We start from the raw sequence: 55,051 nt of genomic DNA, 5'->3' as shown, positions 1-55,051 counted from the left end.
GGTCGATGCGCACCACCGGGAGGGGCGCGGGCCAGGTGAAGCCGAAGCCGTCGCCGGCTTCCTGCTGGGCCGAGCGCAGCGGCCCGGTGAGCGTGTGCAGCGCGGAGTCGTCGAAGGAGCCGTTGAGGTCGCCCAGGACGACGATCCTCGCAAGCGGCTCGCTCTGTACGGCCGCGGCGAGCCTGGCCGCCGCCTCGTTGCGGGCGGCGGTGGTGAATCCCGCGTCCAGGCGCACCCGGACCGAGGCGAGGTGCGCCGTGTAGAGGGCGACGGGGCCCTTGGGAGTGAGGACGGTGGCGCGCAGGGCCCGGGTCCAGGGCATGATCTCCACCGTCTCCACGTCCTGGAGCGGGTACTTGCTCCACAGTCCGATGCCGCCGTGGACCTGGGAGTAGGCGTAGGTGGCGGCCAGCTCGCGCCGGTAGGTCTCCTGTGCTCGGCCGGCCAGTTCCTCCACCGCGACGACGTCGGCTCCGGAGCCGGCCAGGGCGCGTGCCGTCCGGCGTGGGTCGGGGTTGTCCTCGTTCACGTTGTGGCTGACGACGGTGAAGTCCCCGCCGCCTGTGCGCTTGTCGACCAGGGCGGGTGCGAACAGGACGGTCCAGACAAGGGCGGGCAGCAGGACGGCCACCGCTGCCAGGGCGGAGCGCCGTAGTGCCGCGAGGAGGAAGAGCAGCGTGATGCCCAGGCCCGACCAGGGCATCACGGTCTGCCAGAGGCTGACGAGGTTGGCCGGGCCGTTCGGCAGCCGGGGGCTCAGGACCATCAGGGCGGCGAGCACGGCGGCGGCGCCCGCGAGCAGCCGCCCGCGCCGCCCTGCGGCACGTCGGGTTGGACGGGGCGGACGGGTCGGACGGGCCGGACGGGTCGGACGGCGAAGGACGCGGTCGCGAAGTACGTGGTGGAGAGGGACGTGGTGGCGGACCGTCCGGCGGCGGGGCCTGCGCCCGCCGCCGTCGCCGGGCCCGTGGGCCGACGTGGCGGTGTCCACGGCCGGGGGTGTCGTCGGAGCCGTGCCGGTGCGCGCGCTCATGCCCACTCCTGCCGGCCGCCGTCGAGTGCCGGCAGGACGCCGGGCAGCTTCTGCCGCAGGGCGTCGACGAGCCGGCTGCTGCGCTCCAGGGCGGCCCGCAGGCCGTCGGCGGGGGTGGTGCCGGCGCGCTGGCCGAGCACCACGCCGTAGACGAGCCGGCGCTCCGAGCCGCTCTTGCCGTCGGCGACCTCCAGCGCCCACATCAGGTTCCCGCCGGCCGAGGTGGTCGAACCGGTCTTCAGGCCCACCACCCCGGGCAGGTCGAGCAGCCCATTGGTGTTGCGCAGCGGTGCGGCGCGGCCCGGGAGCGTGGTGTCGCGCAGGGCCACGGTGGCCCGCAGCGCCGGGTCCTTCATCGCCTCGCGGGCCAGTTTGAGCTGGTCGGCGGCGGTGGACACGGTCGTGGCCTCAAGGCCGCTGGCCCCGGTGTAGGTGGTGCCGGTCATCCCTAGCCGGGCGGCCTGCGCGTTCATCCGGGACACGAACGCCTCCTCGCTGCCCGCGTCCCACCGGGCCAGCAGCCGGGCCACGTTGTTGGCGGAGGGCAGCAGCATCACCTCCAGCAGCTTGCGCTGGGTCAGGCGCTGCCCGGCGGTGACGGGGGCGGTGGACTCGTCCACCGAACCCGCCTCCGCGGCGGCCTGCGCGTCGACCGTGATCGTTGGCCCGTCCTCACCGTCCTTGAGCGGGTGGTCCCTGAGAACGACGTACGCCGTCATCACCTTGGTGACGCTCGCGATCGGCACCGGCTGCTGCGGTCCTTTGACGCCGAGCACGCCGACCTTCGCCGCCGCGACTGCCGACTGCCCTTCCTGCGGCCACGGGAGACCGAGGGCGGCGATCGCCTCGGGTGCCGGCAGCACCAGCGCCCCGCCGGCCCGGGTGTCGTTGCCAGTGGCCGCGTCGCCGCCCTGGCGGGTGGCCAGCGCGCCACCGCCGGCTCCAGCCCCGGCGAGCAGGACAACGGCCAAGGCCCACAGCGTCCTGCGGCGGACCCGGGGAAGCCGACCGGGCGCGGTACGCCGGTCTCGGTCTTCGGATTGCGTTTCGGATTGCGTGGGGACTGACACGACGGCGGCCTCCCGGAGCCAAAGGGACAGAGCCCCGGGGCGGTGGCCACCGGGTGTGCCTACAGGCTCCGCGACCGGCACTTCGGCCCGGTCGTAGCGCGGCTTCCGCCAGCGCGCAGTCGTGTATCAACCATGTACCGGACGACCGGTGTCGGAGGCCGGGCAGGAATCCGGGCAGGAGTCCGGGCCCGTCGGGTACCCGGCCTCGTCAATCTCCTTGGTCAGCAAGCCGGGCACCTGCCGCTGCGCCCACAGCGGCGGGGGCCCCTCCTCGGGACGCGGCCACTCCGACACCTCGGCGGCGTTCCCCACCCCCCGAACACCCCACCGGGCCGGGCGGACCGGCGTACCGGCCCGCCGCCGAGGCCACGGAATGCTCCTCAGCCGCTTCCGCCGGGCAGTGGGCGGCCGACGGGGCCTGCCACGCACGCGGTGGCCCCTGTGGCCGTCCCCAATGGAGAGGAGCAACTACAGGGGCCGGCTGGGTCAGTGGCCGACGTAGCCGATGACTTTGGCCACGACTTCGGTGATCTCCGGGCCGCATCCCCCGGGGGAGCGGCCGGTGAATTCCAGGGTGTAGTGCTCGTCGTTGGCGATGAATCTCTGGTTGCCGACGGGGGTGAAGCGGGTGCCGTTGGGTGTGAAGGAGGCGTCCACGGGGACTGAGCCGGTGCTGAACACCTGGACGCCGTAGTCCTGTTCACCCATCGCAGTGGCGCACGCGGGGTCGGTGTTGCGGGCGTGCCTCCAGGTGACGTCGACCACCGCGCCCCTGTCCACGTCGAAGTCCTGGGAGATGGCCCCCGCCCCGATGTCGACCGCCTGGTAGGTGTACCGGGTCAGGCCGGTGCTGTAGAGCGTCACCCCGGACTTCTTGTTCGGCCCGCTGACCAGCCAGGCACCACCGATGTCCTCTCCGGCGTCGAACTCCACATAGCCTCCCGCGGGGGCGGTCGGCTTGGAGAAGGTGCCGTTCGCGATGAGGTTCCCGGCCGCCGCCGCGGGGTGGACGGCGGCCGCGGTGGCCAGAAGGGTGGCGCCCAGGACGGCACCGACTGACGCGCGCTTGTTCATGCCTTTTCCTTCACGTTGAGAAAGCGGACCGCCGTCGCCGCACTGTGGCCGCCTGGACGGGAAGCGTCCGCAAGGGGGAGTGCCTGATGAGGGCGGAACCCGCTTCAGGCAGATCGATCCGGGCTGCCCGCTGGTGGGGCCGCCCGAGGGAGAGCCGGCGAACCGCGCCTCCCACCGGGGCGGCACGGCACGCACCGTTGCACGAGCCAAACTCGCTCGCAGCCGCACCATGCGATCTCCGGAACGCCCCCTGACCGAGAAGCCCTCTTCGGGGCGGGCGGCTCCCGGCGCGGGGCACCCCGTCGAGCGGTCGCGCCCCGACCGGGAGGGCGGCGGGGCGTTCGTGGCCGGCGGTCCGGGCATGGACGCCGGTCATACGGGGGAGGCGGCGGGCGCCTCGGGCGGGCGGCGTCGCCCGCGCAGTGGACGCTGCCGAGAATGTGGCGTGGCGCAGACCGGCAAGGAGGGGCGGGCGCCCTCAGGTCTCGAAGGCACCCGCAGGTCGGCTCACTGTCAGAAGATGCTGAAGATCGGGACGATGCGTCCGCGGGCTTCGGAGGAGAGGTACTGGTCGCCGCCCTGGTACTTGGCGGAGATGCCGGAGAACTCCCCGGAGATGGAGGTCCCGAAATCGTTGAAACTTCCCTCCTCCATGACGGCGATTCCATGGTCGTCGGTCTGCGTCGTGGTGAGGTACTCACCGAAATTGCCGACGTACCAGTCGATGTCCTCGAAGGGCAGCGGCTTGCCCTTGCTGGTCAGACGGCATTTGGCTCTCGCGGAAAAGGTCTGAAGCCTTCCCTTGGTCGTTTCCACCGTCAGGCTCGTCGACTGCTTCACCGCCGGCTGCACTGTCTGCACGTTCGACGTCGTCTGCGACGGCTGAACGTCGTCAGATCTCCTCGGAGACATAGCAACTCCCTGTGATTGAATGACCAACGCCTTTTAGTGCGTCCAAGAACAACATCTCACGCTTCTACATGGTTCGTACTCGTACCGAAGTCGCTCCGCAACGCACTGTAATCGAAACCCGAAGAAGGACCCTCCAGCTGGCCGACCTTCGGCTCAGCCGCGACAGCGTCCGCTGCTGCGCGTCGAGGCCGACGCGGACGCCGACCGGCATCGGCAGGTTCGGGCCGGCGTGCCCGAACTCGACGTTGCCCAGGACCGGGACGTCGCGATCGCCGAGGACGTCGAGGACGATCTCGGCCAGGGCCGGGGACGCACCGGGTTCGAGTCCACCGATGCCGCGCGGCACGCCCACGACCGTGCCGGAGATCCGGTCGAGGATGCCGCTGTGCCGCAGCACCTGCAGGTGATGAAGCTCTCTGAATCTGAATCTGGTCAGTGTTGCTCCGGCTCCTCGGTTCCTTGATGGATGGATGGCCTGGGGAGTGGGGTGAGCGGGATGACCCTTTGCTGCTGATCGGATCGGCGAGACCATGCCCGCGCGGATGAGTCATCGGAAGCGGCCTGGGACTTCGCACGCCGCGGGTGGCTTCGAGGGGCTGCGGGAGGCGTCCCGTCGGCCGCGGACCAGTCCGACCAGGTTGCCGGCGGAGGTGGAGGCCGGCCGGGCTGGTCGCCTCCAGCAGGTCGGCCAGGCGCTCGGCACGCTCGGCGGCCGCCTGGTCGTGGACGGCGGCGAGCGCACTCATCGGGCCACCCAGCCGGCAGCGGGGTCGCCGGCGGGCACGGCGGCGGCCGGGGTCGGCCCGTCGGTGCGGGCGGGCGCGGTGTCCGGGGGCACGGGCTGCAGGACTGCCACGTCGGCGACCACCCAGGCGGCGTCCTGCGCGCCCTCACCCCAGCGCACGTGCGCGATCCACGGACCGGGACCCGGGCGGCGCAGGGCTGTGACCAGCCCGGAGCACCACCGGCCCCCGGTGCGGACCCAGGCCAGCCGCCAGCACCGGTCGCCGCCTCCCGGATCGGGAGCGCCGGCCATCTCGGCCGGCACCGCGGCGGCGTCCCGCCACCGGCCGAAGTACGGCCCGGCAACCGGCGCCGGGCCGGCGGGCTCGGGCAGCGGGCGCACCGTCTGCTCCGAGTAGAGGTACCAGCCCCAGGCCTGGCCGTCGGATGCGGCCGCGTCGTCGCCCCAGCGCACGTGGACCACCCAGCGCGGGCTGCCGGGCGGACGGCGCCACACCGCGAGCAGCCCGGGCCGCCACCGGCCGCCGAGCCGGACCTCCACCAGGCGCCACCTGCGCACGTCCCGGGAGGGGCCGGGCAGCGTCATCAGCTCCCGCGGCGCCCGCTCGGCGTCCCCCGGCTGCGCGTCGGGATACCGGGGGCGGGAGAGCGGCACGGCTGAGGTCATAGACTCAGTATTCGACAATTTGTTCGAGTGATCAAACGTCAGCTACCCCGCCGCCCGCCAACCGGTTGCGCCGAGCCACGATAGGTGTTCACTTCGACACGCAAACTGTCACCAAGATCGAATCGATGGCGTGATGACAGTGCCGGAGCCGCAGGCCGCAGTGCGATCCGGTGCGGTTGAGGGTTGGAGTCCTCCCGGCAGGCCCGGGACTGGCTCACGCCGCGCCGGCCCAGGGTGCTGCTGCGTGCCTGGGCCGAGGGCCAGCACCGCCTGTGGCTCGGCTACGAGGCCGAGGGCGCCCGCCCGTTCGGCCTCGACGCCGACGAGCACGCCGCCGTCCTCGCCCTGTGCGACCTCAGCGACGACGAGCGAGCCCAGGCCATCCGGTCGTAACCGGAAGCGGCCCGCCGCAACTGCTGATTCAGCAGACGGCGAGCCCCCGCCGACCGGCAGGATCTGACCCGCGACCACCGACCGAGGAGACCCCGTGCTGCCGTACCCGAGCCCGATGGACCTGTACTTCCGCTGCCCCGACTGCACGCTGACCGCACAGCCCGACTCCTCCGAGCACCCGACCGACCCGGCCGGGCCCGGCTGGACCGGGGAGACCGCCGAGATCCGCTGCTCCGAGTGCGGGCACCGCCACCGGGTCACGGCCGACCCAAGGGTTGCCGCCAAGCAGGAGTGGATGACCCCGGTCCTTGCGGTTCGGTGGCGGACCGATGGGTGGCCGGCGACCGTCGTAGACCCGGTCCCAAGCCTTTCCCCACTCGTCGATCGCCTCCTCGGACTGCCCGCAAGCCCTCGCGATCGCCTTGACCACCTCGCGCTTCGGCCGCTGACCGCGCAGGACCCGGCTGAGGGTTGACCTCTTGCAGACCTTGCCGACGCCCTTCCGCAACAGTGTGCGCTGCGAGGGGCCACCCGAGTCCGTGATCAGCCTCCCGAGTTCGTTGGTGAGGTGGTGGGGTCCACCACCGCGTGGAGCCCCGGTGTCCATGCAGGATGTCCTGGCCCCGCCTCGTCGGCCGGGCCGGTGGCGGCTTCGGCGACCGCCGGGCTGGCCCGCTCGATCGCGGCCTCGATGTCCTCGTCGGCGGCGAGCGTGGCCTTGATGGCGTCCCGGATCGCGACGGCCCGGCCGGCGGCGGGTCAGGTCCGAGGCTGAACCACCGGCTCCCGAACCCCCATCACTTAAAGAAGGGCCGTACGACGTAGGCCACGAGAATTAGAAACCGCCCGGTCACGGGCTTGTGGTGGAGAGGGGAAACAGTAGCGGAGTTGCCCAACCAGCGCAGATGGCGCGTCCACCAGTCCGGATCCGTTTCTTCGCTGTTGGCCAAAGCCCCTCTCTGGCTCAAAGTCGAGGCATGACCACCACTCAGAACCCACAGGAGCCCACCACGCCCACCACGGCTGACCTGATGACTGACCAGGAGCCCTTCCTGTCCCTGCACACCACCGTCGTCCTGCTCACCGCGATCGTGATCGGCTTCGTCATCGGCGGCCTGACCACGTTCACCGGTGTCCCAGTCGCTGCCGCCGTCATCGCGGGGACCACCAGCGCCGGCGTCAGCATCCCCGTCCTGCGAACCCTCATCCGCTGAACTGGTGGAACAGACGGCGTGCCCTCGGCGCCAGGGGTCTGAGGGCACGCCGCCCGGCCCCGTGCGCTCGTACCGCCCGCACACGGCCCCGCTGATCAAGTAAGTACCGGCGGCTCCGCGACCTACCACGACCTCACTGCCGAGCCGAACGGCGCGGCCGATCCGGAGAGGCTTGGCGCTCTCCTCAAGGCTGGTCCTTGATCGGAATCTGCTTGATGTACCGGCTGAGGAACCGCATCGCTCCCTCCGAGATCCGGATGTCCACACCGACCTGGTTACCCATCGAACCCTGCCGCACTTCGACCAGCTGGCGTCGCTCCAGCAGCTGGAACATCCGTTCAGGGATCCGCAGTTGATAGAGGTTGCGGCCCTGGGCGACCGCTTCGGCGTACTGGGCGCCTTCTTGGGAGGTCAGATACAGTTCCCGGTCGGCTGCGGGCGAGCCGCTCTGGTAGGTCACGAGGATCCGGCCGCCAGGATCGTTCATCAGCCGTTGGACGGCCGCCTCGAGATCCATCCCGGCGATTTCCGCTTCCTCCTTCTCGGATTCGGCGGCGATCTTCGCGAGCCCGGAACCGAGGGTGATCTGCCGCCAGTAGTTCATCAGCAACGGCGCGGCGAGCCGCAACGCCAGCGCGCCGACTGCGGCTCCCACCACCACCGCGCCGACCCCGCCGAGCTTGTCACCGAAGTTGTTCGGGAACACCTCGCCGGGGCTGTACGCCTGAGGATGGACCGCGGCCACGAGGTCGTGGGTGAGCAGGGCGATCTGCGAGTTCTTGCCCACCCGGGTGTTGTCCCAGGCTCCGCCCTCGATCGCCATCAGGTCCTGGACGCTCCGTTGGGTGAGCCGTGCGAGGATGTCATCGGTGTTGAACGCGTTGAGCACTTCCGCGACGACCCGCCAGTTCTTCTTGCTGTCGGCGTCTCTCAACCGCGCGTCGAGCCCCTTGACGTAGCCGCGGTTGTAGTCGTCCATTCCCGGCCTTGCAGCCACGACCTTCTGCTGCCCGCTCAGACCGTGCTCGTAGCCCTTCCGGTACTCCTCCGATGCCTCGGTCGGCTCAGCGGGCGTCACTGATCCGTGAGTCGGGTCGACCTGACGCGCGAGACTCGGCGCGCTGCTTCCTGCCACGGTCACCGGGCCGGTACCGGTCGAGAACTCCGCGGCCGCCCGGTCGGCAACGCGGTCCAGGGCCGAGCCCGGTTCGGGTGGGGCGACCGCACCACCTCGGCCCTGCTGCACGGCGTGGGCGATTTCGTGAGCGAGCAGTCGGCGGCCCTCAACGGTCGCAGGGTCGTAGCGATTCGCACCGAAGGCGATGTGTTCGCCGACCGTGTAGGCATGCGCGCCAACCTCCCGTGCCGACTCTGCGGCGTCAGCGTCGGCGTGGACGCGAATTCCGCTGAAGTCCCGGCCAAATCGACGCTCGACGGTCGCCCGCACGGCATCGTCAAGGGGCTGACCGGCGGATTCCAGAACCCTACGGACCGACTCCGGGACCGGTGCGGGGTCCTTGCCGACCGGCACTCGACGCACACGCTTGTGCTCCACCGGCTACCTCCGGTTTCGAGATACTGCCCTCGCTCAGGATGCCCTGCGGACGTCACACCTGCGCATCCCAATTCCAACCGATGGCCTGCTGCCAACTCGACCACTGTCGCACACCCGTGGGTGTCGGCGCTGACATCGGCGTGGAGTGGTGCTTTCGCGGTCGGGCATGAGTCTCCGGTAACTCACCGTGCCACAGAAGAAACAGTACGCATGTTCTCGGGTTCCTCGCGGGAGCCGGGGGCCTTCGCCCACCCGCCCGGCATCGGCCGGATACCGATCTCAGTCCCACCACCCCTCGCCGGACTGCCAGCGCTGCACCCACTCCAGGAAACCCCACGGCTTGTCGGCTGGCGCCAGGGCCCCGCGGCGGCGGTGACGCAGGAGGGGTTCGTCGTCGCGTTCGCTGCAATGGCCGTGGAGCTCGCCGTTCAGGCGGCGGTGAGTGTGCGTCAGCTTCGGCGCTGGGAGGCCTCGGATCCGCCGCTGCCGCACCCGGGGCAGCAGGAGGTCTTGGAGGCGCTGCTCGGTGTCCCGTTGGAGGAGCTCGGCTTCGAGGTGCCTGCCGAGCGGCGCGGCGCGCAGCGGGTTGGCGGGCATCGCGGCGGGGTGGAGCGTCGGCGGTTCGTGGTGGACGTCGGCGCTATGGTCGGCGCGGCGGCGCTGCCCGCTGCCCGGTCGGGCGGGCGGATTGGGCGGTGGATGTCGCGCTGCTGCGCGGTGAGGTGTCCGGGCTGTATGCCATCGATCATGCTGCGGGCGGGCGCGTTCTGCCTCGGACGGGAATGGCTGCGTCAAGAGGGCGTTGACGCTGCGACCGCCGCCGCCCTCATCCCAGTGCCATCCCTGTCCGTCACGCCGGAGGGGAAAGATCCCGTAGTGCGGGCCGGCCCCGCCTGCGCCCACTTCCAGGAGGAATCTGCGATAGGCCGCGGGGAAGGACACGTCGAGCTCTTCCTCGGCCTCCGCCACCTCGCTCTCGGTGAGCGGCGGATCGAGTAGGAAGCGATGCCCGGAGCCTTGCCAGCGGGCACCGAAGACATTCTCGGGGAACGGCGCCTTCCCCAGCGCCAAGACCTGCTCACGCACTCCGGACCAGTTCAACTCTGGCCTCATCACCTACGCCACCGACGATCTGTCGGGCCTTCGCGTTGGCGATCGTGTCAGTCCCGCTGGAAAGGATCAACGGGGTTCGGGCGGGCGGGACTGACGGCAGTGGGAAACGATCACCTTGAGAGCGGAAAGCGATCCCCATCGGGGGCCAGCCATGGCCTGCTCACCCCCACTCATAAACTCCGCCCGGGGGAGACTGTCGGCATGCCTGCCACCAACCCGCTCGTCTCCTCGGCCGAGATCCACGCCTACCTCGTCGACCAGCTCAACGATGTCCTCCGCCGGCCGGGGATGTGGGGTGGGGAGCTCGCCATCCGGCTGACGCTGGACCATCTTCTGTTCGTTGAGGGTCAGCAGGGAGCATGGGACGAGGAGAAGCGCGCCCTGGAGTGGCGCGAGGCGTGGCACCGACCGGCGTGACCGGGGCGTTCGAGGTCTTCCTGCCAACTGCCCACGACGCAAGCATGGCCTCTGTCTACGCAGAGTTCGCGTACCGGCAGGGATGGCTCAAGCTCGACCGGGCGCTGAGCTCGGAGGAGTACGCCACGATGCTTGCCGAGATCGACACCTGGGCCGCCCGACACCGGACATGGCCCGGCGTGATCTCGGCCTTCGGCACGCCGTCAGTGCTCTTCGGCAGCACCAACCCCTACTACGGGAAGACGCTCGGATACGCGACCGCCGACCGCTCCGCGCCCATGCTGTTCTTCCACCGCGCCTGACTCTGGACCACCTCACCGACACGCCCCTCGCCGGACGGATCCTGCGGGTCCTCGCCTGGTACGCCCCCGACCGCATACCCCGCTACCTCCTCGACCCCCTCGCCAAGGAGGCAAGCCTGCCAGCGCTCACCGAGGCGGTCGGCCGACTCCTCGCCTACAACATGATCACCGACAACGGGGACGGCACCCTGAGCGTCCACCGCCTCGTCCAGGTCCTTGCCCGCACCTCCGACGAGCACGACCCCCACCGTCGGATCGAGGACATCGATCGGGACCGCGTATGGGCGACGCACCTGCTCGCGACAGCCCTCCCTGACAGTGCCGAGCTGCCCGCGAACTGGCCCCGCTACCGCGAACTCCTCCCCCACGCAGATGCCCTCACCGGCAAGCATTCGCCAGACCGCGACACCGTCGACACCATCCGGGTCCTCGACCGCACCGCCACCTTCCGCGAGAACCAGCGGGCGCTGACCACTGCCGTCACTGCCCTCCGGCGTGCCCTCGCCGACAGCGAACGCCTCCTCGGCGACGACCACCCCGGCACCCTGATCTCCCGCAACAACCTCGCCCTCGCCTACATGTCCGCCCGCGATGTGGCCCACGCCATCCCCCTGTACGAGAGCGCCCTCGCCGACAGCGAACGCGCCCTCGGCCACGACCACCCCGACACCCTGCTCGCAGACCTCGTCGCCGCCCGCCGCAGCGCCGGCACCGCGGGCGCAGTCGCGGTCGCCGCCTGGCCGCTGCGCTACGGAGTGGTCCAGCACCGGCACCGGCACCGGCACCGGCACCGGCACCGGCACCGGCACCGGCACCGGCACCCGGGAGTATCCGCTGCTGGACCAGGTACGCGCCTGGAGCCCCGACGACCGCGAGCGCGGCGCCACCGCGCACATCAACATCAGCCGGACCCTGCTCCCCGCCGTCTCGCTGCCGTACGGCTGACCCCGCCTGCGTGGGGGTCAGCCGGCGCAGGGCATCGACGCCCACTGGTACGAGCCGTCCTTCCCGCAACCCGCGGGCGTCAGCCGGAGGTTGGTTTGGAGATCACTGTTCAGTGGATCAGAACGTCCTGGACGAAGCAGTCCCGGGGCGGGGAGGTTGCGGCGCGTAGGAACGCGGCCCCGGTCGGGTTCCCTGTACCGCAGACCGCACCTTCGTTCGCGCACGTTGTCCGCATGAAGGAACGGGATGGCTTCGAGCCGCGCGAGAGTTGGGACGAGCTTCGCAAGCTCGACATCGGCCTTCGCAAAGCCGATGGTCGCCTGCGCGTGCTTCCCCGGGTGGAGCCGCTGTTCGGCCTGCCCCCTCGGCCACGAAGGCCTCCGGCAGTGCGCCTCCACCCGGGCGAGTGGGTCCGCTGGCAGCTGAACTTCCGGTTCAGCAGTGCGGCCGGGATGCAGGACTGGACGTACTGGCTGGACACGTTCAACATCGCCTATGGCCCTGCTGACGCCGACCTGTTCTTGTCGGCGCCGACAGTATTCATCGATGAGTGCGGGCCGCTGCGGTAGTCCGACCTGTGGTGACCAGCTGTTGGCTCGTTCTGCTTGGGCCCCGGTCCGCGCGAGGCGTTAGGAGCTGGCGCCGGTCTCGATGATGTTGCCGCCGAAGGAGGTGGGCCGGTCGACGACGGCCGCGCAGAGGCGGGGCAGCTCGGTCTGTCCGAGGTCCTCCCCGCGCAGGCGGGGGTCACTCTGCGGGGCCGTCGCTGTCAGGCACGCCCCTGCTGTCCTTTCGGGCGTGGGGAGGGGAGTGTGACGGCTGTGCTCAAAAGCCGGCTGTATCGAGTTCGAGGCTCAGTGGGGCCGGGAGTTGCAGGAAGGTTCCGAAGGGGTGGGGTCCTTCGACCCGCGTGTAGCCGAGCCGGCCCGGTTGGGAGAACAGGGTGCAGGTGCGTTCCTGCCGGTCGACCAGGAGGTAGACGGGAGCGCCGAACTGCGAGTAGCGCCGCCGTTTGGCGGTTCTGTCGGTTTCACCGTTCGAAGGTGATGTCACCTCGACGACGAGAACGGTCTGGTCCGGGAGGAGGGCTCCCTCCGTCTTCGCCAGCTCGGCGGGTACCACCGCGAGGTCCGGCACGTAGAAGTTCTCCGTGCCGGGCAGGTCGAGGTTCCCGGAGCCGGCGCGGAGGCCGAGTTCGCGCATGCGGGGCCCGATCTGCTCGCGGATCAGATCGACAGCGCTCTCGTGAGCCCATGACGGTGACACGGGGGTGATGACTCCCTCGACGATCTCGACACGGTCACCCGCAATATGCTGAATCGCATACTTCAGGGCCTGCTCCGGGTTCGGCACCCGACTGTAGTCACCCGGGCCGGCATGCGCTGTGCTCACGTGCTGCTCTCCTGTTTGGATCTCAATCCTCAGAGCGGACCAGCGACAGTAGGTTGCTGCGGCCTGGCTGCCACGGCCACAGCACCGGGCCTGCCCCGGCGTGCAGAGGCGTTGGGAGGAGCCAACGCACCCGGTAACGTTACTAGGCATCGCCGCAGGACGTGGGCAGCCCGCGATTCATCGACTCCTTTCGAAACCACCCCCCGCGCCCGCGGAGGTCAGCCGAGCGGGGACTTCCCCGTCGGCATGATCACGGTGTCCTCCCCGCGCCCGCCGGGGTCCCAGCCCAGGCGCAGGATCTGGGACCCTTCGAGCTCGATCTGCCCGGCGAGCAGGGGGTGGGTCCCACCGGCTCGGTCGAGCAGGTGGAAGTGGGTGTGTGCGTCCACGGAGACCACCATGCCTATCTCGATTCCGGGAGCGTAGCGGACCGAGGGTTTTGGGTGCTCTGCCCGGCGCCCTCCCGAAGTGGGCGGCGTCGAGCATCCGCGTCTCGTTGCGCCGCAGCCCGTAGGCGTAGCGGTCCGGCGCGACGACCTCCCTGGCCACCGCGCCCTCGCCGCCGGACGCGAACACGAGCTGAGTACCTGTGTCTGAACCCCCGTTTTGGGTAGCTTGGAGCCCTACCCAGCCTGGGCTGGTGTCCGAGGACGACGGGCCGGTTGGCGAGCGGTGGCGCGAGGGTTGTGGTGTACGGCTGAGGCCGGATGCACCGCCGGGCACGCTGTACTGCTCGGCGGTGTGTCGTTCCAGGCAGTGGCGGGTGGACCAGCGGCCGCGGAAGCGGGTGGCGGCCGAACTGGGCGGGGCCGGCCGGGTGGAGTGCCCGAAGTGCGACGTGTGGTGGGTGGCCGGGGTGGATCGGCGTTCGAACGCCCGGTACTGCTCGCGGCGGTGCGTGATGAGGGCCTGGCGGGCCCGGAGGGAACCGTTCGGCGAACGGTCACAGTGACCGTTGAGCGAACGGCGAGTGCGCTCCCAATCGGTCAAATCTGTTCATCCGCAGGCATGTTGTTGTGATCAGCTCACCGGCAGCCTGACTCTGCTTCCGGAAGCGGGCCGGTTCCTGAAACGGCCAACAGCCGGTCCCTGCCTGCGAGTTGGTGGTGTGATCCACATGGATCAGGAGACCGAGAGGTTCGACAAGGTCGGCAGCTGCTGCCCACGCCGGCCTGCGAGACGAGGACGGGCGGGCGCCCGGAGAAGCACCGGCGGCGCGAGATCGTGGACGCCATTCGCTACGTCGTGGACGCCAGCTGCAAGTGGCGCGCGCTGCCGAAGGACTTCCCGCCTTGGCGGACCTGCTACGGGTTCATGGCCCGCTGGGCCGCGGCCGGCGTCATCGGGCAGATCCGTGACCAGCTCCGCGCCCGGGTCCGCCGCGACATGGGCCGGGCCCCCGGCGCGGTCGCCACGATCATCGACTCGCAGTCGGTGAAGGCCGCCGAGACCGTCGGCAAGGACTCCCGCGGCTACGATGCGGCGAAGAAGATCAACGGGCGCAAGCGGCACCTGGTCGTGGACACCAAGGGTCTGCCGCTGTTCGTCATGGTCACCCCGGCCGACGTCACCGACCGCGACGCCGCGAAGGAAGTCCTGTTCCGGCTCAGGTTGATGCACCCGGAGATCGCCATCGTCTGGGCCGACTCCGCCTACGCGGGCCAGCTGGTCGGCTGGGCGAAGAAGTACCTGAACCTCACGGTCAAGACGGTCAGCCGGCCCAAGAGGCGAAGGGGTTCGGGTCCTGCCCCGCCGCTGGGTGGTCGAACGGTCGCACGCCTGGGTCATGCACGCCCGCCGGCACGCCCGCGACTACGAACGGCTCGTTCAGCACTCCGAATCGCTGATCACCTGGGCCGCAATCACCCTGATGACCAGGCGCATCACCCAGCGGCAGTCTCGCAGATCAGGTCAGCCGGCCTCCCGCGAAGCCCAGCGGGACTGATCGTTCTCGAAGCCGGTCCGCCGACCCACCCCCGCACCGGCCGGAAGAACCGGCCGCCGTCCACTCTGACACGGCCCCCGACGCCTGTCAGGCCGTGCACCACGGTCGGAAGCGATCGGAATCAGGCCTGCCCGTCGTCCGGGCTGTCGTCTTGGCCCACCCGCGAGCGCCAGTCCGCGGCGGCCATCGCCTGCCACCGCACGCCGATCTCGATCTGGGCCGGCGTGAGCCCGGTCAGGTGGAGAGTGGAACGGGCCATCTCGTGGATCATGAGAGCGCGCAGGAACGTTAGGGACTACGAGAGGCTCATCTCCCACAGCGAGGCCCACCTCACTTGGACCTTCATCACGCTCATGACCCGCCGCCTCACCCGGCCTCCACGGCCGCCCCGCACCCCACCCCGTCGAGCCGCCCAGCAAGCCCAAGCAGATGCGCATCCGGATGCAGAAGCCACACACCATCCGCCTCGCCCCCGCCGCCAAGCCGGACGCTGCCCGGCCAGCCGCGAACCGACCCGAACTCTGAACCAGGGCTCGGGTGCTCGCCGGCCAACCCGGACACTCTGAACGGAAGAGGGAGCAGGCAGAGCCTCAGCCCTTGCGGCGCTTGGCAATCACACTCAGAACCACCGGGAGAACCAGTTCCTCCCCCGGGCGACGGCAGCAGTCGGCAGGCCTGTCTTCTTGGCGACACTCTCGGCCATAGGCCCCGTGATCCTGTCGATCGCACCCGACATCAGACCGCCGCCCAGGACGAGGATGGTCGAGCTTCCGCAGGCGTTGATCGCAACGTGTACGGGCGCCGCTTCGACCCACCGTTCGCCGAGCCGCCGGGCGCGGACGCCGAGGACCAGCTCTTGGCCCTCACCGGCCGCGACCCGGCCTGGTCGGCCGATCGTATCTGAGGCCGCCGCGTTGCCCGTCGACGGCCCCGGGCGGATGCGGAAGGTTCAGAACATGAGGTCGTAGCCGGCGTCCTCGTTGGCGCTGAAGTTGGCGTTGCCGGCGGAGTCGGAGAACCGGAGCGTGCCACCGACGACGGAGCCGGTGAACTCCTTGAGCCTGACCCCCTCGTGCGCAACGGACGCGAGCACCGCGATGGCGAGCTCCGAGCCTTCGTCGAACCTGAGCTGGAGCGTGCAGTAGACGTTGTCGGCATCCGTACCGGCGACCATCTTCGTGCAGAGACCGTACGCGGTACCGGGGTCGCTGCCCCTGGCGGCCTTGAAGGTGGCCTTGGTGGCGTAGGGGACACCTACGTCCGAGATCGCGCCGCCCGCCAGCGGCGCCGCCACGCTGTCGATGACGAGGTTGGGAATGACGGCCGCCCTGGTCGAACGGTGGGCATCCGCCCGGTCCTGACTATCCGCCAGTGCCGGCACGCCCATCGCGGCAGTCGCGCCGACCACCAGGGCGGCGACAGCCACAGGGAAGGGCTGCTTGAAGAAGAAGGGTCGTCGCACGGGTTGCTCCAGGGTCGTGACGAGATGGGCCTGTTGGCCGATCCGTATCCGAGCGCACCGTTCGTGGGCGGATCGTGCGCCCCGCGCGGACGGACACGGAGTTCCACTCCAACGAACGACGCTCACTCGCCCGATGGGCGCACCAGGGGGCCGGTCAGCGGTCCAGGAGGGCGGAGGCGGAGGCGGAAGCGATGCCGAGGGCGGTGGCCAGCGTAAGGACGCCGAGGTCCAGCAGTAGGTGCGAGGGGGTGCTGATCAGGAGCCCGCGCCGGGCGTCGACCTGGTAGCTGAGCGGGTTGGCCAGGCTGACCGCCTGGGCCAGCCCGGCATCAGGCGGACCGGGTAGAGCGGCGTTGGAGCCGGAGAGCAAGGAGCCCCGTTCGAATCTTGGCCTGGGGAAATACTGCCCAGATGCTTAGAAACAGGCTCTGAACGCCGTCATCGCCGATCTGGCCCTGCCCTGGAGCTCCGGCGCGGTTGAAGGACACGTCACCCGCATCAAGATGCTGAAGAGGCAGATCGACGACCAGGCCGACTTCGGCCTCCTACGCCGTCGCCTCCTCCTATCACCGTGATCAATCAGCCAAGACCCCTCAATCAACGGCAGAGCCCACAAGTTGAGCCAGAGCCCGAGATGGCGGACATCAGTTGTCCAGCACGTCCGACAACATCCCAGGCCGTCGCTGTTCGAAGGGCGGTGGTGGCGGGTGGCGGCACGCTGCTCGGACGCGCTGTCAGCCGGCCCTGGAGAGGAAGCCCTCTACCGCTGCCGTGAACGCCTGTGGGTCGTCCAGCCAGGGGTAGTGGCCGGCGCCCGGCTGGACGGCGAGCCGCACCTCGGGGAAGAGTGACGCGGCGTCGGCGGCGGACTCGGCGGTGGGCCACAGGTCCACCTCGCCGACGAGGAGCAGCACCGGGCAGGGCAGGGCGCCGAGGCGGCGCCGGAGTTCCCCGGTGTCGGGTGTGTAGTCCTTGTAGTAGTGCTCGCTGACGGGGAGCGCTCGCTGGGCGGGGTCGGCGGCGGCGTGGGCGCGGGCGGCGTCGTCCCAGCGGCCGTACATCAGCGGCTCGAAGGCGAGGCGGTACGGCGCGGCCTCGGCAAAGGTGTTCGCGGTCATCATGTGCCGGTGCGCCGTCACGGCCTCGGTGTGCCAGGGCTCGGCCGCGCGGGAGGCGATCACCTTCTCCACGCCCGTGTCGGAGGGCAGTCCGACGGCGGCGTAGGAGGGGGCGACCAGGGTCAGGCTGGTCAGGCGGTCGGGGTGGGCGGCGGCGTAGAGCATGGCCAGGCTGCCGCCGGCGGAGTGGCCGAGCAGGTCGACGCGGTCCATGCCGAGGTGGCGGCGCAGCGCCTCGACGTCGGCCACCAGGCGGTCGACCCGGTAGGTGGCCGGGTCGGCGGGCGTCGCGGAGGCGCCGGTGCCGCGGGTGTCGGGCAGGATCAGGGTGCGGTGAGCGGACAGGCCGCCGAGGTCGCCGAGGTATTCGGCGGCGCGGCCGGGGCCGCCGGGGAGGCAGAGCAGCGGCGGGCCGTCGCCGAGGGTGCGGAAGGCGAGCGTGGTTCCGTCGTACGAGGTGATGAACTCCATGGCGGGCAGCCTGTGGGGTGGTGGCCGGGTCCGGCTATCGTTCAGCCACAGCTAAACGATCGGAGGGTGGGGCGGGCGTGGCGGTGGAGATCCGGCTCTCGGCGGCCGAGGTGGCCCGGGTGCGGCTCGCAGTGTCGCCGCTGGCCGAAACGGTGCTCGGGGTACGGGCAGCGCTCGGCGTCGGCGGGCACGAGGTGCACCGGTCGTGGGTACGCGAGGCGCAGCCGGTGCTGGCAGCGGAGTCGGAGCTGCCGTTGCTGCGGACGCTGCTCGAAGGCTGCCTGCCGTCGTTCCTGTTCCCGGTGCCGCAGGAGCGCCTGCCGGCGTTCGACACCGAGCTGGCGGGCCTGCGGGCGGCGGACCCTGCGTACGTCACGGCTGAGTGCGCTGCCGCGCTGGGTGCCCGGGCCGGGGAACTGCCGGGGCCGGCAGAGCTATTGGGACGGGTTGCCGATGCGCTGACGCGCTGCCACGTCCGGCTGGTGGCCCCGCACTGGGGGCGGATGCGGGCGGTGCTGGAGGCGGACCTGGCCCGGCGGGCGGTCGCGCTGGTGGACGGCGGGGTGGAGGGACTCTTCGCGCAACTGCACGCCGATGTGGTGTGGCGGGACGGCGAGTTGGTCGTGCACGGGCGCCGCCGCCCGGGCGCGGTGTGGACGGTCGAGGCAGGCGGGCACGGGCTGGTGCTGATGCCGTCCGTCTTCGGCTGGCCCAACGTCATCGTCGACTACTCTCCCCGCGCTGCCGCCTCCATCCGCTACCCGGCCTCCGGTGTCGGGCTGCTCTGGGAGCAGCCCCGGCCGAGCTCCGCTGGCCTCGCCGCCGTCCTCGGCCGCACCCGCGCCGCCCTGCTCGCCGAACTCGGCGAACCGCTGAGCACCCCCGACCTCGCCGCCCGCCTGGGCGTCACGCCCGGCGCAGTCTCCCAGCACCTCGGCGCGCTGCGCGGCGCCGGGCTGGTGACGACCTCCCGCACGGGTCGTACAGCCGTTCACCTGCGCACTCGGACAGGCACGGCGCTCACGGCCCAGCCGTCGGACTGACCCTGGCCCTACCCCTCACGTACCCCCTCCACCGCTGCCCCGCCCACCGCGTTCCGAACCCGCCGTAACCGCCGAGGCCTCGCCCGGCACCGTCCCGCCCCACTGCGTGCCCACCGGAACCGGGCCGGTGCACCCTCACCCGGGTGGCCGAGGACGGATCGGTACTGTGGCAAGGACACCCCGTCGAGAGGCGCCCTCCCCCATGGCCAAGAACTCCGCCGAACCGCGTGCCGTAGCCCGCGGGCCCCTGCTGCAGCTGACCGGCGCCACCCGCTCGTACGGCGAGCGGGAGGTGCTGCACCCCGTGAGCCTGTCGCTGGCCGCCGGAGAGTGCGTGGCGCTGCTCGGACACAACGGATCGGGCAAGTCGACCCTGCTCAGGGTCGCGGCCGGACGCGACGTACCCAGCAAGGGCACCGTGTTCTTCGACGGCATCCCGATGGACGAGAACGATCCCCGGGTCCGGGCCCGGGTGGCGGTGGTCGGCGACACCGTCGCCTGTTACCCCGACCTGACCGTCCGTGAGCACCTGCTTCTGGTCGCGGTTGCGCACGGGGTCGCCGATGCGCCCGACTGGGTCTCCCGGGTACTGGCCGACCGGATGCTCACGGCCCGGGCCGACGCACTGCCCTCCGCCCTCTCCTCCGGGCAGATGCAGGCCCTGCTGCTGGCCTGCGCGCTGGTGCGCCCGCGCGATCTGCTGCTGCTGGACGAGCCCGAGCAGCGCCTGGACCCAGACGCCCGCCGACACCTCGCCGACCTCCTCAGGGCAGAACTGGCCGACGGTGTCGGGGTGTTGCTCGTCACCCACCATACCGACCTCGCCCTGGACGTGGCCGACCGGGTCGTGGTGCTGGAGGACGGCAGGATCCTGAAGCAGGGCGCGACCCGCAAGGTACTGGCGGCGGAGTACGCGGCCCGCACCGCCGCGGACTCGGCGGGTGCCCGGTGACCACCGCCCACCCGGAGGCCGGCCCCGCCGTCGAGGCCTGGACGGACGACGACGACTGGACCGACGAGACACTCGCCCTGCTACGCGCCCTGCGCGCCCCCCACCGACGCAACCGCGCCAAGTCGGTCGGCTTCGCCGTCTACTGCGTGATACTCATCCTGATCATCTGGGGCGGCGTACCCAGCCTCGGCCTGTTCCTGCAGGCGTCCATGGGCGCCGACTACACCGGCCACGGCGGCGACCTGCTCGCCGCAATGCCCGCCGGCATCACCGCGGCCGGGCTGCTCACCTTCCTCCTGCTGGTCCGGGACGGCCTGTGGCGCGGCCCGGTGGTGCCACCCCGGGCGGCGGCCGACTGGCTGCTGGTCCACCCCGTCCGGCCCCGCCCGGTCCTCCGGCCGTGGTTCTGGCTGTCCTGCACCGTGGCCGCGTTCCCCGGCCTGGTGGCGGCGGTCGGCGGCATGGTCGCGCTCGGGCTGACCGTCCGGGCCGGCCTGCCGGCCGCACTCGGCTGGTGCCTGCTCGGAGGGCTCTGCGTGCCGCTTCTGGCAACCTGCGCCGCGTTGGTGGTGGAGCGCGGCGACCGCGCCGCCCGCTGGGTGCGCCGGCTCACCCCGTGTCTCACACTGTTGATCATCGCGCTGGCGGGGCAGAGCGCACTGGCCGTCGCCGGTCACCCGGTGCACTGGCTGGAGCTGGTGGAAATGTGGTCGGGGCCGTGGGGCTGGGCCGCGATCGCCGCACTGGCGCCGACCCCGGCCGCTTCGGCGGGCAGCTGGGTGGCCGCCGCACTCCTGCTGGCGTCGACCGGTGCCGCCCTGGTACTCGCCGACCGGGCCGCTTCGACGGTGCCACTGTCCCGGCTGCGGGAACGGGCCAGGACAGCCGCCGGGGTGCTGGCCGCGCTCCGGACGGTCGAGCTGCGCAGCGCGCGGCTGGCGGTGAACAGCGCCAACGGCAGCGCCCGGCAACGCCGGGTCCGGCTGCCGGCGCCCCGGCGGGCCTGGCTGGTGGTGCCGTGGCGGGACACCCTCGCCCTGCTGCGCTCCCCCGCCCGGCTGGGTCGCGCGGCGGCGCTGGCGGTTCCCGCACTGCTCTGCGCCGTCCTCGCGCACGGCGCCACGGGCGGGTTGGCCTGGCTGGCCACCGCCGTCTCGCTGGTGTTCGGCTACCTGGCCGTCGCACAGTTCCTGGAGCCGGCCCGGATCGAGACGGACGATGTCCGGCGGGCCTCCTGGTCACCGTATCCGTTTGCCGCTCTGATGCTGCGTCATGCAATCGTTCCGACGCTGGCCGGGGTGCTGCTGGGGCTGGCCTGCGCCGGGGCGCTGCTCGCAGCGGGCGCGGGCCCGGCAGCCTGGCTCGCACCGGTTGCCGCACCGGCCCTGGTAGCGGCGGGGCTGGTGAACGCCTGCCGCGGGGTGCTGCGCAAGGACCTGATGTTCTCCCCGGCCCAGGGGGCGGGCGGCGGGACGGGCCCGCTGCTGTTCGCCGCCTGGTACGCGGCCGGGCCCGCCGTGGGGGTGGCGGCGCTGACGCCGATGTTCTCCTCCGCGCTGCGCGGCGGGGCGATCGTGCCGGTCGGCAGGGCCGCCCTGATGGCGGTCGTGGTTGCGGTCCTGCTGCTGCGCTGGGCGCAGGCCAGGGCCGCGAAGATGAGCAAGGCCCGCCCGGGGAGCACTCCGTAGGGGAACGAATCCGAGGACCTCGGTGGTCGTGGGCGAGGTGTGGTCGCTCGATCGTGGCGCCGGTGGCCCGGCCGTGCCGGATCGCGGTAGCGAGGGCGAGTGGCCGTGCCGGATCGCGGTAGCGAGGGCGAGTGGCCGTCGACCCCGTGCGGGCGAAGACGCCGGCCCCGGTGCGGGCGCCGTGCTGTTCCAGGCCGAGCCGGCTTTTGACGGCGCCGACGACCGCTTCGATCCGCCGGCGGACCCGGGCGAGCCGACCGAAGCGGACCGGCTCGCCCTTGCGGTCCGGCCCGCACGAGGTGCAGAAACGATCTTCGCGGTGAGGGGCGTGGGCGGTCGTATGAGGCACGTACCACGCCTGGAGCTCCAGGCGGGCAAGGTCGCCCGGCTCCCCTGACGTGGTCGCTGCATCGACGTGATCAAGGTTGCGCGGTTCCCGAACCCTCCGCTAGCGTGTTCGGCGTCTGTAATCGACACAAAGGGAGTGGCGAGGGCTAAGCGACCTGCGAAGGACCGCGATCAGCAAGTCCGTTGAGGACTGATCGACGGTTGAGAGGGCCGATGAAGGCCGGAGTCGGACACGGGATCCGACCACCCCATCTCCGCTGCTGAAGCAAGCAGTGTTCTTCACCGAGTTCGTTACGCGTACTCCCACTCCGGGCGATTCGCCGCACCGCGGCGCTGCTCCTCGATTACAAGGACTCCTCATGGCTTCCCGCTCGTCCGGGCTGATCACTACTTGCTGCGGCCTGACCTCGACTACGACCAGGGCCTTGCTCTTGGCGCGCTGCTTCACCTCGATGCCGCCCTCGGGACCGAGCACGCATCCCGCTTCCTTTCCGCAGATGGCTTGTGGCTTCAGCGGACCGACGCTCCGCCCAAGAGGGGCCTGGATCCGCAGCGTATTCGGCAGTTCGTGGACCAGCTGTGCTCCTTCGCCGGCGAGTGCGCTGAACTCTTCGCAGCGCTGGAGAACGAGCATTGATTGTTCGTCCTCTCTGAACTTCCTGTCGCCCAGCAGTCCACTTGGCGGCCCTGGCCGTCGGCATGTCGGCGGGCTCTGCCAGCATCACGGTCATGACCGACACTGATGACCTCGTGCAACGCGTCGCCGGCCGGGCCGCATCGGACAACGAGGACCTTCCCGCGCCTGTCGGCGATGCCCAGATTGCGGAGGCCGAGGGGCAACTGGGCTTCGCGCTGCATCCCCTGCTTGCGCGTCTGTACCGCGAAGTCGCTGACGGCGGCTTCGGCCCTGACTACCGACTACTGCCGCTGCTCGGTCCGGGCTCCAGCGTCGCCGGCGAGTACCTGACGCGACGTGAGGCGTCCGTTGGCATGGAGCACCCGGAGTGGCCCGAAGGCGTCGTACCGATCCTGACCTGGGGTTGTGCCATGTACGCAGGCGTTGATTGTCTCAGTGAGGACGGTCAGGTCCTGCTCTTCGAGCCGAACCCGTACAGCGGCGGATCGTGGGATCAGTGTTGGTTCCTCGACTCCGCCAGCCTCGCAGCGTGGCTGGAGACCTGGCTCGCGGGGACGGGCTGGTTCGAGGAGGACGCCTTTGACAGGGACGACCTGGTTGAGCCTCAGCCATGGGACCAGGCAGCAAGCCGACTACCCTCCGGCGCATAGCGGAACACCAACGCTTCGTCCCGTTGGGCCGGGTCCGGCCGGAGTCCGGCGCGGAACCGAGGGCCGGTAGCGGCCTGTCCGCTCCGGCACCCCGGCCTCCATCGGGTTGTGGTGCGCGTGCGCGCGGCTGGAACGACGCGCCAGGTCCAGCGGGAACGGGTTGAGCAGTGGCCCGGATCCGGCATCACGGTGCAAGTCGTAGAACCTGCGCAGCACCGTCCCTGTGTGGGCGGCGGTCGACGGAGCATAGCCGCGCCCAGGCCTCCTTAGGGGATGACCCCGTGGCGTCCCTGACGTGCTGCCGCCTCCCTCTCCGGCAGAACCCTTACGTTCCTGAGGCGACGTCAACTCCCGCCCTCTGCACGTACGGTCCTCGACATGACCGGAATCCGTCGCACAGTCGCAGCGGCAACCCTGCTGCTCGCCCTGCCCCTGTCCGTGGCCGCCGCCGCACCAGCCCTGGCCGCGCCCACGCCCACGCCCGCGGCCGCCGCCGCGACCCCCGTGCCGGCAGGCATCCATGCCGAACTACCGCGCCCGACGGGCCCGTTCGCGGTCGGCCGGGAGATCCTGCACCTCGTCGACCAGGACCGGCCCGACCCATGGGTGCCGTCGGCGGGCCCGCGCCAGCTGATGCTCTCGATGTACTACCCCGCAAAGGCAGGGACGGGCGGGCCGGCCCCGTACATGACTCCCGAGGCGGCCCGCCTCATGCTGGACGGAAAGATTCCGGGCAACACGATCCCCACCGCAGCGGTCGCGGACACCCGGACCTGGGCGAAGTCCGCCGCGCGCCCCGCGCACGGGCGCTTCCCGCTCGTGGTGCTGTCCCCGGGCTTCACCATGCCGCGCACCGAACTGACCAGTCTCGCCGAGGATCTGGCCAGCCGTGGATACGTCGTCGCGCTCGTCGACCACACCTACGAGAACACCGGCACCACCTTCCCCGACGGTAGGACGCTCACCTGCGCGATCTGCGGCCGGATGCCGGAGGGAGGTCCTGAGGCCGTACCCGCAAGCCGGGCGAAGGACGTGTCCTTCGTCATCGACCAGCTGACCGCCCACCCCCACCCGGCCTGGCGCTACTCGCGCATGATCGACGACGACCGGATCGGCATGGCCGGGCACTCGCTCGGCGGCGCGGCGGCCGTACCGGCCCTCCTCACCGACGACCGGATCCTGGCCGGGGTGAACCTCGACGGCACCATGGACATCAAGGTCCCCGCCACCGGACTCGACGGCAAGCCGTTCATGATGATCGGCCACCCACTGGACGGCGAGGAGGACCCCAGCTGGACGGAGAGCTGGCCCCACCTGGACGGCTGGAAGCGGTGGCTGACCGTCGCCGGCGCCAACCACAGTTCCTTCACCGACGTCCCGGTGCTGGCCGAGAAGCTCGGCATCCCCAGCCCTCCCGGCACCACGGTCTCCGCCAAGCGGGGGGTGGAGCTCACCCGGTCCTATGTCGCGGCCTTCTTCGACCTGCACCTGAAGGGCATCGACCAGCCGATCCTCGACGGTCCGACCGCGGACCACCCTGAGGTCAGCTTCGAGTCCTAAGGGTCAAACGGCCGGCAGGCAGCTGACCGAAGCCGTCAACTCCACTGCGAGGAAGCCGTCATGAGTGTCGGCCCGAGCGGCGGGTGAGGGAGATGCAGGCCCATCCGGCGGCGATCAGCAGAGCACCGGCGGCACCTGCCGGCCATCGCCATCCGCCGGGCGAGCCCGTCGGGGGAAGCTCACCCGACGGGCTCGGGGACGGCACCGGCGCGGGGCTGGTCCGGCTCGGCGAGGGGCTCGTGGTCGGCGGGGTCGGCGGGGTCGGCGAGGACGACGTCGGTGAAGGCGACGGCGACGACGACGACGGGGAAGGTGACGACGAGGGCGAAGGCGACGGCGACGGACTGGGCGAGGGACTCGGGGACGGCGAAGGCGACGGAGACGGAGACGGCGAAGGCGCCTGGCAGGCGACCTCCACCTCGCCCAACCGCAGCGCGGTGATGTCGCCCTGGTAGAGCGGCTGTCCTGAGGCGTCGTTGAGGGCCCCGGACACATGGATGTCCAACCAGGCCTCGGCCGTGGCCTGACGGGCCTGCGCGGCAGGGTCCTGGTGCGGTGTCACCACCACGGTCAGCGTGCTCGGCCCGACGTTCGTCACCCCGAAGTCCGCCCCGGTGACCTGGAGGACCGTGGTGCCCAGGCCGACGTTGTTGCCGAGGACGGTGATCTGGCTGCTGTCGGTTCGGTTGTACGCCAGGGCGTACGGGCCGACCGGCGGCGGCACGCACTCCGCGTAGGAGTCGAGCGAGGCCACCGACCCCGCGGACGTCGGGGCCAGCCTGATCAGCCCCTTCTCGTTCAACAGCACCTCCAGCGCGGTCAGCTGGGCCTGCGCGTAGTACTTGGCCGGGTCGGTGGCGGTGCGGGTCGTCATCGTGCTGATCGTGATCCGCTGCAGCATGCCGTCGGGATCGGAGAAGTCCCCGGGGTCGGCGTCCGGGACGGTGGTGCTCACCGCCCTGCCGTAGGTACCGGTGTAGCCGGCCATGCCGATCGCGGGCACGGACTGGTTGGTGAGCTGGACCAGCGTCGCCTTCGCCAGCTCCCCGGGGCCGAGTGCCGCGTTCGCGGAGGTCGAACCCTGCGTCAGCACCAGCACCGCCACCGCGCCGACCGTCGTCCCCGCCACGGCCACCGCTGCGGGGGAAAAACCGCGTTCACGTCGCATCATGAGCCACTTCTTAGCAGCGGCCCGTCACCCTCCGACCGCGCCACGCGCCCGCACCACGCGCCCCTCCTCCATCCGCACCAGCACACGCACAGGCACCGCCAAGCACCCCGCCAAGCTCACGGGACCCGGCGTCAAAGCCCGAGGCACGCCCGACGAGAGGAGGATCCGGTCAGATCATCCGATGGTTCGACACGCCGTCCCGGACCATCCGCACATTGGGCAACCTGCCTCGCCAGAGCTCCCGCTCCCCGGTGAGCTCGAAGCCGTGGTGCCGGTAGAAGCGGACCGCCCTCGCGTTGTACTCGGTGACCCAGAGGCGTACCGGCGTGTCCTGCGCCCAGGCGAGGAACCCGTCCATCAGCCGCTGCCCGATGCCCTGGCCCTGGGCTTCGTCCAGCAGGTACATCGGCCCGAGGGTGACCATCTCGTCCCGGCGGCCGCAGAGGACCCCGACGATCCGGTCGTCGCAGCGGACGACCCGGCAGTAGAGCTGATCCAGCTGCCGCCCGGCCTCCTCGATGAACACCCGCCACTGGCCGATGCCCTCCGCGGTGACGGTGGGGCCGCGGTGCTCACGGATCCACGCCTCGTCGATCCCCGCCGCCGCGTTGGGGTAGGTCTGGATCCACGCCCTCAGCTGCATTCTGCTCACGGCCGCGGCATCGACAGGGTGAGGGACTTCGATCCGATGGAACATGAGGACATCCTGGACGACCGGACGCCGACCGCGTGCCGGCACGCGCGGACGACGGCGACTCGGACGCACCTGCCGGGGCCGACGGGGCCGACCGGGTCGGCCGGGCGCAGACCCACACCCGGCCGGCACCCGGCCCACACCCGACCAGTACCTGGCAGCTCCGTCAGCCCTGGTCGCCGAAGTCCAGCCGGTCGGCCAACCCGGCGGCGGTGAACGCCGCCACCAGCTCGTCACGGCCCTCGGTGAAGTGCGCCCAGCTGTCGTAGTGGACGGGAACCACCCGGCGGGCGCCGAGGATGGCGGCGGCCTCGGCGGCCTGGGTGCTGTCGAGCACGATCAGCGCGCCGTCGAAGAGGATGGGGAACCGAGGCGCCCCGGCGAAGAGGAGGGCGGTGTCCACCGGGCCGAAGCGCTCGGCGATCTGCCGGACCAGGTCGAGCGAGGCGTTGTCACCACTGACGTAGACCGTCGGCAGGCCGTCCCCGGTCAGGACGAAGCCGACGACCTGGCCGGTCAGCGGCTCGACCGCTTCGCGCGCACCGGGGCCGTGCAGGGCGGGCACGCCCGTCACGGTGACGGTGCCGCCCCCGGGGCGGTCCAGCTTGATCGCCTCCCAGTCGGCCAGCCCCCTGGCCCCGCCCCCCAGGCGCTGCGCCCCGGTGGGGGTGGTGAGGGTGAGGGGCACGTCGGCGAGGAGTGCCCGGCCGGACCGGTCGAGGTTGTCGGGGTGCTCGTCGTGCGAGAGCAGGACCGCGTCGACGCGGCCGAGGTCCGCGGGGCTGCCCGAGGGCGGCGCGGTCTTGGCCAGGATCGGGCGGGCCGGCACCCGGTATTCACCGGGGGCGTCGAAGGTGGGGTCGGTCAGGAACCGCAGGCCGCCGTACTCGAAGAGGGCCGTCGGACCGCCGAAGACGCGGACGGGAATCTGCTCACCGGGCGTGCTGGAGTCGGCCGTGGAAAGAGCCATGAAAGAAACACCTCACGGATAGAGATCGGTTCATCCGTGAGAGACGGTAGCCGCTTCTCACGGCTGGGGGCAACCCTTAACATGAGAACTAAGATGAGAGCCATGAAGGAGACCGAGCCCGCCGAGCCCGCCGTGCCACCCGCCCCCGGCGCGGAGCAGCACCCTGCGCTCGACTTCGCCAACAGCGCCATGGCCCTGCCCGGCGGCCAGTTCACCGACCTCCTGGGCACCCCCGCCGCCGCCAACCGGTGGCTGATCGAGCACGACCTCGCCCCGGCCGAGGTGGACCTGCAGGAGATGTGCACCGCACAGCTGCGGTCGCTGCGCGAGGAGGTCAGATCGCTGCTTGCCTCCCGGGTCGGCGGCCTCCCGGCCCTGCCCGGGGCGCTCGCGGCCGTCAACGACGCGCTCACCCGCGCCCCCGCGGCCTCCCTGCTGCACTGGGACCACACCCACGGCCCGTTCCGCGTCGCGTCCCACCCCAACACCCAGATCGTCGAGCACGCCCTCGCGGTCCTCGCCTCCGACGCCGCCGACCTGCTCACCGGTCCGGACGCCGAACGCCTCACCGCCTGCGGATCCGCGCCCTGCAACCGGTACCTGCTGCGCCACGGCCGCCGCCACTGGTGCTCGGTCCGCTGCGGCGACCGCGCCCGGGCCGCGCGCGCCTACGCCCGGCGCACCCGGGCCGAGTCCCCCGCCGCCCCCTGATCCAGGACACCCCTGCCACGGAAGGCCCTGCCGACATGGTCACCCCGACGCTGTCCCCGCTCACGTTCGCACCGCACGAGATCGCCGAGATCGTCGACCTCTACGCGAGCAACCCGGGCTACTGCCTGGACTCGGGCGAGTACGATCCCGAGCTCGTCCAGGCCGACCAGGTCGAGGCGGACCTCCGCGAGGAGGTCGGTACCGAGTCCTGCGAGGTCCTGCTCGCCCGCGACGCCCGGGGCGCCCTGCTGGGGCTCCTCTCCCTGCTCCACCGGCACCCGCGCGACGGCCGGCCCTGGATCGGGCTGCTGCTGGTGCACGGCAGGCTGCACCGCAAGGGCGTCGGCCGGCGGCTGGTCGACCTGGTCGAGGAACGCCTGCGCGCCGAGGGCAGGGACGGCATCCGCCTGGCCGTCCTGGAGAACCGGCCGTCCTCGCTGGCCTTCTGGAGCTCCCTAGGCTGGCAGGAGATCGACCGCCGTCCCGACGTCCAACGCGGCCGCCCCTGCATCGTGATGCACAAGGAACTCGCCTGAGCCCGGCTGCCGCGGGCCGCCCCTGACCTCGGCTACGCCCGAGGACAGCCACCCCCGCCCGAAGTCAGCCGCCCCTGACCTCGGCTACGCCCGGGTGCGCCGCGCCTGCCGCCACAGCAGGGGCAGGCCGACCGCCGCGGCGACCGCGACGAGGCCGGCCAGGCCGACCGCGCGGCCGGTGCCGACGGCCTGCACCTCCTGGTAGGCCGCGGTGATCGCGTCGGCGGTGGTCTGGTCGACCGAGGCGAGGATCTGGTCGGCGAGTTTGGAGTCGGTGACGGCATTGCCCAGTTGCTCGGCGTCGGCCTCGGAGAGCCCGGCCGCGCGTGCCCGACTGACCGCCTGGTTGGTCTCCACGGCCTGCTGGACGGCCACCGTCACGGCGACCCCGAAGGCGCCGCCCAGCATGCTGGTGACCTTGAACATCCCCGAGGCCGCCCCGGCCAGTTCCTCCGGCGGCCCGGCCACCGCGGTGTCGGAGAGCGGGATCGACATCAGGCCGAGGCCCGCTCCGAGGATCAACAGCCCGACGGCCAGTACCGCGTAGTGGTACGACGTGCCGAGCACCGCCGCCACCAGGGTGCCGGCGCCCAGCAGATAGAGGCCGAGGACCACCGGCAGCCGGGCTCCGCGCCGGGCCGCCACCCGCCCGCCGATCGGGTTGAGCAGCAGGATGGTCGCCGTCGAGGGCAGCAGCAACAGCCCTGCGGCCACCGGGCCGTAGCCCCGGACCTCCTGCAGGTACAGCGTCAGCAGGAAGCTGACCCCGGCGAAGACGATGTTCATCACGGAGTTGGCCACCAGCGCCCCGCTGAACGGGCGGGAGGAGAACAGCCTGAGGTCGAGCAGGGGGTCCGCGACGCGCCGCTCCACCAGGACGAACAGCCCCGCCAGGACGACGGAGCCAACCAGCAGCCCGATGATCACCGGGTCGGTGAAGCCGTCCTCCTGTCCGGCCGTGCATCCGTAGAGCAGGCAGAACGCGGCGGCGGCACTGATCACCAGGCCCGCCAGGTCGATGTGCCGGGTGGCGTTCGGGTCGGTGGACTCCACGGCGGCCCGGCGGACCAGCCAGAGGCCCACCAGCGCCACCGGAGCGTTGATCCAGAAGATCGACCGCCAGCCGAGCAGCCCGGTCAGCAGTCCGCCGACCGCAGGCCCGGCGGCCTGGCCCACCCAGGCCACCGCCATCCAGGCGCCGAACGCGCGCGGTTGCTCCTCGACGGGGAACATCGGCGGGATCAGTGCGAGCGTGGCCGGCAGGATCAGCGCCGCGCCGACGCCCATCAGCGCCCGCCCCGCGATCATGCCCTCCACCCCCGGTGTGAACGCCGCCGGAATCGAGACCAGGCCCATCACCACCAGGCCGATCTCCAGCATCCGACGGCGGCCGAACACGTCGCCCAGCCTCCCGGCCGCCAGTACCAGCGCACCCGTGGAGAGGCTGAAGGCGTTGTTGGCCCACTGCAGCGCCGGCAGCGACACCGACAACTCGTCCGCGATCGTCGGAACGGCGACGCCGAAGTCCGCGAACGACAACCAGACCATGCCGGCGGCGACACACATGCCGGCCATCGCCGTCCATCTGTCCGGCGAGTAGCCGCCGTTCGGCGCCCCAGGCGATCGGGCCATCTGTCGGCTCCCTCATCCCGCGCCCGGCGCCGCTGCCGGACGGACCAGCCCACTATCCGGGCTCGCCCCCGCCACCTCCCGCACCCACGCCGGACGCCCCCTGGATCCGTCCCGTACGCAGCAGCGCACCCGGGCGCGACGCGGGTCGCCCTCCCGTCCCGGTCCGAGGCGGGTTTCCGGCAGGCGGGGCGGGCATCCGGCAGACAGGGGTCCGACAGGCAGGTGCCGACAGGCAGGTACCGGCGGGCCGGTGTCCGGGCAGGCGGGGGGGGGGGGGGGGCCCCCCCCCCCCCCCCCCCCCCCCCCCCCCCCCGGGGGGGGCCCCCCCCCCGGCCCCCCCCCCCCCCCCCCCGGGGGGGGGGGGGGTGGGGGGGGGTGGGCCCCCCGGCCGCCGGGGGGCCGCCCGGCGGGGCCCCCCGGGCGGGCCCGGGGGGGCGGGGGGCGGGGCGGGGGGGGGGGGCGGGGCCCCCCCGCCCCCCCCCGCGGCCGCGTCACTCCGGGGTGACGTACGCCCCGGAGATGCCGCCGTCCACCAGGAAGGTGTTGGCGGTCATGAACGAGGAGTCGTCGCTGGCCAGGAAGGCGACGGCGGCCGCGATCTCCTGCGGCTCGGCGAACCGGCCCAGCGGGATGTGCACCAGTCGGCGGGCGGCCCGCTCCGGGTCCTTGGCGAACAGCTCCTGCAGCAGCGGGGTGTTCACCGGCCCCGGGCAGAGCGCGTTGACCCGGATGCCCTCCCGGGCGAACTGCACGCCCAGCTCCCGGGACATCGCCAGCACCCCGCCCTTGGAGGCGCTGTAGGAGATCTGCGACGTCGCCGCACCCATCACCGCGACGAAGGAGGCGGTGTTGATGATCGAGCCCTTGCCCTGCCGCCGCATGTGCTCGATGGCGTACTTGCAGCACAGGTAGACGCTGGTCAGGTTGACGTCCTGGACCCGCCGCCAGGCGTCGAGCCCGGTGGTCAGGATGGAGTCGTCGTCGGGCGGCGAGATGCCGGCGTTGTTGAAGGCGATGTCCAGCCGGCCGTAGTGGTCGACGGTCTGCTGGTACACGGCCCGCACGGCCGCCTCGTCGGTGACGTCGGCCTGCAGGAACAGGCCGCCGACCTCGTCCGCCGCCTTGCCGCCGGTCGTCTCGTCCAGGTCCACGCACACCACCTTGGCGCCCTCGGCGGCGAAGCGCCGGGCCGTGGCCAGGCCGATCCCGCTGCCCGCGCCGGTGATGACGGCCACCCGGCCGTCGAGTCGCTCGGTCATGCTCATCATTCCTCCGTGGAGATGAAGACGTTCTTGGTCTGGGTGAAGGCGTCGAGGGCGTCCGGGCCGAGTTCGCGGCCCAGTCCGGACTGCTTGAACCCGCCGAACGGGGTCGAATAGCGCACCGAGGAGTGCGAGTTGACGGAGAGGTTGCCCGCCTCCACGGCGCGGGAGACCCGCAGGGCCCGGCCGAGGTCCGTGGTCCAGATCGATCCGGACAGGCCGTACTCGGTGGAGTTGGCGATCCGTACCGCGTCCTGCTCGCCGCGGAACGGGACCACCGCGACCACCGGGCCGAAGATCTCCTCGGTGAAGGCCCGGTCGTCGTGCCGGACGGGCGCCAGCACCGTCGGCGGGTACCAGAAGCCCGGACCGTCGGGGGCCGAGCCGCGGAACGCCACCGCCGAGTCGTCGGGGACGTAGGACGCCACCCTGGCCCGGTGGGCCGCCGAGATCAGCGGTCCCATCTCGGTCTTCGCGTCGGCCGGGTCGCCGACCCGCACCCCCTGCACGGCGGTCTCCAGCAGCGCCATGAACTCCTCGTACACGGAGTCCTCGACCAGGATCCGCGAGCGGGCGCAGCAGTCCTGCCCGGCGTTGTCGAAGACCGCGTACGGGGCGGTGGCGGCGGCCCGGGCCAGGTCGGCGTCGGCGAAGACGATGTTGGCGCTCTTGCCGCCGAGTTCGAGGGTGACCGGCTTGACCTGGGCCGCGCAGCCCGCCATCACGGACCGGCCGACGGCGCCGGATCCGGTGAACACCACCTTGCGGACGGCGGGGTGGGTGACGAAGCGCTGTCCGACCACCGGGCCGCGCCCGGGCAGGATCTGCAGGACGCCCGGCGGCAGGCCCGCGCGCAGGGCGAGTTCGCCCAGGCGCAGTGCGGTGAGCGGGGTGAGCTCGGCCGGTTTGACGATGACGGTGTTGCCGGCCGCGAGGGCCGGCGCCAGGGCCCAGGCGGCGATCGGCATCGGGAAGTTCCACGGCACGATGACGCCGACCACGCCCAGGGGCTCCTGGAAAGTGAGGTCCACGCCGCCGGCCACCGGGATCTGCCGGCCGAGGTGCCGCTCGGGGGCGGCCGCGTAGTACTCGATCACGTCCCGGGCGTTGCCGGCCTCCCAGCGGGCGTTGCCCACCGTGTGCCCGGCGTTGGCCACCTCCAGGGCGGCCAGGTGCTCCCGGTCGGCGTCGACGGCGGCGGCGAACGCCCGCAGCAGCCTGGCCCGGTCGGCGGGGGCGACCTTGCGCCAGGTCTCGAAGGCGGTCGCGGCCCGCGCGATGGCCGCGTCGGTCTCGGCGAGCGTGGCCAGTTCGACGGTGGTGATCACCTCCTCGGTGGCCGGGTTGATCACCGGGTGGAGGTCGGGTTCGGTCATCTGGCTGCCTCCTTGCAGCTGGCCGCGGTGAACGCCTCGAACAGCCGAGAGTCCTCCGGGTCGGTCTCGGGGTGCCACTGGACGGCCACCGTGAAGGCCCGGCCGGGCAGTTCGAGCGCCTCGACGTTCTCGTCGGCGCTCCAGGCGGTGGCCCGCAGGCCGGTGCCGAGGCGGCCGACCGCCTGGTGGTGGTAGCAGGAGACCTGCGCCACCGGGCCGAGGATCTCGCCGAGCCGGCTGTCGGGCCGGATCACCACCCCTCGTCTGACGTAGGTGGCGGGCGGGTCCTGGTGGCTCTGGTCGGGCAGGTGCTGGCGCAGGTCGCCGCCGAGGGCGACGTTGAGCAGTTGCAGTCCGCGGCAGATGCCGAGGACCGGCAGGTCGCGGTCGAGTGCGGCCGCCAGCAGGTCCGACTCCCAGCGGTCCCGGTGCGGTTGGGGCGATCCGGTGCGCGGGTGGGGTTCGGCTCCGTAGCGGGCGGGGTCGATGTCGGCACCGCCCGCGAGGAGCAGCCCGTCGAGGGCGCCGATCAGCCGTACGACGCCGCCGTCCTGGGGCGGGAGCAGGACGGGGGTGCCCCCGGCCCGGCAGACGGCGTCGAGGTAGCTGCCGGGGAGGACGGCGGCGGGCTGTCGCCAGACGCTCCAGGCGGCCTCCTCCAGGTAGGTGGTGATGCCGATCAGCGGGCGCACGGTCACAGCCGCTCGAATCCGCGGCGCCGCTCCCAGTCGGTCACCGACCTCTCGTAGGCGGCCAGTTCGGTCCGGCCGGCGTGGGCGTAGTGCTGGACGACGTCCGCGCCGAAGGCCTCGGCGGCGACCTTGCTGCGCTCGAACGCCTCGACCGCGTCGCGCAGCGTGGCCGGTACCCGGGGTGCGTCGGAGGCGTAGGCGTTGCCGGTGGACTCGGCCTCCAGCGGCAGCCGGTGCTCGATCCCGTGCAGGCCGGCCGCGATCAGCGCGGCGACCGCGAGGTACGGGTTGACGTCGCCGCCGGGCACCCGGTTCTCGAACCGCAGCGAGGCGCCGTGGCCGACCACCCGCAGGGCGCAGGTGCGGTTGTCGCGGCCCCAGGCGACGGCGGTCGGGGCGAAGCTGCCCGGCGCGTACCTCTTGTAGGAGTTGACGGTCGGTGCGAGCAGCAGCGAGAAGTCGGCCAGGCAGGCGAGTTGGCCGGCCAGGAAGTGCTCCATGACCGGGGAGAAGCCGTGCGGCCCGTCGCCGGGCATCACCGGGTGGCCCTGGTCGTCGCGAAGGCTGAGGTGGATGTGACAGGAGTTGCCCTCGCGCTCGTTGTACTTGGCCATGAAGGTGAGGCTGACCCCCTCCTGCGCGGCGATCTCCTTGGCGCCGGTCTTGTAGACGGCGTGGTCGTCGCAGGTGGTGAGCGCCTTCCCGTACTTGAAGGCGATCTCGTGCTGGCCCGGGTTGCACTCCCCCTTGGCGGACTCCACGGTGAGCCCGGCGCCCGCCATGCTGTTGCGCAGCCGGCGCAGCAGGGGTTCGATCCGCGAGGTGCCGAGGATGGAGTAGTCGACGTTGTACTGGTTGACCGGGGTGAGCCCGTGGTACGCCTTGTCCCAGGCCTGCTCATAGCTGTCCCGGAAGACGATGAACTCCAGTTCGGTGCCGACGAACGCGTGCCAGCCGTGGGCGGCCAGCCGGTCGAGCTGGCGGCGCAGGATCTGCCGCGGCGAGACGCCGACCGGCGTGCCGTCGTGGTGGTGGACGTCGCACTGGACCATGACGGTGGCGGGGTGCCAGGGCACGGCCCGCAGGGTGTCCAGGTCGGGGGTGAGGACGAAGTCCCCGTATCCGCTGTCCCAGGAGGAGATCCGGTAGCCGTCCACGGTGTTCATGTCGATGTCGACGGCGAGCAGGTAGCCGCAGCCCTCGGCCGCGTTGGGGACGACGTCGCTGAGGAAGAACTCGGCGGCGATCCGCTTGCCCTGGAGCCGGCCCTGCATGTCGGTCATGGCCAGGACGACGGTGTCGACGGTGCCGTCGGCGACCTGCCGCTCCAGGCGTTCGAGGGTGAGCCGGGGGGCGGTCATCGGGTCTCCATTTCGTCGGCGGTGGCGGCGTCGCGCTCCGGCGGTTCCTGGCCGCCGGCTGCGGGGACGCCGTGGATCCGGGGGCCGGTGAACCAGTGCCGGGCGGAGAACAGCCACCACAGGCCGGCGAAGCCGAGCACCACGGCGACGGCCACGGGGGTGTAGTTGAAGCTCACGGCGGTGACGGGGCTGACGGTGGGCAGCATGAACAGCACGGTGATCACGGCGGTCCAGCCGACGGCGACGGCTCCGACGGGCCGGCTCCAGCGGCCGAGGTGCCAGGGGCCGCGCGCGAACTCCTCGCCCTGGCGCAGCCGCAGGAAGACCGGGATCACGTAGGAGAGGTAGAGGCCGATCACCGAGATGGAGGTGACGGCGGTGTAGGCGGTGGTGTTCCACAGGGCCGGCAGCCCGAGCAGCAGGGCGCCGCCGGCGGCCAGCCAGACGGCGCTGGTGGGGGTCTGGGTGCGGGGGTTGATCCGGTGCCAGATCCGGGAGCCCGGCAGTGCGCCGTCCCGGGAGAAGGCGTAGATCATGCGGGAGTTGGCGGTGACCGAGGCCATGCCGCAGAAGAACTGGGCGCCGATCACGATCAGCAGCAGCAGTTTGGCCCCGGTCGGGCCGATCGCGTCGATGAAGATCTGCGCGGGCGGTACGCCGGTGGAGCTGGTGAGCGCCCCGTCGTAGTCCTGGATGGCGAAGGTGATGCCGAGCAGCAGGATCCAGCCGGCCACCAGCGAGACGACGATGGCGTTGACGATGCCGCGCGGACCGGAGCGGGCCGCGTCGTGGGTCTCCTCGGTCATGTGGGCGGAGGCGTCGTATCCGGTGAGGGTGTACTGGGCCAGGAGCAGGCCGAGCATGCCGACGTAGAAGCCGTTCCCGAAGCCTGTGTTGTTGACGAATTCGGTGAACACGAAGGAGGCGGAGGCGTGGTGGTCGGGCAGCAGGGCCAGCGCGCCCACGATCACCGCGACGCCGACCAGGTGCCACCAGACGCTCACGCTGTTGAACAGGGCGACCAGCCTGACGCCCCGGGTGTTGAGCAGCCCGTGCGCCAGCAGGATCACCGCGAAGACCGCCACGGTGTGGCCGGGGGTGGCGGAGAAGCCGAACTGGAGGTCGAGGAAGGCGTTGGTGAAGAAGGCCGCGCCGTAGTCGACGCCGGCGGTGACGGCCACCTGGCCCAGGAAGTTGAACCAGCCGGTGAACCAGGAGGCGGCGGCCCCCTTGCTGCGGGCCAGTCGGGCTGCCCAGTAGTAGAGGCCGCCCGCGGTCGGGTAGCTGGAGCAGATCTCCGCCATCGCGAGGCCGACGCAGAGGGTCATCAGGCCGACCAGCGGCCAGCCCCAGGTGATCATCGCCGGGCCGCCGGTGTTCATGCCCATCCCGTAGAGGGTGAGGCAGCCGGAGAGGACGGAGACGATGGAGAAGGACACCGCGAAGTTCGAGAAGCCCGACATCGACCGGGCCAACTCCTGGGTGTAGCCGAGTTCGCGCAGCCGCCGCTCGTCCTCGGACGCGGCGGGAGCCTTGGTGGCGGGGATCTCGGCGACGGGGATCTTGGCGGACACGGTCGTGGAATCGGGAGGAAACACTGCTCTGGCAGTCTGCTCGGCCGGGCTGGAGCCGGCCTGCTCTTCGGACGTCATACGCACCCCTGGGGAATGAGGCGGGACCGGCACGTGCGCCCACGTCGTCGTGGTGCACCCTCCTTGCGGGCCAATGGCCTGAAAGCAGACCATTGAACCCGTGGGCAGCATCGTTCACCCGCGGCCGCCCCGCCGTCAAGAGCACTCCCCCGACCGGCCCCCGGGCATCCCCGGGTACGATCACCCCGTGGAGGCACAGGTGGACCGGCAGCTCGACAGCGTCTTCCGACCCGTACGCACCGGCAACGCCTTCGAGGAGACCGTCGAGCGGATCCTGCAGGCCATCAAGCTGGGCGTGGTCGGCCACGGCGACCGGCTCCCCGCCGAACGCGACCTCGCCACCCGGTTGAACATCAGCCGGGAGACCCTGCGCGAGGCCCTCCGCTCGCTCCAGCAGGCCGGCTGGGTCGAGGCCCGCCGCGGCCGCTACGGCGGCACCTTCGTCACCTACCGGCTGCCCGCACCGGACGTCGGAGAGCTGCGCCGCGCCGCGGAGGACCTCGGCGCGGAGCTGGAGGACGCGCTGACCCTGCGCCTGGTGCTGGAGACGGGCGCCGCCGAACTGGCCGCCCGGCGCGAACTGACCGCGGACCAGCGCGCCTACCTGCTGCAGCGGCTGGCCGACGCGGACGGCGCCAGCGCCGAGGAGTACCGGCAGTGCGACTCCCGCTTCCACCTGGCGATCGGCGAACTCACCGGCTCGCCCTCGCTCGCCGCCGGCATCACCGAGGCCCGGATCCGGCTCAACGACCTGCTCAACGCCATCCCCATGCTCGGCCGCAACATCGACCACGCCTCCGAGCAGCACGGGGCGATGACCAGGGCGATCCTGGCCGGTGACGCCGCGGCCGCCCGCCGGGCCACCGAGGAGCACCTGGAGGCGACCGCCGCACTCCTGCGCGCGTTCCTGGGCTGAACGGCCCCCGGGTCCGCGAACGCGGTGGGGGCCCAGGGCTCCTGGCCGCCCGCAGGCCTGCCCGGGCGTCAGGGGAGCGAGCGGCCCGGGCTACGGGACGAGGACGATCTTGCCCGCGACCGTTCCGGACTCCGCGAGGCGCATGGCCTCGGCGGCGCGCTCCAGCGGGAGTTCGACGGCTATGTGGGCGCTGATCCCGCCCTCGCGCAGGGCCGTGAACACCTGGGCGAGGTCGCCGCGCAGGCGGGAGCGGAAGCGGTCCCGGGAGAGGGCGCGGCCGGCCCAGACGTTGAAGAAGTACGCGTGGCGGCCGTTGGGCAGTCCGTTCCACAGCCAGACCCGGCCGAGCAGCTTGAGCACCGGCCACTGCTTGGAGCCCTGGTCGTCGCGGGTCGCCGCGCTGCCGTAGGAGACGAGGGTCCCGCCGCGGGCGAGCAGACCCCAGGAGTCGATGATGCTGCGGCCGCCGACGTGGTCGAAGACGGCGTCCACACCGTTCGGGGCGAGCTCCCGCACCCGGGCGGGGACGTCGTCGCCGCGGTAGTCCACGGGGGTCACACCGAGGGCGCGCAGCGCGTCGTGGTGGCGGGCCGAGGCCGTGCCGATGACGCGGGCGCCGGCGGCGAGCGCCAGCTGGACCAGGACCGACCCGACGCCGCCGTTGGCGCCGTGGACCAGGACGGTCTGCCCGGATCGCACCCGGGCCTTGCGGTGCAGCATCTGCCAGGCCGTCAGGCCGTTGACCACCGCCGTCTCCGCCTCCGCCGCGCCGACACCCTCCGGCACCTCGACCAGGTCCGCGGCGTCCAGCGCGACATGGCTGGCCCAGCCGCCGGTCTTGGTGAGGGCGGCGACGCGCCGGCCGACCAGCTCGGGGCCGACACCGGGGCCGACCGTCAGCACCGTCCCGACCAGGTCGTAGCCGGGGACGAAGGGAAAGGGCGGCTGGTCGTAGTAGCGGCCGCGGCGCATCTGCTGCTCGGCGAAGGAGACACCGGTGGCCTCCACGCCGACCAGGACCTGTCCGGCGGCGGGCACCGGCAGCGGCAGTCCCGTGCGGACCTGCAGCCCCTCCGGCTCGACCTTGCCCGGCAGAACGACCTCGGTGTACTCGGTGGCGACCATGACGACCCCTTCAGTGTTTGATGTACTCGCTTCCGTTAGAAGCTGTAACTAGAATGAACATCACTAAGCCCTCTGTCAAGCGAGCAGATCCATCGATCGTGAGCAGCCCTGCCGAGAGTGATAGCGTCTAACTCTGCGCTCGCCCCAACGGCGGAGGCCGACGGATCCGAGAACGGGCACCAGAGCCGGAAGAGGTGGCAGACATGGCCGACAGGGCGCCGACCCCACGGGAGCGGTACCGGCAGCAGGTCCGCGCGGAGGTCAAGGAGCGGGCCTGGGAGCAGATCGCCGGCGTGGGCGCCTCCGCACTCTCACTGAACGCGATCGCCAAGCAGATGGGCCTGAGCGGGCCCGCGCTCTACCGGTACTTCGCCAACCGCGACGAGCTGATCACCGAACTCGTCCGGGACGCCTACCGCAGCCTCGCCGACACCCTGCTGGCCACCGGCTCCGCACAGGGCACCCACCCGGCGGACCTCGGGGAACTCGCGCACGCCCTGCGCCGCTGGGCGCTGGCCGACCCGCACCGCTACTTCCTCGTCTACGGGACCCCGGTGCCGGGCTACCACGCCCCCGAGGACACCGCCGCGACCGCCTCGGAGATCATGTCGACGCTGCTCGACGCCTGCGTCGCCGCCGACCCCGGCCCGGAGCCGACCGGTCCCGCCGCCGACCTCGACGCCCACCTGGCGGACCACCGCCCCTGGGCCGCCGGGCACCCGGGCGCCCACCCGGCCGACCTGCGCCGCGCACTGGCCTTCTGGAGCCGCCTGCACGGCGTGCTCTCACTCGAACTGGCAGGCCACTTCACGGGTATGGACCTCGACCCGGAGCAGCTCTTCGCCTCCGAGGTGGCCTCCCTCACCGCCTGAGTACCACCGCCTGAGCACCACCGCCGCAGGCATCCTGCCGGCCGTAGCCGGGGGCCTCAGAGGCGCTCCTCCATGCGGATCGCCTTGCGGAGTTCCTCGTGGGCGCCGCCCTGGTGGCTCTGGTGCTCTTCGAGGAGGGCTGCCGCGATCGCGTCGAGCTTGCGCTGGACGGCGTGCTCGGCGCGGCGCTCGGCGTTCTTGAGGAGTGCCAGCAGGAGCAGCGTGATCGCGGTCATGGCGTCGCCGACGAGGATCTGCCACTCCGCTGACAGGCCGACCGCGTGGACCGCGATGAAGGCGGCCACCAGCAGGACGCAGAACAACGAGAAGGCCGGCGAGCTGGTGAGGTTGGACGCGGCCTCGGCGAGCCGCTCGAACCGGCCGCGCGCGCCGTCGGTGCGGTCGGCGGGGTGTGACAGGGTCATGACTCGTCCCTACCCTCTGCCGTGTGCGGACGCGTCCGGTTTCACCCGCCGCCCGGCTCCCCCACCGCCCGGCACGGCCGTCAGTGCCCGAGCGCGTCGGCGAGTTGGCTCTTGTTCATCTTCGAGCGGCCCCTGATGTTGCGCTGCCTGGCCTCGTTGTACAGCTGGTCGAAGGTCGGCCCGCGGGAGCCGGAGTGGGAGTGCAGGCCGCCGCGGCGGCCGGAGGACATGTCGTGGGTGGAGGAGCGGCTGGCGGTCCTGGACTCGCCGTGCCTGGCCCGCTCCTTGTTCACCGTCCGGGCCGCGATCTCCTTGGCGCGTTCGGGGCTCTCACCGCGGTCCTCCGCGCTCTCCTTGATGTGCTCGTACTGCCGCTCGCGTTTGGGACTCGATCCACGGGGCATCAGGAACCTCCTTCGTCGGTGCGCTCGTCGGCGGGCGCCCACGGACCGGGCCGCCCGGGCGCCGTCCTCGCAGGCGGCGGCGCCCCGGCACCCGGCGGTGGTCAGCCGTGCCGCATGTCGTCCGGGTCCTCGGGCATCGGCGGCGCACCCTCCCCGGTCATCCGGGCCTGGGGCCGCTCACGGAGGGACGCGTCACCGGTGCCCGCCGAGGTGCCGTCCGGGGCCAGCCGGCCGCGCCAGCCGCCGCTCTCCCGGCCCTGCTCCTCGATGAAGCCCTTGAACCGCTTCAGGTCGCCCTTGACCTGCCGGTCCAGGACGCCGAACATCGCACCGGCCTTCTCGGCCATGCCGTGCGGCTCGAAATCCATGGCCAGGCTCACCCGGGTGTGGGCGTCGTCGAGGCGCTGGAAGGTCACGACTCCCAGCTGCTGGACGTCGCCGCCCACCGTGCGCCAGGAGATCCGCTCGTCGGGCAGCTGGTCGACGATCTCGGTGTCGAACTCGCGTCGCGCACCGGCGACCTTCGTCGTCCAGTGGCAGTGCCGGTCGTCCGTCTGGCGGACCTCCTCCACGCCCTGCATGAAGCGCGGGAAGTCCTCGAACTGCGTCCACTGGTTGTAGGCGCTGTGCAGGGGGACGTCCACATCGATGGACTCCTTCACCTTGCTCACAACGGTCTCCTTCCGCATGACAGGCCGGACGTTCCGTGCCACCGACGCGTCTGCCCCCTCCTCGGGCACCCAATCAGGCACCTCGTCGGGCAGCCGGCCTGGAGGCTCGGCGGTCAGGCGGCCCGCGAGGTGCGGGCCGGCCGGAGGAGTACCGCGCGCTCGGACTCGGTCAGCCCGCCCCACACGCCGTAGGGCTCCCGCACCTCCAGCGCGTACCGGAGGCACTCGCGGCGGACCCGGCAGCCCTGGCAGACCTTCTTCGCCTCCTCCTCCCGGTCGTCGTGGGCCTGGCCGCGTTCACCGAACGGGTGGAAGAACAGGCTCGCGTCGACGTCGCGGCACTCCGCCGCGAGCTGCCAGTTCCAGTGGTCGTCGTGGGCGCCGGGCAGGCGCGAGATGTCGGTCACGGAGTTCTCACCTCGGGTGGACGGGGATCGGGACGGTCGGTACTACGGTGTCGACCGGGGTGTCGACCGGCCGCGGGACGCCTCGTGGCGCCGGGCCACTCGGCCGCCTGCCCGCTTTCGCCGGTCCCATCCGCCTCGGTTTCAGGGATTCCCGCCCGGGCAGATGCGCTGCCACAGGACAGTCGGCAGCAGCAGCACAAGGGGGAGGTGCACCCGATGGACGGGAGCAGCAGGGTGGTGACCGCACAGGTCCAGGTCGAGCTGATCACGGCCGAGGGGGACGGCGTCGCCGTGCAGTCCTCCTGGGTCTACGACACCCGGGACCCGATCGCCGTCAGGATCGACTTCCAGCTCACCGTCGGCGCGTGCCAGCGGTGGCTCTTCGCCCGCGCGCTGCTCGCCGAGGGCCTGGCCGCGCCGGCGGGTGAGGGCGATGTGGTGTTCGCGCCCGAGACGGACGGCGTCCACGTGCTGATGCTGCTGTGCGGGGTGGACGGTGCCGCCGTGCTCCGCGCGCGCACCGGTGACCTGCGGCGGTTCCTCCGCAGCACGTACGCGTGCCTGCCGCAGGGGGCGGAGCGGTGCGGGGACGCGCTGGACCGCTGGCTGCCCACCGTGCTCGGCACGGCGTAGCCGCCCAATCCGGCTACGCCGGCTCCGGGCGGGCGCGGCGGCCCGTCCCGGCCGCCGCCGGCCCTGCGGGAGCCAGTCCCGCGGGAGCCAGCCCCGTGGGAGTCAGTCCTGCGGGAGTCAGCCCTGCGGGAGCCGGCCCCGTGGGAGTCAGCCCCGTGGGAGTCAGCCCTGCGGGAGGTCGATCTCGACCCAGACGGCCTTGCCGGGGGCGCCGACGCGCGGCTCGTGCCCCCACCGGCTGGCGAGCAGGGCGACGGTGTGCAGTCCGTGGCCGCCCGTGCGCACGGGCGAGTGCGGCACCCGCGGGAGGGGCGGCTCGTCGGAGCCGTCCAGCACCTCGATGCGCAGGGTGTGCGCGGTCGCGGCCAGCACCAGCTGGTCCGGTCCGCCGGCGTGCTGGCAGGCGTTGGTGGCGAGTTCCGAGACGAGGAGCAGCACGTCGTCGGCCCGCGCCTGCTGGTCCGGGTCGGCGGTGGGCAACCAGCCCCAGTCCTCCAGCGCCGACCGGGTGTGGTCCCGGCAGCGACCGACCGCTCCCGGCGCGCCGCTCAGGGTCAGCCTGCGGGTCTGGCCCGTGGCTGGCATCCCGGACAGGACCGACCGGCTCGTGGCCCGGAACTCACTGGCGTTCATCTGCCCTCACTCTTACGACCTCTTACGACCGACCGAGGCCGGGTGGTGTGGCCGGCCGTTGCTTCCTTGTGCCCACCGGTTCGCAGGAGACACCGGTGAACACCCGCCGAGTCGCGCCGGCCCGTGAAAGGCGACGACCGCTGCGCGGATCGCCGCCGGGTGGCCGCGGCGCCGTCAGGCGAGGGCGGAGCCGAGGTCCGCGCGGATGTCGAACACGGTTTCCGCCCCGGTGACCTCGAAGACCCTGGCGACCGCGGGCTGCAGCCCGGCGAGGATGAGGGTGACGTGTGCCTGGTCCGCTTCGGCGCGGGTGTTGAGCAGCAGGTTGAGGCCGGTGGAGTCGCAGAACGAGAGGTCGTGGCAGTCGATGACCACCCGCTCCTGCGGACGCCCGATCGCCTCGTGCAGCCGCTCGCGCAGGAGCGCGGTGCTGTCGTAGTCCAGCTCGCCGATCGGGGACACCACGACGGCGGTGCCCTCGGTCCGCAGGTCGGCCCTCAGTCGGACGGCGATCGCCCCTTCGCCGGGGTGCGGAGGGGGCGTGTTCGGTTCGGGGACGCTCTCGGGCATCGCTCTCCTCAGGTCGGATCGGCCGGCTGCACGTATGACCATACGGCGGCACCGTGCGCACGGTACGCCGGGTGGCGGACGCGGTCGAGCAGTCGCACCCGACTGTGGAGGACTGGTGAGGAGTGGGGGTTTCTCCCGTAAAGGCCGGTCTGATCCGGTCCAGACCGGGCAGGCGAGTCGCGCTGCCCAGAGCGGGTGACCACCAGCAGAGGAGAGAGCATGCCGAGCGTCGCGTCCCGCATTTCGACCCGTGACCGCGTCAACGCCCCTTCGGCCCACGGCTCGGCCGGACCTGCCGCGACCGGCGACCCCGCAACCAGCGACCAGATGGCCAGTGCCGAGCTGACCTGCCCGGCCGACCTCGTCCGGATGGCGGCGGGCCTGGGGATCGAGGCGGACCAGCCCTCCGCCGTGTGCCCGGCGGATGCCCGCCGGCTCTCCAAGGTGCTGTTCGCCCGCCTGCGCGCGGCCGAGGAGGGCACGGCCGAGTACTCGTACGTGCGCGGCACCCTGATCGAGCTGAACATGGCGCTGGTGAAGTTCGCGGCGAGCCGGTTCACCCACCGCAAGGAGCCGGTCGAGGACATGCTCCAGGTCGGCACGATCGGCCTCATCAAGGCCATCGACCGCTTCGACCCGTCGTTCGAGGTCGAGTTCTCCACGTTCGCGCTGCCGACCATCAGCGGGGAGATCAAGCGGTTCTTCCGGGACACCGGCTGGATGGTGCACGTCCCCCGCCGGCTGCAGGAGCTGCGCCTGGTGCTGGCCAAGACCAGTGACGCGATGGAGCAGCTGCTCGACCGCGCTCCCACCCCGGGCGAGCTGGCGGAGCACCTTGCACTGACCGAGGACGAGGTGCGCGAGGGCCTGATCGCCTCCCAGGCGCAGAGCGCCTCCTCGCTCGACGCCCCGGCGCCCGGCCACCAGACGGACGGCGGCAGCGCGCTGGCCGACCGGATCGCGCGGGAGGAGGGCGCCTTCGAGACCGTGCTCTGCCTGGAGACCCTCAAACCGGTCCTCGCCGCCCTGCCCGAGCGGGACCGCACCATCCTGTCGCTGCGCTTCGGGGCCGAGTTGACCCAGGGCGAGATCGGCCGCCGGCTGGGCATCTCGCAGATGCACGTGTCCCGGCTGCTCACCCGCATCCTGACCGGTCTGCGGGCCGAGCTCCAGGCCGAGGCCTGACCCGCCCGGACCGCAGAGCGGCGCTCGACGGCGGCCCGTCGAGTGCCGTCTCCGCACGTGTCCGCACGTGTCCGCACGTGCCCGCCCGTTTCCGCCCCGCGGTACCAGCGGCTGCGGGTCCGGTAGGCGGGCGCCGAGGTGGGCCCGGTCACTTTCGACCGGTGCCGCGCCGCCTTCCGGGTCGGCCCCGGCACCGGCCCGGACCTGGTGCCGCAGGGGTCGCGAGCCGGTCCTGCACCGGTTTGGAGGGGTTCGCCCCCGACCGAACGGGTGCGGTAGCGTCCGGGACGGTACGGACGCGTGCCTGGCACGGCTTCGGCACGGCCCTCGGCCGCGTGCGAAGCCGGATCGGGCGTTGACTGTGGCGGGCCTACGGCCTGGCGCTCTACGAGAAAGGCCACGTCCCGATGGCTCGCACGACGAAGGCGCAGACGCAGCACCCCCCGAGCGGTGGCAGCGCGCAGGTCGGCGAACCGGACCTGCGGCGGCTGCTGGCCGGACTGACCGCCGTGCGCGACGGCGACTTCGGCACCCGGCTGCCCGACGACGCGGACGGCCTGCTGGGCGAGATCGCCACCGTGTTCAACGGCATGGTCGACCAGCTCTCCCTGTTCACCTCCGAGGTGACCAGGGTCGCCCGGGAGGTCGGCACCGACGGGCGGCTCGGCGGGCAGGCGGAGGTCCCCGCCGTGTCGGGGACGTGGAAGGACCTGACCGACTCCGTCAACGCGATGGCGGGCAACCTCACCAGCCAGGTCCGGGACATCGCCCAGGTCGCCACCGCCGTCGCCAAGGGCGACCTCTCCCAGAAGATCGACGTCGCCGCGCGCGGCGAGATCCTGGAGCTCAAGAACACCGTCAACACCATGGTCGACCAGCTGTCCGCGTTCGCCGACGAGGTGACCAGGGTCGCCCGCGAGGTCGGCAGCGAGGGCCGGCTCGGCGGGCAGGCCCAGGTGCCGGGGGTCGCCGGGACGTGGCGCGACCTGACCGACTCGGTCAACTTCATGGCGGGCAACCTCACCGACCAGGTGCGCAACATCGCCCAGGTCACCACCGCCGTCGCCAAGGGCGACCTCTCCCAGAAGATCACCGTCGACGCCCGCGGCGAGATCCTGGAGCTCAAGAACACCGTCAACACCATGGTCGACCAGCTGTCCGCGTTCGCCGACGAGGTGACCAGGATGGCCCGCGAGGTCGGCACCGAGGGCATCCTGGGCGGCCAGGCGGACGTCAAGGGCGTCTCGGGCACGTGGCGCGACCTCACCGACTCGGTCAACTTCATGGCGGGCAACCTCACCGCGCAGGTCCGCTCGATCGCCCAGGTGGCCACCGCCGTCGCCGAGGGAGACCTCTCGCAGAAGGTCAACGTGACCGCCCGCGGCGAGATCATGGAGCTCAAGGAGACCATCAACACGATGGTCGACCAGCTCTCGTCCTTCGCCGGCGAGGTGACCAGGGTCGCCCGCGAGGTCGGCACCGAGGGGCGCCTGGGCGGGCAGGCGGACGTGCGCGACGTCTCCGGGACGTGGCGCGACCTGACCGAGTCGGTCAACGTGATGGCCGACAACCTCACCGCCCAGGTCCGCTCCATCGCCGACGTGACCACCGCGGTCGCCCGGGGCGACCTCTCGCAGAAGATCCGGGTGGACGCGCGCGGCGAGATCCTGGAGCTCAAGACCACCATCAACACCATGGTCGACCAGCTGAGCGCCTTCGCCGACGAGGTGACCAGGGTCGCCCGCGAGGTCGGCACCGAGGGCAACCTCGGCGGCCAGGCGACCGTCCGCGGCGCCTCCGGCACCTGGAAGGACCTCACCGACAACGTCAACGTGATGGCCTCCAACCTCACCGGCCAGGTCCGCTCGATCGCCCAGGTGGCCACCGCCGTCGCCAAGGGCGACCTGTCGCAGAAGATCAACGTGGAGGCCGGGGGCGAGGTCGCCGCGCTGGCCGGCGTCATCAACACGATGGTCGACACGCTCTCCGCCTTCGCGGACGAGGTGACCAGGGTCGCCCGCGAGGTGGGCACCGAGGGCACGCTCGGCGGGCAGGCCCGGGTGCCGAACGTGGCCGGCACCTGGAAGGACCTCACCGACAACGTCAACTTCATGGCCCACAACCTGACCAGCCAGGTCCGCAACATCGCGCAGGTGACCACCGCCGTCGCCCGGGGCGACCTCACCCGCAAGATCGACGTGGACGCGCGCGGCGAGATCCTGGAGCTCAAGACCACCATCAACACCATGGTCGACCAGCTGTCCGCGTTCGCCGCGGAGGTCACCCGGGTGGCCCGCGAGGTCGGCAGCGAGGGCCGGCTCGGCGGCCAGGCCGAGGTCGAGGGCGTCTCCGGCACCTGGAAGCGACTCACCGAGAACGTCAACGAGCTGGCCGGCAACCTCACCCGCCAGGTCCGCGCGATCGCGGAGGTCACCGGTGCGGTCGCCGAGGGCGACCTGACGCGCTCGATCACCGTGGACGCCTCCGGTGAGGTCGCCGACCTCAAGGACAACATCAACTTCATGGTGGAGTCGCTGCGCGAGACCATCCGGGCCAACGAGGAACAGGACTGGCTCAAGTCCAACCTCGCCCGGATCTCCGGTCTGATGCAGGGCCGGCGCGACCTCACGGTGGTCGCCGAGCTGATCATGGACGAGCTGACCCCGCTGGTCTCGGCCCAGTGCGGTGCCTTCTACCTCGCCGAGGAGAGCGCCGGCACGGTCTTCCTCAACCTGATCGGCTCCTACGCCTTCCCCGCGGGCTCCACACCCACCCGGTTCAGGCTCGGCGAGTCCTTCGTCGGCCAGGCCGCGCGCAGCCGGCGCACGATCGCCGTCGACGACCTGCCGCCCGGCTACCTCAGCGTCTCCTCCGGCCTGGGCCGCACCGAGCCCGTCTCCCTGGTGGTGCTGCCCATCGTGGTCGAGGAGCAGATCCTCGGCGTCATCGAGCTGGCCACCGTCCGGTCCTTCTCCACCATCCATCTCGCCTTCCTCGAACAGCTGATGGAGGCCATCGGCGTCAACGTCAACACGATCGTAGCCAACGCCCGCACCGACGAGCTGCTCGGCGAGTCCCAGCGGCTGACCTCCGAACTCCGGGTCCGCTCAGAGGAGTTGCAGGCGCGCCAGGAGGAACTGCAGTCCTCCAACGCGCAGTTGGAGGACAAGGCGGCGCTGCTCGCGGCGCAGAACCGGGACATCGAGACCAAGAACCTGGAGATCGAGCAGGCCCGCCAGGAGCTGGAGGACCGCGCGCACCAGCTGTCGCTGGCCTCCAGCTACAAGTCGGAGTTCCTGGCCAACATGAGCCACGAGCTGCGCACCCCGCTCAACAGCCTGCTCATCCTCGCCCAGCTGCTGGCCCAGAACCCGACCAGGAACCTCACGGCCAAGCAGGTCGAGTACGCGGGCATCATCCACTCCGCGGGCTCCGACCTGCTCCAGCTGATCAACGACATCCTCGACCTCTCCAAGGTCGAGGCGGGGAAGATGGACATCACCCCGGAGCGGATCCCGCTGCGCAAGCTCCTCGACTACGTCGAGGCCACCTTCCGGCCGCTGACGAGCCAGAAGAGCCTGCGGTTCACCGTGGAGACCGCGTCGGCGCTGCCGCTGGAACTGCTGACCGACGACTACCGGTTGCGGCAGGTGCTGCGCAACCTGCTGTCCAACGCGGTCAAGTTCACCGAACGCGGCGGCGTGGAGCTGCGGATCGAGGTGGCGCACGACGCGCAGGTGCCGGAGGTCGCGCGCCGCGAGGACGGTCCGGTGATCGCCTTCCACGTCGTGGACACCGGCATCGGGATCGAGCCCGAGCATCTGGAGAGCGTCTTCGGGGCGTTCCAGCAGGCGGACGGGACGACCAGCCGCAAGTACGGCGGCACCGGGCTGGGCCTGTCGATCAGCCGGGAGATCGCCTTCCTCCTCGGGGGTGCGATCACCGCCACCAGCGTGCCGGGCCAGGGCAGCACCTTCACGCTGTACCTGCCCGCCACCCGGGCCGAGTTCCTCGAGCTGAACACCCAGACCCCGCCGGCGGCACTGGAGGCCGGGACGGCCGAGGCGGCCACCGCGGGCGGACGCGACGAGGCGGCGGCGCCCGCCGCGGCGCCCGCGGCGGCCCAGCCCAAGCGGCTGCTCGTCGTCGAGGAACGACCGCGCGGCCTGCTGTCTCTGGTCGCGGAGAGTGCCGTGGCCGACCTCGCGGGCCCCTCGGACCCCGGGGACCGGCGGGCGCCGGTGGAGGTCATCACCACGGTCGGCGCCCAGGAGGCGGCAACGACGCTGGCCGCGACGCCGTGCCACTGCGTGGTGCTCGAACTCGACCTGCCGGGCGGCGCGGCGCTGGCCTTCCTGGAGGAGATGGCCCGGGACGCCGCCCTGCACGGCGTGCCGGTCCTGGCGCACAACAACCGCCGGCTGGGCGCCGAACAGGAACGCCTCCTCCAGCAGCGGGCCGCCCTGCAGCCACTCGAACTGCTCTCCAGCCTGGACGAGTTGCGTGAGCGCATCACCCTGCACCTCAGCGCCGACCAGCCCGGTGACGTGCTGCCGCTGGTGCGCACCGAGGACCCGGCCACCGCGCTCCCCCTGGACGTCGACAACGCGCTCGCCGGGCTGACGGTGCTGGTCGTCGACGACGACGACCGCAACCTCTACGCGCTCACCGGGATCCTGGAACTGAACGGCATGCGGGTGCTGCAGGCCGAGAACGGCCGCGCGGCGATCGAGGTCCTCACCGGGCACCGCCACATCGACCTGATCCTGATGGACGTGATGATGCCGGAAATGGACGGCTACGCCGCCACCGCCGCCATCCGTGCGATGCCCGAGCACGCGAACCTGCCGATCATCGCGGTCACCGCCAAGGCCATGATCGGCGACCGGGAGAAGAGCCTCGCCTCGGGAGCCACCGACTACGTCACCAAGCCGGTCGACGCGGTCGACCTGATCGCCCGGCTCGAACGGTGGCTGCGGCCTTAGGCCCGGTCGCGATCCGGCCACAGCCGTGGTGACCGCCACAGCCGCCGGCCGCACCGCGCCCCCGGACCGACGACCACGCCAACCGAGGAGACACCGATGCACGACTCCCACCAGCCTCGGGACGCAGAGGGACAGCCGCGCCCGCAGGTCCGGCCCGGCCGCACCAGCGCGCCCGGCCCGGCCCAGGCCCTCCCCTCGGTCGTGGCGCCGCGCGGTTCGGCCGACCACGGCACCGAGCGGACCGCCCCGCCCGCCGGCGGGGGCGCGGTGGGCCGGCTGACGTCCACCGTCGACCGGCTGCGCCGCGAGCTCACCCGGGCGCAGGCACAGGCGGACGGGCGGGCGCTGGTCGAGCTCGCCAAGGGGATCCTGGTGGAGCGCCTGGGCGTCTCCCCCGCCGAGGCCGGCCGCCAACTCGACACGCTGGCCGACCAGTCGACGCTGTCCGTACTGGAGTTGGCCGCCGACCTGGTCAACCAGTCCTCGCACGACCGGATCGCCGACGTCGCCCGCGAGTTCATGGCCTCCGCGGGCGAGCCGTCGGTGGGCGTCCGGCTGCGCAGCGCCGAGACGGGGATGCTGGGCGCCTCCGACGTCCAGGCGGTGGCCCAGTCCGTGCTGGAGCATGCGCTACGGCCGCTCGGGGCGCAGGCGGTGGCGATCTGGGCGGCCAACTCCGACCAGTCCCTGACCCTGGCGGGAAGTGCCGGGTTCTCCGACGAGGAGGCGCTGCGCTGGCGCCACGTCCCGCCCGGTGTCCCCGTCCCGGCCCGCCGCGCGCTGACCGAACGGGCCCCGGCCGCCTACGAGTCGCTGACCGCGGCGGGCCTCCCCTCGATCGGGCAGCGGGAGTTCGGCGGCGGACGGCTGGCGGTACCGGCCGGCGCGGGCGGCCGGATCACCGGCGTCCTGGAGGTCTGCTGGAGCGGCCGCATGCCGGCCCGGTCGCAGTCCCTGCAACGGCAGTTCGAGGCCCTGGCCGAACTGTGCGCCACCGCTCTGGAGTCCCGCCCGGCCACCGGGAGCGGTGACGGCGACGTCGACCCGCAGACGACCGACCTCCTGGAGCTGATCCACGACCTGCAGGACCCGTGCCTGGTGATGCGACCGGACCTCGACCCGGCCGGCCGGGCGACCGACTACCTGATCAGGCACGTCAACCCGAGCTTCGAGGACTTCGCCGGCCGACCGCGCAGCGCCATCGTCGGCGCCCGGCTGCTGGAGGCCTACCCGCTGGCCGCCGAACCGGGCGGCCTCTTCGAGAAGATCGAGTACGTCCTGGCCACCGGCGAGTCGTTCCGCTCACCGGCGATGAACCTCTCCGCCCTGGTCGACGGCGTCCCGCTGACCACCCGGGCCAGCGTGAGCGTCAGCCGGTTCGGGACCAGCGCGGTCGTCATCTGGCGGACCGAGGACGGCGCCGCCCGTGTCGCCAGCCTGCTCCAGCACGCCCAACGCCTCGGGCGCATCGGCGGGTTCGAGGAGAACCTGCACACCGGCGAGATCGCCTGGAACGACACCCTGTTCGACCTCCACGGCCTGCCGTCGAACGCCGAGCCCATTCCGCTCGAACACCTGCCGGCGCATGCGCACCCCGACGACGAGCACACCATCGGCCGGTTCCTGCGCACCCTGCTGCACCACCAGCGGCCCGCCTCCACGGCCTTCCGCCTCCAGCGGGCCGACGGTATCGCCCGGCACATCCGGGTCGTCGCCGAACCCGTCCTCGGTGCCGACGCCCGCATCACCGCCGTCCGCGGCGCCTACCAGGACGTCTCCGCCCAGCACTGGACCGAGGTCGCGCTCGCCGCCACCCGCGACCAGCTCGCCCACACCGAACAGCAGGCCGCCGAACGCAACCGGCTCGCCCTGCAGCTGCAGCACGCCATCATGCCGCCCAGCCGCGGCCCGCTGGACCTGCACGACCTCCAGGTCGCGGTGCGCTACCGGCCCGCCGAGAAGGACCACCTGGTCGGCGGCGACTGGTACGACGCACTCGCCCTGCCGACCGGCCAGGTGCTCCTGTGCGTGGGCGACGTGGCCGGGCACGGCATCGAGGCCGCCACCGGCATGGTCGCCCTGCGCAACGCCCTGCGCGGACTGGCCGCCACCGGCGCCGGACCGGGCCAACTCCTCGGCTGGCTCAACACCGTGACCCACCATCTGACCGACAACGTGACGGCTACGACCATCTGCGCCCTCTACGATCCGCGGACCAGGGCGCTGCGCTGGGCCAGGGCGGGCCACCTCCCCCCGATCCTGCTGCGCGACGGCCGGGCCACCGAACTGCCCACCGTGGCCGGGATCCTGCTGGGCGCGATCGACCAGGCCGACTACGAGGAGGGCGAGATACAGCTCAAGGCCGGCGACACCCTGATGCTGTACACCGACGGCCTGATCGAGCGCCGGGACCGCTCCCTGGAGGAGTCCCTCGACGACCTGCTCACCACCGCCGGGAACTCCGACGGCCTCACTGAACTCGAACGCCGGCTCGACCACCTGCTGCGGTACAGCAGTTCCGACACCGACGACGACACCTGTCTGATCGGCATCACGGTCTGCTGACCCGCCCCTGCCGGGCTCGCGCCCGAAGGTGTGGAGTGCCTGGTCCGGGGCAGGCGGGGACTGAGAGCGCGCCGCGCCGGGATCCGCCCGGGCGGCGCCGACACCCGAGGGAGATGCGATGAGCGGCATCGAGATCTGGGACTTCCGCAGCACGTCCGGCCACGTCTGCGGCAGCGATCTGGCGGGCTACCACGTGGAGGCGACGGACGGCCCGATCGGGAAGGTCGACGGCCTGTCCGAGGCGGCCGGCGCGGGGTTCCTGGTCGTGGACACCGGCCCGTGGATCTTCGGTAAACACGTCCTGCTCCCGGCCGGCACCGTGGTCCGGGTCGACCAGGACGACAGGAAGGTCTACGTCGACCGGACCAAGAGCGAGATCAAGGGCGGCCCGGAGTTCGACAAGGACAAGCACCACGCCGACCCCGACTACCAGGAGAGGTACACGGGTTACTACGGCCCGTTCTACGGCGGCCCCGTCGTCTGACCCGCGACACCCCGGACGGGGTCGGGGTGGGGCAGGGCGCCGACTCGGTCGGCGCCCTGCCCCACCGGTGCGGCGTGGTCTCAGCCGAGCAGGAGGTACCTGGTGGACGGGGAGCCCTGGTTGTAACTGCAGTCGGTGTTCTGGGTGGTGGCGCTGTAGGTGAAGCCGGAGGGGATGGTGCAGGCGGTCAGCCCGTCGACCGGGGTGCGCAGGTGGAACCGGGGCGCCGTCCAACTGCCCGAGCTGCACTGGGTGGACTGGGTCACCTGGTCGTAGACGTACCCGGTCGGGACGCTACAGGCCCAGGCGCCGTCCAGCCCGGTGAGCGAGCTTGCGGAGGCGGGGGTGGCCGCCGTGGCGGTGGTCGCGGTAGCCGCACCGGACAGCAGCACCAGGGCCTGCGAGGGCGGCGAGCAACAGGCGGACGGTGCCGGTACGGACAGGGCCGGTACGGGTGGTGCGTGCGGCGGACATGGGTCTCCCAAGGGGGTGGCCGGTGTCATGGAGTCGCACGGTGTCGCGGGCGCGGATCCGCGCCCGTCGCCGGTTCTAGCACGCCGCCCCGCCCCGGCACCCCGGGCCGCCGGGGCGGACGGTCACCCTGCGGCGCTCCGTCCACTCCCGACCGCGCCGCGGCTCCGGGCGGGCTCAGCCGAGCGGCGGCGGCGCCTGGCGCGCCTGGCGTAGCCGCCGTGCCCCGGGTGTCGGGTGTCGGGTGTCGGCCTGTGGGGTGTCGGCTGTCGGTCGCCTTCGAGCGTCGGCGTCAGGCGCTGAGCACGTCCAGGGACAGGCGTTTGGCGCGGTCCAAATCGGTATCGTCGCCGAAGAGTTGGTAGCGGGTGTTGGCAGCGCGCAGGTAGGCGTCGATGCGGAAGGCGTCGTCGACCGGGAAGCGGCTGCCGGCGGCGGCGAGTTCGGACTCCAGCAGGTGCAGCCACTCGCGGACGAGGTCGCGGACCGCGTCGGCGACGGGGCCTTCGCGGCGGCCGTATTCGACCGAGGCCGTGGTGATGAAGCACCCGCCGGGGAAGACGCCGTCCCGCAGGTAGGCGCCCCAGTTGTCGAGCAGGGCGCAGAGCCGGGGCCGCCCCGGGGCGGCGGGCCACGACGGCTCGACGACGTGCCGCAGGTACAGGGCGCGGGCCTCGGCGACGGCGGCGATCTGGATGGCCTCCCGGTTGGCGAACACCGTGAGGATGCCGCTCTTGCTGTGCCCGGTCCGGGCGGCGAGCGCGCCGACGGTGATGGCGTCCAGCCCGTGCACGGTCGCGGACATGGCGGCCTGCCGGGCGACTTCACGCCGTGTCCGGTCGCCGCGGGCGCGGCGGCCGTCGGCGCGCGGCGCGGGGGAATCCGCGGCGGAGTCGGGGGTGTCCGGGGCCATGCGCCCATTGTATGCGATCGATCGGTCGTGTAGTGTCCCGCAATAATTACGACCGGTCGATCGCATAGTGGGGGCGTAGATCATGGGTGTCGACGGCGGCGGGCTGGACGGCTTTGCGAAACGCGTGATCTCGCTGTCCGGGGGCGAGAAGACCGTCCACGTGGCCGGGAACGGGCCTGCGGTGGTCGTGATGCCCGAAATGCCCGGCATCAGCCCCGACGTCGTGCGCTTCGCCGGGTGGGTGCGCGATGCGGGGTTCACCGTCTACGTGCCCTCGCTCTTCGGTGTCGACGGGGCGTATCCCACCGTCGAGCTCGCCGAGCCGATCCTCAAACGGGCGTGCATCAGCGAGGAGTTCAGGGCGTTCGCGGGCGGTGGCACGAGTCCGGTGGCGGTGTGGCTGCGCGCGCTGGCCAGGACCGCGCACGACGAGTGCGGCGGACCGGGCGTCGGCGCGGTGGGGATGTGCTTCACCGGCAACTTCGCGCTGAGCATGACGCTGGAACCGGCCGTCATCGCCCCGGTCCTCGGCCAGCCCTCGTTGCCGCTGGACGATCCGGCCGCCCTGGAGCTGTCGCCCGAGGACGAGGCCGCCATCCGCGAGCGGTTCGAGCGCGACGGACTCACCGCACTCGGCCTGCGCTTCGACACCGACAAGTGGTGTACCGGCCAACGCTTCGCCGCCTACGCACAACTGCTCGGCGACCGCTTCGACGGCCGCGTCCTCCCCGGCGAGCACGCGAACCCCGAACCACCGCCGTTCTTCCGCGACCTGGTCCAGACCCCCCACAGCGTGCTCACCGCGCACCTCGTCGACGAGGAGGGCCACCCCACCGTGCAGGCCCGCGACGAAGTCCTCGCATTCCTGCGCGCCCGCCTGCTTCCCGACCACACCACGGCCTGACGGCCGGAAGCAGCTTGATCGCGACGGCACGCCGGCCGAAGCCCGCCGGGGGGGGGGGGGGGGGGCCCCGCCCCCCCCGCCCCCCCCCGCGGCGGCGCGGCCCCCCCCCCCCCCCCCCCCCCCCCC

At 72.0% G+C, this 55,051-nt stretch carries 55 protein-coding genes and 3 pseudogenes (1 of these 58 cut by a window edge); 24 read left to right on the top strand and 34 right to left on the bottom strand.

Going from position 1 to position 55,051, the window contains the following annotated elements:
• The 6 genes from ACGFZP_RS31310 to ACGFZP_RS31285 form a co-directional block, all read right to left on the bottom strand.
• A protein-coding gene (locus ACGFZP_RS31310) for an endonuclease/exonuclease/phosphatase family protein (RefSeq protein ID WP_392939446.1) crosses the window boundary here: on the bottom strand, positions 1-781 show its 5' portion. It extends 95 nt beyond the left edge of the window; the window shows 781 of its 876 coding nt (coding positions 1-781); it begins with the start codon at positions 779-781; the stop codon falls past the left edge of the window.
• Between the two features lie 248 nt (positions 782-1,029).
• A complete protein-coding gene (locus ACGFZP_RS31305; protein WP_392939445.1) occupies positions 1,030-2,004 on the bottom strand; it encodes a D-alanyl-D-alanine carboxypeptidase family protein in 975 nt (324 codons plus the stop codon).
• A 585-nt stretch (positions 2,005-2,589) separates the two neighbouring features.
• Complete coding sequence (locus tag ACGFZP_RS31300) at positions 2,590-3,177, bottom strand: hypothetical protein (protein WP_392939443.1); 588 nt, start codon at positions 3,175-3,177, stop codon at positions 2,590-2,592.
• Positions 3,178-3,690: 513 nt separating this feature from the next.
• Positions 3,691-4,038: a hypothetical protein gene (locus ACGFZP_RS31295; protein WP_392939442.1), complete on the bottom strand. Its 348-nt coding sequence runs from the start codon at positions 4,036-4,038 to the stop codon at positions 3,691-3,693.
• A 115-nt stretch (positions 4,039-4,153) separates the two neighbouring features.
• On the bottom strand, positions 4,154-4,621 hold the full coding sequence (locus ACGFZP_RS31290) for a hypothetical protein (RefSeq protein WP_392939440.1): 468 nt from the start codon (positions 4,619-4,621) through the stop codon (positions 4,154-4,156).
• Positions 4,622-4,831: 210 nt separating this feature from the next.
• Complete coding sequence (locus ACGFZP_RS31285; protein ID WP_392939438.1) at positions 4,832-5,500, bottom strand: hypothetical protein; 669 nt, start codon at positions 5,498-5,500, stop codon at positions 4,832-4,834.
• A 183-nt stretch (positions 5,501-5,683) separates the two neighbouring features.
• Between ACGFZP_RS31285 and ACGFZP_RS31280 the strand changes: the two genes are divergently transcribed.
• Positions 5,684-5,893, top strand: a complete 210-nt coding sequence (locus tag ACGFZP_RS31280) for a hypothetical protein (RefSeq protein WP_392939436.1) — start codon at positions 5,684-5,686, stop codon at positions 5,891-5,893.
• A gap of 28 nt (positions 5,894-5,921) precedes the next feature.
• Here the strand turns inward: ACGFZP_RS31280 and ACGFZP_RS31275 are convergent, their stop codons facing one another.
• Complete coding sequence (locus ACGFZP_RS31275; protein ID WP_392939435.1) at positions 5,922-6,500, bottom strand: helix-turn-helix domain-containing protein; 579 nt, start codon at positions 6,498-6,500, stop codon at positions 5,922-5,924.
• A 370-nt stretch (positions 6,501-6,870) separates the two neighbouring features.
• On the opposite strand from ACGFZP_RS31275, the gene ACGFZP_RS31270 reads away from it, so the two are divergent.
• Positions 6,871-7,107: a hypothetical protein gene (locus ACGFZP_RS31270; RefSeq protein WP_392939433.1), complete on the top strand. Its 237-nt coding sequence runs from the start codon at positions 6,871-6,873 to the stop codon at positions 7,105-7,107.
• A 184-nt stretch (positions 7,108-7,291) separates the two neighbouring features.
• Here the strand turns inward: ACGFZP_RS31270 and ACGFZP_RS31265 are convergent, their stop codons facing one another.
• Positions 7,292-8,662 carry a DUF4157 domain-containing protein gene (locus ACGFZP_RS31265; protein WP_392939431.1) on the bottom strand — a complete coding sequence of 457 codons (1,371 nt, stop codon included), beginning with the start codon at positions 8,660-8,662 and terminating at the stop codon, positions 7,292-7,294.
• Between the two features lie 279 nt (positions 8,663-8,941).
• Positions 8,942-9,748 carry an SMI1/KNR4 family protein gene (locus tag ACGFZP_RS31260; protein WP_392939429.1) on the bottom strand — a complete coding sequence of 269 codons (807 nt, stop codon included), beginning with the start codon at positions 9,746-9,748 and terminating at the stop codon, positions 8,942-8,944.
• A 228-nt stretch (positions 9,749-9,976) separates the two neighbouring features.
• Here ACGFZP_RS31260 and ACGFZP_RS31255 point away from each other — a divergent pair, with 228 nt between their 5' ends.
• Positions 9,977-10,192 (top strand): hypothetical protein, encoded by a 216-nt coding sequence (locus ACGFZP_RS31255; protein WP_392939427.1) that lies wholly within the window; start codon positions 9,977-9,979, stop codon positions 10,190-10,192.
• Between the two features lie 44 nt (positions 10,193-10,236).
• Positions 10,237-10,494, top strand: coding sequence for a hypothetical protein (locus ACGFZP_RS31250; protein ID WP_392939426.1), 258 nt, complete (start codon positions 10,237-10,239; stop codon positions 10,492-10,494).
• On the opposite strand, the gene ACGFZP_RS31245 is transcribed toward ACGFZP_RS31250, so the two are convergent.
• Positions 10,425-11,030 (bottom strand): hypothetical protein, encoded by a 606-nt coding sequence (locus tag ACGFZP_RS31245; protein WP_392939638.1) that lies wholly within the window; start codon positions 11,028-11,030, stop codon positions 10,425-10,427. The genes ACGFZP_RS31250 and ACGFZP_RS31245 overlap by 70 nt on opposite strands.
• Between ACGFZP_RS31245 and ACGFZP_RS31240 the strand changes: the two are divergent.
• The 3 genes and pseudogenes from ACGFZP_RS31240 to ACGFZP_RS31230 form a co-directional block, all read left to right on the top strand.
• Positions 10,962-11,102, top strand: a pseudogene (locus ACGFZP_RS31240) (tetratricopeptide repeat protein); the annotation flags it as partial. The gene ACGFZP_RS31245 and the pseudogene ACGFZP_RS31240 sit on opposite strands and share 69 nt — an antisense overlap.
• Entirely contained in the window at positions 11,086-11,439 is a 354-nt protein-coding gene (locus tag ACGFZP_RS31235; RefSeq protein WP_392939636.1) for a hypothetical protein, read from the top strand. The pseudogene ACGFZP_RS31240 and the gene ACGFZP_RS31235, both read left to right, overlap by 17 nt.
• Before the next feature lie 95 nt (positions 11,440-11,534).
• Complete coding sequence (locus ACGFZP_RS31230) at positions 11,535-12,008, top strand: hypothetical protein (protein ID WP_392939633.1); 474 nt, start codon at positions 11,535-11,537, stop codon at positions 12,006-12,008.
• Between the two features lie 256 nt (positions 12,009-12,264).
• Here ACGFZP_RS31230 and ACGFZP_RS31225 read toward each other — a convergent pair whose 3' ends face one another.
• Together ACGFZP_RS31225 and ACGFZP_RS31220 are read right to left on the bottom strand one after the other, a co-directional pair.
• Entirely contained in the window at positions 12,265-12,831 is a 567-nt protein-coding gene (locus ACGFZP_RS31225) for a Uma2 family endonuclease (protein WP_392939425.1), read from the bottom strand.
• Positions 12,832-13,049: 218 nt separating this feature from the next.
• A complete protein-coding gene (locus ACGFZP_RS31220; RefSeq protein WP_392939423.1) occupies positions 13,050-13,220 on the bottom strand; it encodes a hypothetical protein in 171 nt (56 codons plus the stop codon).
• A 766-nt stretch (positions 13,221-13,986) separates the two neighbouring features.
• Between ACGFZP_RS31220 and ACGFZP_RS31215 the strand changes: the two are divergent.
• Positions 13,987-14,722: pseudogene (locus tag ACGFZP_RS31215) on the top strand (IS5 family transposase); the annotation flags it as partial.
• A 175-nt stretch (positions 14,723-14,897) separates the two neighbouring features.
• Here the strand turns inward: ACGFZP_RS31215 and ACGFZP_RS31210 are convergent.
• From ACGFZP_RS31210 to ACGFZP_RS31195, 4 genes and pseudogenes are all read right to left on the bottom strand, one after another.
• Complete coding sequence (locus ACGFZP_RS31210; RefSeq protein WP_392939421.1) at positions 14,898-15,035, bottom strand: hypothetical protein; 138 nt, start codon at positions 15,033-15,035, stop codon at positions 14,898-14,900.
• A 690-nt stretch (positions 15,036-15,725) separates the two neighbouring features.
• Positions 15,726-16,238 carry a hypothetical protein gene (locus tag ACGFZP_RS31205; protein WP_392939420.1) on the bottom strand — a complete coding sequence of 171 codons (513 nt, stop codon included), beginning with the start codon at positions 16,236-16,238 and terminating at the stop codon, positions 15,726-15,728.
• A 154-nt stretch (positions 16,239-16,392) separates the two neighbouring features.
• A pseudogene (locus ACGFZP_RS31200) lies at positions 16,393-16,586 on the bottom strand (multidrug ABC transporter permease); the annotation flags it as partial.
• 386 nt (positions 16,587-16,972) lie between these two features.
• Positions 16,973-17,827: an alpha/beta fold hydrolase gene (locus ACGFZP_RS31195; RefSeq protein WP_392939419.1), complete on the bottom strand. Its 855-nt coding sequence runs from the start codon at positions 17,825-17,827 to the stop codon at positions 16,973-16,975.
• Positions 17,828-17,904: 77 nt separating this feature from the next.
• On the opposite strand from ACGFZP_RS31195, the gene ACGFZP_RS31190 reads away from it, so the two are divergent.
• The 6 genes from ACGFZP_RS31190 to ACGFZP_RS31165 all read left to right on the top strand — a co-directional run bounded on the left by ACGFZP_RS31190 (position 17,905) and on the right by ACGFZP_RS31165 (position 24,705).
• A complete protein-coding gene (locus tag ACGFZP_RS31190) occupies positions 17,905-18,870 on the top strand; it encodes a DUF5937 family protein (RefSeq protein ID WP_392939417.1) in 966 nt (321 codons plus the stop codon).
• 202 nt (positions 18,871-19,072) lie between these two features.
• On the top strand, positions 19,073-19,822 hold the full coding sequence (locus ACGFZP_RS31185; protein ID WP_392939415.1) for an ABC transporter ATP-binding protein: 750 nt from the start codon (positions 19,073-19,075) through the stop codon (positions 19,820-19,822).
• Positions 19,819-21,510 (top strand): hypothetical protein, encoded by a 1,692-nt coding sequence (locus ACGFZP_RS31180; protein ID WP_392939414.1) that lies wholly within the window; start codon positions 19,819-19,821, stop codon positions 21,508-21,510. Before ACGFZP_RS31185 ends, ACGFZP_RS31180 begins: the two co-directional genes overlap by 4 nt.
• A gap of 739 nt (positions 21,511-22,249) precedes the next feature.
• The gene (locus ACGFZP_RS31175) at positions 22,250-22,495 is read left to right on the top strand and encodes a DUF6000 family protein (RefSeq protein WP_392939412.1); all 246 of its coding nucleotides are present in this window, start codon (positions 22,250-22,252) and stop codon (positions 22,493-22,495) included.
• Positions 22,496-22,587: 92 nt separating this feature from the next.
• Positions 22,588-23,145 carry an SMI1/KNR4 family protein gene (locus tag ACGFZP_RS31170; RefSeq protein ID WP_392939411.1) on the top strand — a complete coding sequence of 186 codons (558 nt, stop codon included), beginning with the start codon at positions 22,588-22,590 and terminating at the stop codon, positions 23,143-23,145.
• Positions 23,146-23,523: 378 nt separating this feature from the next.
• Complete coding sequence (locus ACGFZP_RS31165) at positions 23,524-24,705, top strand: alpha/beta hydrolase family protein (RefSeq protein ID WP_392939409.1); 1,182 nt, start codon at positions 23,524-23,526, stop codon at positions 24,703-24,705.
• Positions 24,706-24,763: 58 nt separating this feature from the next.
• On the opposite strand, the gene ACGFZP_RS31160 is transcribed toward ACGFZP_RS31165, so the two are convergent.
• From ACGFZP_RS31160 to ACGFZP_RS31150, 3 genes are all read right to left on the bottom strand, one after another.
• Positions 24,764-25,876 carry a hypothetical protein gene (locus tag ACGFZP_RS31160; protein ID WP_392939407.1) on the bottom strand — a complete coding sequence of 371 codons (1,113 nt, stop codon included), beginning with the start codon at positions 25,874-25,876 and terminating at the stop codon, positions 24,764-24,766.
• 169 nt (positions 25,877-26,045) lie between these two features.
• Positions 26,046-26,519 carry a GNAT family N-acetyltransferase gene (locus ACGFZP_RS31155; RefSeq protein ID WP_392939631.1) on the bottom strand — a complete coding sequence of 158 codons (474 nt, stop codon included), beginning with the start codon at positions 26,517-26,519 and terminating at the stop codon, positions 26,046-26,048.
• Positions 26,520-26,736: 217 nt separating this feature from the next.
• Entirely contained in the window at positions 26,737-27,540 is an 804-nt protein-coding gene (locus ACGFZP_RS31150; protein WP_392939405.1) for an MBL fold metallo-hydrolase, read from the bottom strand.
• Positions 27,541-27,642: 102 nt separating this feature from the next.
• Here ACGFZP_RS31150 and ACGFZP_RS31145 point away from each other — a divergent pair, with 102 nt between their 5' ends.
• Positions 27,643-28,251, top strand: a complete 609-nt coding sequence (locus tag ACGFZP_RS31145) for a CGNR zinc finger domain-containing protein (RefSeq protein WP_392939403.1) — start codon at positions 27,643-27,645, stop codon at positions 28,249-28,251.
• A gap of 35 nt (positions 28,252-28,286) precedes the next feature.
• Entirely contained in the window at positions 28,287-28,787 is a 501-nt protein-coding gene (locus ACGFZP_RS31140) for a GNAT family N-acetyltransferase (protein ID WP_392939402.1), read from the top strand.
• 84 nt (positions 28,788-28,871) lie between these two features.
• Here the strand turns inward: ACGFZP_RS31140 and ACGFZP_RS31135 are convergent, their stop codons facing one another.
• The 6 genes from ACGFZP_RS31135 to ACGFZP_RS31110 all read right to left on the bottom strand — a co-directional run bounded on the left by ACGFZP_RS31135 (position 28,872) and on the right by ACGFZP_RS31110 (position 36,684).
• A complete protein-coding gene (locus ACGFZP_RS31135) occupies positions 28,872-30,419 on the bottom strand; it encodes an MFS transporter (RefSeq protein ID WP_392939400.1) in 1,548 nt (515 codons plus the stop codon).
• A 491-nt stretch (positions 30,420-30,910) separates the two neighbouring features.
• Positions 30,911-31,678 (bottom strand): 3-oxoacyl-ACP reductase, encoded by a 768-nt coding sequence (locus ACGFZP_RS31130; RefSeq protein WP_392939398.1) that lies wholly within the window; start codon positions 31,676-31,678, stop codon positions 30,911-30,913.
• Positions 31,679-31,683: 5 nt separating this feature from the next.
• Positions 31,684-33,057, bottom strand: coding sequence for an aldehyde dehydrogenase family protein (locus tag ACGFZP_RS31125; RefSeq protein WP_392939397.1), 1,374 nt, complete (start codon positions 33,055-33,057; stop codon positions 31,684-31,686).
• Positions 33,054-33,755 carry a gamma-glutamyl-gamma-aminobutyrate hydrolase family protein gene (locus ACGFZP_RS31120; protein WP_392939395.1) on the bottom strand — a complete coding sequence of 234 codons (702 nt, stop codon included), beginning with the start codon at positions 33,753-33,755 and terminating at the stop codon, positions 33,054-33,056. The genes ACGFZP_RS31125 and ACGFZP_RS31120 overlap by 4 nt, the downstream gene beginning before the upstream one ends.
• Positions 33,752-35,110, bottom strand: coding sequence for a glutamine synthetase family protein (locus ACGFZP_RS31115; RefSeq protein WP_392939393.1), 1,359 nt, complete (start codon positions 35,108-35,110; stop codon positions 33,752-33,754). The genes ACGFZP_RS31120 and ACGFZP_RS31115 overlap by 4 nt, the downstream gene beginning before the upstream one ends.
• Positions 35,107-36,684 (bottom strand): amino acid permease, encoded by a 1,578-nt coding sequence (locus tag ACGFZP_RS31110; RefSeq protein WP_392939391.1) that lies wholly within the window; start codon positions 36,682-36,684, stop codon positions 35,107-35,109. The genes ACGFZP_RS31115 and ACGFZP_RS31110 overlap by 4 nt, the downstream gene beginning before the upstream one ends.
• Positions 36,685-36,949: 265 nt before the next feature.
• On the opposite strand from ACGFZP_RS31110, the gene ACGFZP_RS31105 reads away from it, so the two are divergent.
• The gene (locus tag ACGFZP_RS31105) at positions 36,950-37,678 is read left to right on the top strand and encodes a FadR/GntR family transcriptional regulator (protein ID WP_392939390.1); all 729 of its coding nucleotides are present in this window, start codon (positions 36,950-36,952) and stop codon (positions 37,676-37,678) included.
• Positions 37,679-37,768: 90 nt separating this feature from the next.
• Here the strand turns inward: ACGFZP_RS31105 and ACGFZP_RS31100 are convergent, their stop codons facing one another.
• A complete protein-coding gene (locus ACGFZP_RS31100) occupies positions 37,769-38,803 on the bottom strand; it encodes a medium chain dehydrogenase/reductase family protein (RefSeq protein WP_392939388.1) in 1,035 nt (344 codons plus the stop codon).
• Between the two features lie 203 nt (positions 38,804-39,006).
• Between ACGFZP_RS31100 and ACGFZP_RS31095 the strand changes: the two genes are divergently transcribed.
• Positions 39,007-39,675 (top strand): TetR/AcrR family transcriptional regulator, encoded by a 669-nt coding sequence (locus ACGFZP_RS31095; protein WP_392939386.1) that lies wholly within the window; start codon positions 39,007-39,009, stop codon positions 39,673-39,675.
• A gap of 56 nt (positions 39,676-39,731) precedes the next feature.
• Here ACGFZP_RS31095 and ACGFZP_RS31090 read toward each other — a convergent pair whose 3' ends face one another.
• From ACGFZP_RS31090 to ACGFZP_RS31075, 4 genes are all read right to left on the bottom strand, one after another.
• Positions 39,732-40,100 carry a low affinity iron permease family protein gene (locus tag ACGFZP_RS31090; RefSeq protein WP_392939385.1) on the bottom strand — a complete coding sequence of 123 codons (369 nt, stop codon included), beginning with the start codon at positions 40,098-40,100 and terminating at the stop codon, positions 39,732-39,734.
• A gap of 80 nt (positions 40,101-40,180) precedes the next feature.
• Entirely contained in the window at positions 40,181-40,504 is a 324-nt protein-coding gene (locus ACGFZP_RS31085; protein ID WP_392939384.1) for a plasmid stabilization protein, read from the bottom strand.
• 101 nt (positions 40,505-40,605) lie between these two features.
• Positions 40,606-41,175: an SRPBCC family protein gene (locus ACGFZP_RS31080; protein ID WP_392939382.1), complete on the bottom strand. Its 570-nt coding sequence runs from the start codon at positions 41,173-41,175 to the stop codon at positions 40,606-40,608.
• Positions 41,176-41,288: 113 nt separating this feature from the next.
• Positions 41,289-41,582, bottom strand: a complete 294-nt coding sequence (locus tag ACGFZP_RS31075; protein ID WP_392939381.1) for a WhiB family transcriptional regulator — start codon at positions 41,580-41,582, stop codon at positions 41,289-41,291.
• A gap of 216 nt (positions 41,583-41,798) precedes the next feature.
• On the opposite strand from ACGFZP_RS31075, the gene ACGFZP_RS31070 reads away from it, so the two are divergent.
• A complete protein-coding gene (locus ACGFZP_RS31070) occupies positions 41,799-42,215 on the top strand; it encodes an SsgA family sporulation/cell division regulator (RefSeq protein ID WP_392939379.1) in 417 nt (138 codons plus the stop codon).
• Positions 42,216-42,377: 162 nt separating this feature from the next.
• On the opposite strand, the gene ACGFZP_RS31065 is transcribed toward ACGFZP_RS31070, so the two are convergent.
• Both ACGFZP_RS31065 and ACGFZP_RS31060 read right to left on the bottom strand, forming a co-directional pair.
• Positions 42,378-42,800, bottom strand: a complete 423-nt coding sequence (locus ACGFZP_RS31065; RefSeq protein WP_392939378.1) for an ATP-binding protein — start codon at positions 42,798-42,800, stop codon at positions 42,378-42,380.
• A gap of 222 nt (positions 42,801-43,022) precedes the next feature.
• Complete coding sequence (locus ACGFZP_RS31060) at positions 43,023-43,418, bottom strand: STAS domain-containing protein (RefSeq protein ID WP_392939377.1); 396 nt, start codon at positions 43,416-43,418, stop codon at positions 43,023-43,025.
• Between the two features lie 219 nt (positions 43,419-43,637).
• Here ACGFZP_RS31060 and ACGFZP_RS31055 point away from each other — a divergent pair, with 219 nt between their 5' ends.
• From ACGFZP_RS31055 to ACGFZP_RS31040, 4 genes are all read left to right on the top strand, one after another.
• Positions 43,638-44,603, top strand: a complete 966-nt coding sequence (locus tag ACGFZP_RS31055; protein ID WP_392939376.1) for a SigB/SigF/SigG family RNA polymerase sigma factor — start codon at positions 43,638-43,640, stop codon at positions 44,601-44,603.
• Positions 44,604-45,010: 407 nt separating this feature from the next.
• On the top strand, positions 45,011-49,588 hold the full coding sequence (locus ACGFZP_RS31050; RefSeq protein ID WP_392939375.1) for a HAMP domain-containing protein: 4,578 nt from the start codon (positions 45,011-45,013) through the stop codon (positions 49,586-49,588).
• Positions 49,589-49,684: 96 nt separating this feature from the next.
• Entirely contained in the window at positions 49,685-52,153 is a 2,469-nt protein-coding gene (locus ACGFZP_RS31045; RefSeq protein ID WP_392939373.1) for a SpoIIE family protein phosphatase, read from the top strand.
• Positions 52,154-52,271: 118 nt separating this feature from the next.
• Positions 52,272-52,637, top strand: a complete 366-nt coding sequence (locus tag ACGFZP_RS31040; protein ID WP_392939371.1) for a PRC-barrel domain-containing protein — start codon at positions 52,272-52,274, stop codon at positions 52,635-52,637.
• Positions 52,638-52,717: 80 nt separating this feature from the next.
• Here ACGFZP_RS31040 and ACGFZP_RS31035 read toward each other — a convergent pair whose 3' ends face one another.
• Together ACGFZP_RS31035 and ACGFZP_RS31030 are read right to left on the bottom strand one after the other, a co-directional pair.
• Complete coding sequence (locus tag ACGFZP_RS31035; RefSeq protein ID WP_392939370.1) at positions 52,718-53,029, bottom strand: hypothetical protein; 312 nt, start codon at positions 53,027-53,029, stop codon at positions 52,718-52,720.
• Positions 53,030-53,400: 371 nt separating this feature from the next.
• Complete coding sequence (locus tag ACGFZP_RS31030; RefSeq protein WP_392939368.1) at positions 53,401-54,021, bottom strand: TetR/AcrR family transcriptional regulator; 621 nt, start codon at positions 54,019-54,021, stop codon at positions 53,401-53,403.
• Between the two features lie 82 nt (positions 54,022-54,103).
• On the opposite strand from ACGFZP_RS31030, the gene ACGFZP_RS31025 reads away from it, so the two are divergent.
• Positions 54,104-54,925: a dienelactone hydrolase family protein gene (locus tag ACGFZP_RS31025; protein WP_392939367.1), complete on the top strand. Its 822-nt coding sequence runs from the start codon at positions 54,104-54,106 to the stop codon at positions 54,923-54,925.
• The last annotated feature ends 126 nt before the right edge of the window (positions 54,926-55,051 follow it).

It is taken from the genome of Kitasatospora sp. NPDC048239 (assembly GCF_043202015.1).
Lineage (GTDB): Bacteria > Actinomycetota > Actinomycetes > Streptomycetales > Streptomycetaceae > Kitasatospora.
Note: the sequence above shows the minus strand (reverse complement) of the source record. Positions and strands in the feature narration are given on the sequence as shown.

What these genes read in the sequence shown, in the direction of transcription:
- ACGFZP_RS31300 (WP_392939443.1), bottom strand. Translation starts at nt 3,177, where the DNA reads ATGAACAAGCGCGCGTCAGTCGGTGCCGTCCTGGGCGCCACCCTTCTG.
- ACGFZP_RS31290 (WP_392939440.1), bottom strand. Translation starts at nt 4,621, where the DNA reads ATGGTCTCGCCGATCCGATCAGCAGCAAAGGGTCATCCCGCTCACCCC.
- ACGFZP_RS31285 (WP_392939438.1), bottom strand. Translation starts at nt 5,500, where the DNA reads ATGACCTCAGCCGTGCCGCTCTCCCGCCCCCGGTATCCCGACGCGCAG.
- ACGFZP_RS31275 (WP_392939435.1), bottom strand. Translation starts at nt 6,500, where the DNA reads ATGGACACCGGGGCTCCACGCGGTGGTGGACCCCACCACCTCACCAAC.
- ACGFZP_RS31270 (WP_392939433.1), top strand. Translation starts at nt 6,871, where the DNA reads ATGACCACCACTCAGAACCCACAGGAGCCCACCACGCCCACCACGGCT.
- ACGFZP_RS31255 (WP_392939427.1), top strand. Translation starts at nt 9,977, where the DNA reads ATGCCTGCCACCAACCCGCTCGTCTCCTCGGCCGAGATCCACGCCTAC.
- ACGFZP_RS31250 (WP_392939426.1), top strand. Translation starts at nt 10,237, where the DNA reads ATGGCCTCTGTCTACGCAGAGTTCGCGTACCGGCAGGGATGGCTCAAG.
- ACGFZP_RS31235 (WP_392939636.1), top strand. Translation starts at nt 11,086, where the DNA reads ATGTGGCCCACGCCATCCCCCTGTACGAGAGCGCCCTCGCCGACAGCG.
- ACGFZP_RS31210 (WP_392939421.1), bottom strand. Translation starts at nt 15,035, where the DNA reads ATGGCCCGTTCCACTCTCCACCTGACCGGGCTCACGCCGGCCCAGATC.
- ACGFZP_RS31195 (WP_392939419.1), bottom strand. Translation starts at nt 17,827, where the DNA reads ATGGAGTTCATCACCTCGTACGACGGAACCACGCTCGCCTTCCGCACC.
- ACGFZP_RS31185 (WP_392939415.1), top strand. Translation starts at nt 19,073, where the DNA reads ATGGCCAAGAACTCCGCCGAACCGCGTGCCGTAGCCCGCGGGCCCCTG.
- ACGFZP_RS31170 (WP_392939411.1), top strand. Translation starts at nt 22,588, where the DNA reads ATGACCGACACTGATGACCTCGTGCAACGCGTCGCCGGCCGGGCCGCA.
- ACGFZP_RS31165 (WP_392939409.1), top strand. Translation starts at nt 23,524, where the DNA reads ATGACCGGAATCCGTCGCACAGTCGCAGCGGCAACCCTGCTGCTCGCC.
- ACGFZP_RS31160 (WP_392939407.1), bottom strand. Translation starts at nt 25,876, where the DNA reads ATGATGCGACGTGAACGCGGTTTTTCCCCCGCAGCGGTGGCCGTGGCG.
- ACGFZP_RS31155 (WP_392939631.1), bottom strand. Translation starts at nt 26,519, where the DNA reads ATGCAGCTGAGGGCGTGGATCCAGACCTACCCCAACGCGGCGGCGGGG.
- ACGFZP_RS31150 (WP_392939405.1), bottom strand. Translation starts at nt 27,540, where the DNA reads ATGGCTCTTTCCACGGCCGACTCCAGCACGCCCGGTGAGCAGATTCCC.
- ACGFZP_RS31145 (WP_392939403.1), top strand. Translation starts at nt 27,643, where the DNA reads ATGAAGGAGACCGAGCCCGCCGAGCCCGCCGTGCCACCCGCCCCCGGC.
- ACGFZP_RS31140 (WP_392939402.1), top strand. Translation starts at nt 28,287, where the DNA reads ATGGTCACCCCGACGCTGTCCCCGCTCACGTTCGCACCGCACGAGATC.
- ACGFZP_RS31135 (WP_392939400.1), bottom strand. Translation starts at nt 30,419, where the DNA reads ATGGCCCGATCGCCTGGGGCGCCGAACGGCGGCTACTCGCCGGACAGA.
- ACGFZP_RS31130 (WP_392939398.1), bottom strand. Translation starts at nt 31,678, where the DNA reads ATGACCGAGCGACTCGACGGCCGGGTGGCCGTCATCACCGGCGCGGGC.
- ACGFZP_RS31125 (WP_392939397.1), bottom strand. Translation starts at nt 33,057, where the DNA reads ATGACCGAACCCGACCTCCACCCGGTGATCAACCCGGCCACCGAGGAG.
- ACGFZP_RS31115 (WP_392939393.1), bottom strand. Translation starts at nt 35,110, where the DNA reads ATGACCGCCCCCCGGCTCACCCTCGAACGCCTGGAGCGGCAGGTCGCC.
- ACGFZP_RS31100 (WP_392939388.1), bottom strand. Translation starts at nt 38,803, where the DNA reads ATGGTCGCCACCGAGTACACCGAGGTCGTTCTGCCGGGCAAGGTCGAG.
- ACGFZP_RS31095 (WP_392939386.1), top strand. Translation starts at nt 39,007, where the DNA reads ATGGCCGACAGGGCGCCGACCCCACGGGAGCGGTACCGGCAGCAGGTC.
- ACGFZP_RS31090 (WP_392939385.1), bottom strand. Translation starts at nt 40,100, where the DNA reads ATGACCCTGTCACACCCCGCCGACCGCACCGACGGCGCGCGCGGCCGG.
- ACGFZP_RS31085 (WP_392939384.1), bottom strand. Translation starts at nt 40,504, where the DNA reads ATGCCCCGTGGATCGAGTCCCAAACGCGAGCGGCAGTACGAGCACATC.
- ACGFZP_RS31070 (WP_392939379.1), top strand. Translation starts at nt 41,799, where the DNA reads ATGGACGGGAGCAGCAGGGTGGTGACCGCACAGGTCCAGGTCGAGCTG.
- ACGFZP_RS31065 (WP_392939378.1), bottom strand. Translation starts at nt 42,800, where the DNA reads ATGCCAGCCACGGGCCAGACCCGCAGGCTGACCCTGAGCGGCGCGCCG.
- ACGFZP_RS31060 (WP_392939377.1), bottom strand. Translation starts at nt 43,418, where the DNA reads ATGCCCGAGAGCGTCCCCGAACCGAACACGCCCCCTCCGCACCCCGGC.
- ACGFZP_RS31055 (WP_392939376.1), top strand. Translation starts at nt 43,638, where the DNA reads ATGCCGAGCGTCGCGTCCCGCATTTCGACCCGTGACCGCGTCAACGCC.
- ACGFZP_RS31050 (WP_392939375.1), top strand. Translation starts at nt 45,011, where the DNA reads ATGGCTCGCACGACGAAGGCGCAGACGCAGCACCCCCCGAGCGGTGGC.
- ACGFZP_RS31045 (WP_392939373.1), top strand. Translation starts at nt 49,685, where the DNA reads ATGCACGACTCCCACCAGCCTCGGGACGCAGAGGGACAGCCGCGCCCG.
- ACGFZP_RS31040 (WP_392939371.1), top strand. Translation starts at nt 52,272, where the DNA reads ATGAGCGGCATCGAGATCTGGGACTTCCGCAGCACGTCCGGCCACGTC.
- ACGFZP_RS31030 (WP_392939368.1), bottom strand. Translation starts at nt 54,021, where the DNA reads ATGGCCCCGGACACCCCCGACTCCGCCGCGGATTCCCCCGCGCCGCGC.
- ACGFZP_RS31025 (WP_392939367.1), top strand. Translation starts at nt 54,104, where the DNA reads ATGGGTGTCGACGGCGGCGGGCTGGACGGCTTTGCGAAACGCGTGATC.